We start from the raw sequence: 57,671 nt of genomic DNA on the forward strand, positions 1-57,671 counted from the left end.
CCGCCCCACCCTGCAAGCCCAACGCGACGACGCCTGCGCCAAAGGCCAAACCCGCCGCGCCGAGGTCTACACCAACCTCCTCGAACGCCTCGATCAAACCCCCGCTTGACAGACATCACCCACATAAGCCGCGGACGTCTTCAGGATCTCGTTGGCCCGACGCAGCTCGCGGACCTCACGCTCCAAGGCGACGATCTTCGCCTTGTCATCGCTGCTGACACCCTCCCGCACGCCGGTATCGACCTCAGCCTGGCGGACCCAGTTCCGCAACGCCTCCGGATGAATCCCCAACTGCTTGCCGATCCGGCTGATCGCCCCGGCCCGGCTGGCTGGATCCCTCCGCGCCTCCACCCATCCGAGTGGCGCGCTCCTTCAATTCCTCCGAATACTTCCTCGGTGCTGCCATGACTCCCATCCTTCCGTGTGATGAGAGCCTCCATCAGACCCGGGGCGATGCACATCGACATGGACCAGCGATCCGGGATGGCCGTGTTCGTAACGTCGGATCGGTTCTCCGGTGGCCCGGTCGCAAGCTGACAGGCGAATCAGGCGGCACGCCGTGAGGATCCGTCCCACGGTCGAGGGGGCGATGCCCAGCCTGGCGGCGAGCTGGATCGGTCCTTCCCGCAGCCGTAGACGCACGCTCACGCAGCGTTTCACGACCCGCTGCGGGGTCTTGTTCGGGCTGCCGTGAGGTCGCGAGGAGCGGTCCTGCATGGACTCTCCAGCCTGGTAGCGGTCGGCCCAGCGCTTCACGGTCGGCCACGAGACCTGGAACCTCGCGGCGACTTCCGAGATCGGGACTCCCCGGTCTACGACGAGCTGGGCGACGATCAGACGGTGCTTCGGGGTCAGGGCTGCGTTAGCGTGGGACACAGGAGGGCCTTCCTGGCTTGGCGTGGTTCTGTCGCAAGTCCCACTCAACCAGCAAGGCCCTCCCTTGCTCACACGTCCGGATCGCAGTCCTTCAACCAACCTGTCCGGTCAGTACAGCTAGCGCAGGGCCGCATGAGTCCGACCGTTGACGCGTGGTCCTCCGTTGGGCAGGGTTCGCAGCATGCCCGACGTGCTGGCCGGCCGATGCGCCTTTTCGTCTCATGCCCCAGGACCCCTTGGCGGACGGTCCCTCCGAAGCCTCCTTCGCCGAGGCCGGGGACGCCTTCGTGCTGCGCTACACGTGGACGCACCCCGACGACGGCACCCAGACGGACCTGCTGCTCGTGTCGGCGCCGGACGCCGCGGGTGCCGTGGAGGGAACCCTGTTCGACACGTGGCACCAGCAGCCGGGGGTGATGCGCCTGACAGGGATCAGGTCCGGCGAAACGGTGAGCCCGCGTGGCACCTACCTCGAGGAGTGGGGCTGGGAGGTGGAGGTCACGCGGACGCCCACCGGGTCGACGATGACGATGCGCAACGTCGTGCCCGCCTCGGCGCTCGTCGACGCGCCGCCTGAGTTGGCCGCCATGGGACCGGGCCCCTACGACGTCATGGTTGCCGCATGGGGGACTTCTGCCTGACGGGCAGTCGAGGCCTTCCTCGGCGCTGCCGCTCAGGTGCGCGTGTCCGGGGCGGGCGCCTGTGCCCGGTCCAGGATCGTCGCCGGATCGTCCAACATGTCGAGTACGCCAAGGTACGCGGCGCCCAGGGCGCCCGCCGCGTCGCGGGTGGTCCGGGTCCGGACACACACGGGCGCGAAGGGGGCGGCGAGGACGCGGCGGTCCAGCTCGTCCGTGACCGTCGGCAGGAGTGCGGGGGCCAGCGCCGCCAGGTGCCCGCCGAGGACGACCTCGGACAGGTCGAGCAGGTTGAGGGCGCCTGACAGGGCGACCCCCAGCGCCCGTCCGGCGCGCTCGAGCGTGGACTCCAGGCGCGGGCCAGGTGTGCCCGCCGCTGCCAGGAGGGCCTCCCAGGTGTCGTGGCCGGAACTCCTGAGCAGGGCGGAACGTCCGATGATCGCCTCGAGGCATCCCCGGGCTCCGCAGCCGCAGGCCGGGCCATCGGGGTCCACGCACACGTGGCCCAACTCGCCGGCCCACCCGTGGTCACCGCCGAACATCCGCCCCGCGGTGACGGTGGCCGAACCGATGCCGACATTGCCGGAGACGTACATGAACGATTCCAGGTCCGGATCGAGGGACCCTGGCAGGCGGTGCGCGATGGTCATCGCCGCGCAGTCCGCCTCGTTGGCGACCCCCACCACCGATCCTTCGGGGGCGAGTCCGGCGAGCGTGGCGCGGACGTCCACCTCGCGCCAACGGAGGTTGGGGGCACGGAGCAGGATGCCCGCCCCACGGTCCACGATGCCCGGCAGCGCCACGCGGACGCCGAGCAGGCGGTTCGGCGCCTGACGAAGAACCTCCTTGCCGAGGGCGGCGAGTCGGTGCAGGGTGGCGTCCGGATCCGAGGCGGCAAGGTCCTCCTGCACCATGCGGTGGGCGAGGACGGTCCCGGTGAGGTCGATGGCTGTCGCGGCCAGGTAGCCCACGTTGGCCTCGAGGCCGATGGACACGAACGTCCCCTCCGCCGGTCCCAGGGGAACGCCGGGGCGGCCCCGTCCCTGAGGGCGGGCAGGGTCGCCCTCCCCGAGGATGCCCCCCGCCACGAGTTGGTCGACCAAGCGCGAGACGGTGGATCGGGTCAGGCCGGACGCCCCCGCGATGTCTGCGCGGGTCAGTGAGCCGGGCGCGGCGAAAACCGCGCGTGCCACGGTCGACAGGTTGATGGTGCGCAGCGTCGCCTGGCGGGCGCCCACCGGTCGAGCGGGGATCTGGGTCACACCCTTGACCTTAGTGCCCGACCCGTGATTAGCATTTCCATACAACAAAACTTTCTCCAGGAGCCCATCATGGTTCGTCAGCCCCAACCCTCTGACAAGTTCTCGTTCGGCCTGTGGACCGTCGGGTGGACCGGTGTGGATCCGTTCGGTACAGCCACCCGCGCGACCCTCGACCCGTGGGAGTACGCGGAGCGACTGGCCGAGTTGGGGGCGTGGGGGATCACGTTCCACGACAACGACGTGTTCGGGTTCGACGCGGACGACGACCTGCGGGCGAAGCGGGTGGGACAGCTGAAGCAGGTGGCCGACGCAGCCGGCCTGGTGATCGAGATGGTCACCACCAACACCTTCACCCACCCGGCCTTCAAGGACGGCGGGCTGACCGCCAACGAGCGTTCGGTACGGCGCTTCGGCCTGCGGAAGGTGCTGCGCAACGTCGACCTTGCCGCGGAGCTCGGGGCGACCACCTTCGTCATGTGGGGCGGGCGGGAGGGCGCCGAGTACGACTCGAGCAAGGACCTGTTCGCGGCCCACCAGCGCTACGCCGAGGGTCTCGACACAGTGGCGGCGTACATCAAGCAGCAGGGCTACGACCTGCGGATCGGGCTCGAGCCCAAGCCGAACGAGCCGCGCGGCGACATCTTCCTCCCGACGATCGGGCACGCGCTGGGCCTGATCGCCACCCTCGAGCACGGCGACGTCGTGGGCCTGAACCCCGAGGTGGGCCACGAGCAGATGGCCAACCTGAACTACACGCACGGCCTCGCGCAGGCCCTGCACGCCGACAAGCTGTTCCACATCGACCTCAACGGCCAGAAGGGCCTCAAGTACGACCAGGACCTCGCTTTCGGCCACGGAGACCTGCTCTCGGCGTTCTTCACGGTCGACCTGCTCGTGAACGGCTTCCCCAACGGGGGGCGGCGGTACGACGGACCGATCCACTTCGACTACAAGCCCTCCCGCACCGAGGGCATGGACGGCATCTGGGACTCTGCGCGGGCCAACATGGAGACCTACCTGCTGCTGGCCGAGAAGGCCACGGCGTTCCGTGCCGACCCGGCCGTCCAGGAGACCATGCGGGCGGCCGGCATCTTCGAGCTCGGCCAGCCGACGCTGGCGGAGGGCGAGTCGGTGGCCGACTTCCTGGCGGCGGAGGAGGAGTTCGACGCGGACGCCGCGGGTGAGCGCGAGACCCACTTCGTTCGCCTCCACCAGCAGGCCCTGGCCCATCTCATCGGCTGATGGTCCTCGTCGCCGGGGTCGACACCTCGACCCAGTCCTGCAAGGTCCTCGTCGTCGACGCGGACACCGGGACTGTCGTCCGTTCAGGTTCGGCCCGGCACCCGGACGGGACCGAGTGCCCACCCGATGCGTGGTGGGCCGCGTTCGAGCAGGCGGCGGGGCAGGCCGGTGGGCTGGATGACGTCGCCGCTGTCTCCGTGGGTGGCCAACAGCACGGCATGGTTGCGCTCGACGCGTCCGGGGAGGTGATCCGTCCAGCCCTGCTGTGGAACGACACCCGCAGCGCCGTCGCGGCCGAGGAGCTGGTCGCCGACCTCGGCGGGCCGGCTCCGTGGGCGGACGCCGTGGGCTCCGTCCCCGTGGCGAGCCTGACCGTGACCAAGCTCCGTTGGCTGGCCGAGCACGAACCCGGGCACGCGGAACAGGTCGCGGCCATCTGCCTGCCGCACGACTGGTTGACCTGGCGAATCCAGGGCAGCGGACGTCTGGAGGACCTCGTCACGGACCGGTCCGACGCGTCCGGCACCGGCTACTTCGACGCCGTGTCCAACACCTATCGGCGCGACCTGCTCGACCTGGCCATGCGCAGGGATGCCTCGAACGTCCTCCTGCCGCGCGTGCTCGCGCCGGCTGAGGCGGGCGGCGTCACCCCGTCCGCGGCGCTACTCGGCCCCGGTTGCGGCGACAACGCCGGCGCTGCCCTGGGCCTCGGCCTCGTGCCGGGGGATTGCTCCTTGTCCCTCGGTACCTCCGGGGTGGTGGCTGCTGCCTCGGCGACGCCGGTGGCCGACAGCTCCGGCAACGTGAACGGTTTCGCCGACGCGACCGGAGGCTTCCTCCAGTTGGCGGTCACCCTGAACGCGGCCCAGGTCCTGGATGCCTTCCAACGCCTGCTGGGTGTCGACCCGTCGGGACTCAGCCGACTCGCCCTGGCCGCGGAGCCCGGCGCAGGGGGGCTGGTGCTGCTCCCCCTCCTGAACGGCGAACGCACGCCGAACCTCCCCGACGCCACGGGGACCCTCCGTGGGATCACGCTCGCCAACGCCACGCCCCAGAACATGGCGCGGGCCGCCGTGGAAGGGGTCCTGTGCCACGTGGCGCACGCTGTGGGTGTGGTCCGCGCCCTCGGGACCCGGGTCGACCGGGTCAGCCTGGTCGGTGGGGCCGCTCGCTCGGAGGCCGTCCGAGCGCTCGCTCCGGGGATCTTGGGCGTCGATGTCGTCGTCCCGCCCGAGGCGGAGTACGTCGCGCTTGGGGCGGCGCGACAGGCCGCTTGGGTGCTCGCCGGCACCGACCGTTGTCCGGACTGGCCGTTGGCGGGCTCCCTCGAACTCGTCGGGGATGACGAGCCCTGGCTGCGGGAACGCTACTCCGAAGCACTGTCCGACCAGGAAGGAATCCGAGCTCCATGACCCGTCCGATCCCACGCGGCCTCCTCCTTGGTGCTGCCACCGCGGCCTATCAGGTCGAGGGGGCGGTGACCGAGGGTGGACGCACGGCGTCCATCTGGGACACCTTCAGCCACACCCCGGGGAAGGTCGCCGGTGGCGCGACGGGTGACGTGGCCTGCGACCACTACCACCGCTGGCGTGAGGACGTCGACCACATGACCCGGATGGGTCTGGAGTGCTATCGGCTCTCGATCGCCTGGCCGCGCGTCCAGCCGGGCGGCACGGGCCCGCTGAACCCGGTGGGCGTGCGCCACTACCGGGAGTTGCTCACCACCCTCCGCGAGGCCGGGATCAAGCCGCTGGTCACGCTCTACCACTGGGACCTCCCGCAGGAGCTCGAGGATGCCGGTGGGTGGCGCAACCGTGACACTGCACACGCCTTCGCGGACTACGCCCGCGCGATGGCCGCCGAGTTGGGCGACCTCGTCCATGCCTGGCTCACGATCAACGAGCCGCTGGTCATCACCTACACGGGCCACCTGGACGGGATCCATGCTCCTGGCCTGAAGGACGGGAGGGCGGTCTACGCGGTTGCGCACCACCTGAACCTCGCGCACGGGCTCGCCGCCCGGGCGATCAAGGAGGTCCTGCCCGGGGCGACGGTGGGTCTCGCGCTGAACTACCTCGAGATGTCGACCAACGACAACGATCGCGACCGCGCTGCGCTGGCGAAGGCCCGGCTGCTCCTCAACGACGTGTTCATCGCCCCGATCCTCGATGGTGGCTACTCGCCGGAGCTCCGGGCGCTCACCGCGCCCGTGACCGACTGGTCCTTCGTCCTTCCCGGCGACGAGGACCTGGTCCGTGCCCCCGTCGACCTGTTCGGCCTGAACTACTACGGGCCCCACAAGTACGTGGCGGACCTCGACCCCGGGACGCAGGACCGCGAGGGCGTCCTGAGCCAGAACTACGGGCACGCGCCGATCGCGGGGCCGCGGAACGCACTCGACATGCCGGTCGAGGCGGCGGGGCTGACGCGCGTCCTGCGCGAGATCCACGCCAGGTGGGGCGTCCCCCTGGCGATCACGGAGAACGGCGCGTGCACCAACGAGCCGTCGACCGCGACCGGGGAACGGCTCGCCGACCCCGACCGCGTGCGCTACCTGCACGAGCACATCGGGGCCGTGCTGGACGCGATGGACGCCGGCGTCGACGTGCGGGCCTACTGCGTGTGGTCACTGATGGACAACTTCGAGTGGGCCCTGGGCTATGACCCGCGGTTCGGGTTGCTGCACGTGGACTACGCGACCGGTGTGCGGACCTGGAAGGACTCCGCGTACTGGTACGCGCAGGTCATCGCCTCCCGTTCGTTGCCCGACGAGGCCCCCGCGTGGACGCCCGCCTTCGCGCGCGGCGACGCGCCCACCCGGACGGTGTTGTCGGCCACGAACTGACCGAGCCCTTCCGCCCCGCCGGCGCCCGATCGCGGCCGGCGGCGCGAGCCTGTCCGGGCCTCTGAGAACGGGTGATGGCGTTTCTCACGGTTTCGTAACGGGCGGGAGATGCTTCGCCGAGAACCATTGACTTCCGATGTGGTATCGATACCCTACAGACACGGGGTCAGGCTCGTGAGTGCGTGACGAAGCCCCGCCATCCCTTGGCTCCGCCGGAGCTCTCCGGGGGTGCCACCCTGTCGAAAGGACGGTCGATGAAGACCAACAAGAGGTTCGGGGCGGCGGCTGTCGCAGTGTCCGCCGCTCTCGCCCTGTCAGCCTGCAACCCGGGCGCTGCCCAGGCTCCCGGCAACCAGGCTCCTGCTCCTGCCCCGGGAAGCGCCGACGCCAGTGGTGCGTCCGCGGTGTTCACGAAGGAACTGTCCGGCGCGATGAAGACCAGCGGGTTCAACCCCTCCGACGAGGTCGGTTCGTCCCGCAGCGACCTGGCCACCGAGAAGGTCGCCCCCGCCACGGTCGAGATGGACACCACCAACTTCGACCCGCAGAAGTTCGCCGCCCAGGTCGCATCGGGTCAGACCCCCGACCTGATCCAGGTGAACCGGTCCATGGTCGGCACGCTGGCCGACAAGAAGCTCATCCAGCCTCTGGACGAGTGCTACGCCCTGTGGGACCGCGACAAGGGCTACTACTACGACGCCGCCATCAAGGACGTCACGTACGACGGCAAGATCTACGGCATCCCGCAGTTCTTCCAGGCCGCCATGATCATCGGCAACAAGAACGTCATGGAGCCCGCGGGCGTCACCATCGACCAGCTCGACACCAGCAAGCCCGAGTCGCTCGTCGAGGCGGCCAAGAAGATGTACAAGGCCGACGGCGGCACGCCCACCGTGCTGGGCTTCGACCCCGACCTCCCCGGATCGGCCGCGACCTGGGTCACCGTCTTCGGCGGCAAGGTGATGGACGAGCAGGGCAAGCCCACGCTCGAGGATCCTGCCAACGTCGAGGCCCTCACGTGGATGAAGGAGATCATGGACGCCCAGGGTGGCTTCGCCCAGGCGAAGTCGCTGAAGGACACCATGGACGTGTTCGGTGACGAGAACCAGTACGTGAAGAACCAGGTCGGTGCCCAGCTGTGGGCCCAGTGGTACATCAACGTCCTGTCCAACGTGAAGGACAACGTGTCCCTCGTCGCGACGCCGATCAAGACGGCCGACGGCAAGGTCCTCGGCATGGCCGGCGGTACCACCTTCGCCATCCCGGCCGGCGCCAAGAACCCGGCGGCCGCCTGCGCATGGGCCATCCAGGCCACCTCGCTGGAGGCCTGGGAGGCGGCCGGCGCGGCACGTGCCGAGACCGTGAAGTCCAAGAACTCGATCAACACGGGCCTGTTCACCGCCTCGCCCGAGGCCGACAAGCTCGTCCGGGAGAAGTTCGTCGTGCCGAGCGGCAACGCCGACTTCGACCAGCTGATCGAGACCTCGTACGCCGCCCTCGAGAACACCGTCTCGGCCGGTGGCTCCGCGGTCGGGCAGCAGATCGACGACGCCCTGAAGAACGCTGTCGCGCAGGTCACGGCCGGTGGGGACCCCGCGGCCGCGCTGAAGGAGGCCCAGGCCACCGCCCAGCGTGCCTGGGAGCAGTCGGAGATCGGCAAGAAGGGCTGATCAACCACGGCGCGGCGGGGGCGGAGCTGGTCGCCAGTTCTGCCCCCGTCGCGTCCCTCGACCCTTGTCCCGACGACCCAGGAGGTCCGCTGTGGCACGAACTCCCCAGAGGGCGAAAGAAGGTGCCCCCAAGGTCAAGGCGCGGAAGTACAACACCAAGGAGTCCATCGCCGGACTGCTGTTCATCTCCCCGTGGCTGATCGGTTTCCTCGTCTTCACGGTCATCTCGATGTCGTGGAGCCTGATCCTCTCCTTCCAGAACTTCGACCTGGCGACCAATGTGGGTACGCCGACGGGGTTCACCAACTACGAGCTGCTCCTCGACGACCCGAAGGTGATGACGTCGCTGACGAACACCTTCATCTTCGCGGCCATGTCCGTCCCGCTGGAGATCGCGGTGTCGTTGGGCCTGGCCCTGCTGCTGCTCGGCGTCCATCGAGGCTCGGGCTTCATGCGGACGATCTACTACCTCCCGAAGATGACCCCCGGCGTGGCCACCGCCGCCGTGTTCCTCCTGCTGCTCAACGGCAACAACGGAGCGATCAACAAGTTCCTCGGCATCTTCGGCATCCCCGGTCCGCAGTGGTTGACCGACCCTGCCTGGATGAAACCCTCCATCGTGCTCATGGGCCTGTGGTCGGTCGGCGGCGGCATGGTGATCCTCCTCGCCGCCCTGCAGGGCGTGCCCAAGGAGATGTACGAGGCGGCCTCGGTCGACGGGGCGTCCAAGTGGGCCCAGTTCGTCCGCATCACGCTCCCGATGATCAGCCCGACCCTGTTCTTCCTGGTCATCGTCAACACGATCGCCGCCCTCCAGGTCTTCGACCAGGCGTACCTGCTGTTCTACCGGGACGGTGGGGCGACGGTGCCCGACTCGGCCCTGTTCTACGGCGTCTACCTCTACCAACAGGCCTTCCAGCGGTTCAACTTCGGGCTCGCCGCGGCGATGGCCTGGCTCCTGTTCCTGATCATCCTCGTCATCACCGTGATCCAGATCAAGGTCGGCGACAAGCTCGTCTACTACGAAGGGGGCGACAAGAAGTGACCGCTCCCATGACTCCCCAGCAGTTGCCCGACAAGGCGACCACGCAGCTGGCGGCCTCCCGGGTCGACAACAACGAGTTGCAGGTGGTGGAACGGCTGACCCCGTTCCAGCGCAACCTGCGGCGCGTCGACCAGTGGGTCCGGTGGATCCTGATGATCGGGATCGCGCTGCTGTTCCTGTACCCGTTCGCCTGGCTCCTCGCGGCCTCGCTCAAGCCCCGCGGTGAGGTGTTCGACAACCGGCTGATCCCCAAGACGTTCGTCCCCGAGAACTACGTCGAGGTGTTCAACCAGTTGCCGCTGCTCAGCTGGATCTGGAACTCGATCTTCATCGCCCTGATGGCGGCCCTGCTGGTCACCATCTCCAGTTCGATGGTGGCGTTCGGTTTCGCGTACTTCCGGTTCCCGTTCCGCAACGTCCTGTTCAGCATCCTGCTGGGAACGATGATGCTCCCCGGCGCGGTCACCCTGATCCCGAACTACCTCATCTGGAAGTGGCTGGGCTGGCTCGGCACCACGGTTCCCCTGTGGGGCGCCACGCTGTTCGGCTCCGCCTTCTACATCTTCCTGATGCGCCAGTTCTACCTGTCGCTGCCGCGCGACCTCTTCGAGGCTGCGCGCGTGGACGGCTGTTCGTTCTGGGGGCTGTTCTGGCGAATCGCGTTCCCGCTCGCGCTGCCCAGCGCGATCATCGTGTTCATCTTCGAGTTCCAGGCGTCCTGGAACAACTTCATGGGCCCGCTGATCTACCTGAACTTCGGGTCCCCCGACGGCTACACCGTGCCGCTGGGCATCGCCTACGCCATGACGCTGTTCTCGCCCACGGCCGGCGGCCACGGCGACTACCAGTACGTCATGGTCGCCTCGCTCATCGTGACCCTGCCCATGTTGGTGATCTTCGCCTTCGGGCAGCGATACTTCATCGAGGGGATCGCGGCCGGCTCCGTCAAGGGCTGACTCGCACCGCACCGTGCCCCGGCGTCCACGGACGGCGGGGCACGTCGTGTCATTGCTGTGCGCGGATCGCGTCCTCGCACGCCAGCAGCAGGACCCCGACGCACCAGGCGTGCGACAGCGTCAGCACCGAGCCGGGGGCCTCGAAGCAGTTGGTCTGGTAGAAGCGTTCGGTGACCATGCCCCGCATGGCGTTGAAGTCGCCGTTCTCCCGCGCCACGAACTGACGGGCAGCAGCGAGCGCCTCGTCGGCCCGCTCGGCGTAGTAGGGGTCGCCCAGGGCGGTCGCGAGCTCGTGCAGTTCGGTGTGGCACACCAATCCGTAGGTGTGCAGGTGCTGGTTGCACGGGGAGGCCTGGTCCGCTCCCCGCGACGCGTAGCCGTAGGTGGCCAGGATCGTGTGTGGGGGGAACGTGACGTTCCAGGCGTACCGGAAGGTGAGCGTCCAGTCGGCGGCCCGCCGGGCCAGGTCCAGCCAGCGGTCCTCGCCGGTGGCCCGGTGGAGGGCGACGTACGCCATGACGGCTGCGTACCCGTCCTCGGAACTGGGAGCGAGGTCGATGTCCTCGGGGGCACCGTGCAGGAACTCGGCCTCGACGAGGTGGGCGTAGTGCTCCCCGGCGCGGCGCGCCGCCTCGACCAACGGCAGGTCGGCGAAGGCGGGCAGTGCTGCGGCCTCGCAGAAGGCGGCCACCCACATCAGGCCGGCGGCCCCGGCACGGTCGAGCACCGCTCCGGTCACCGCGTGGTGCAGGGTCCCCAGGTTGCCCGTCGTGTCCTGCACCCCGAGGCGGTGGACGAGGTTGCGACGCACCGCTGCTGCCCAGCCCGGGTGCTCCGCGGCCAGGTCCGGCAGGTCGCGCAGTGCCCTCGCCAGGAACGTGGTCGCCTCCCCGAGCGTGCGTGCGTGGAGGGCGTCCTTGGTGAAGGACCACGACTGGCGCCAGCCCGACGCCCGGTACCACACCCCCCAGAACGTGCCGCAGGGGGCAGGGTTGTCGCAGATGAAGTCGATGACGCGTTCCGCAGCGCGCAGCGCGTCGGGCACGGCGGCACGAGCCCCGTGTCGCGCCAGGGCGTAGGCCCACGGGACGCCGCTCACCCAGCCGACGTGCATGGCCTGGCGGTCCAGGGGTTCGCCGTCCCGCCCCGTGAGGGCGCGGTCGAAGGCGGCCGTTTCCAGCAGGACACCCGGGTCGGGGTCGTAGTGCCAGCGCAGGAGGCCGTGGGCCGTCAGGCGGGCCGTCGTCGCGAGGTCCTCCCAGGGCCTCAGGGGGGACGCGGGGGCCAGCCGCGCGTGCACCGCGCGCAGCAGCGTGCGGTGCGATCCCCGGTAGCCCGGGAGGGTGTGCCACCGCAGGCGCACGGTCGCTTCCTCCCCGGGAGCCAGCGTGTGCGTGGTGATGTCGGGGGGGTCGGGTGACCCCGAGCCGACGTAGGTGACAGGTCCCTCCCGATAGGGGAACGTGGCCCAGACCTCGGCCCCGTCGACCCCCAGGCCGAAGCCGAGCCCGGGCAGCCCCAGCGCGGTCGCGGTCGGCACCTCGAGGGCGATGCCGGCGTGGTCTCCCCAGGCGCAGACGACCGGGTAGGCACACCGGTCCAGACGGAACTCCCACCACGAGCTGACCAGGGCCGCATGGTCGGCGGGGGCGTCGCGCCCCGCCTCGAATCGGGGGTAGGGCCGCGCACACGCCTCGACCCGGTTCTCCCCGTAGAAGGCGCCCGGCACCAACCACCAGGGGTCGCCGGCGGGGACGCCCAGCCGCACCCGGACGCCGCCGCGGGCGGGTTCGCCGGTGCGGTTCGCCACCGTCAGGACGAGCTCGTCGTCGTCGACTGTGCAGGCCGCGTCCCAGGTGCCGAACACCTCGACGCGCGGCCCGCTCATGACGGGCGGGTCATCGTGAGCGGGCCCGGGGCGAACGCCGGGACGCCGTCGATCGTGGACGCCTCGAACCCGGCCTGCTCGGGGAGCGGACGCTCGATCAGGTCGACCTCGACGACGCGCCGGCGCCGGTTGCGGGGGACCAGGAAGGTGCGGATCTGGTACGGGGTGAAGGTGGCACTGATCCGACGCCCGACCAGTGGAAGGTCGATGGTCGCGTTCCCTGCCTCGCCCCGTGCCTCGACCGCCCGGATGACGAGGTCGTGGGCGCCGTCGGGGCCGGCGTCCTCGGCGCCCTTGATCGCCGTGACGTGCACCGGTCCGGTCGCCCCGGCCAGGGAGAGGCGCGCAGGGAGCACCCCGTCGTGGTAGCTCTCGAGCATGGCCCGCGGGCGGGCGCCCAGCTCGGCGGCGCGCTGCGTCAGGCGGGCGGTGCGCCAGTCGCCGGCGTGTGGCACGAGGAGGTAGGTGAACATCTGCGGGCCCTGGTCCTGGACGGGGTAGATGGCTCCCTCGTCCAAGAGCTTCGGGTCGTGCCAGGCGTACACCGCGGAACGCACGGCCGTGATGCCGATGCTCGGGGACGTCCCCGCCTCGGGGTGGCCCGCTGGTGCCGTGTCGTAACCGTGCTTGGCGTTGTTCACCACCGCCAGGCCCGCGCGGCGTCCGTCGCGCGTCCCGGAGAGGTCGACCCACATCTGCCCGGGTTCCTCGGCCGCGTCGACGGGCCGCGCCAGGGTGGCGTAGGGGATCTCGAAGGTTGCCTCGGGGTCCTCCAGCGCCACCGGGACGCGGAGCTTCAGCAGGTGAGCACGCTCCCTCCAGTCGATGTGGACCCGCACCTCGAGGGCGTCGGCGTCCAGGCCCAGGACGAACTCCTCCACCAGGGTGGAGCGCCCCCAGGCGCGTTCGACCCGGATGCTGGCGCGCACGGGGCCCCGCTCGTGCACCGCGATTCGGGTGACGGGCATGTCGTCGCCCGGCCACGCGTACGACACGACGCGGTGGCCCCACGTGTCGGTGGGGTCCTCGGCCAGTGAGACGTGCGGACCGCCGGCCCCGTCCAGGAGGTCGGTTCCGGTCGCCTTGTGGAGCAGGCCGGAGAGCCATCCGGTGGTCGGGTCGACCTCCACACGCAGGTGGTCGTTCTCGAGCACCCACTCCGACACCTGCAGGGTCGTGGCCGGCGGCTGGGCGACGGCGTGCACGTGGTACAGGGCGTACCCGAACGACGGCAGGTCGACCGGGAACAGCGTGGCGCCGCGGGAGCGGTCGTTCGTGGTGGACGTGGACTGCACCTGCTGGTGCGGGACGACCGAGCCGTCGGCGTCCGTGACATGCACCCCCAGTGGCTGCCCGCCGTAGTTGAGCTCGACGAGGGCCCGGACCGGCCAGGGGTGGTGGTTGAACACGACGACCGGCTGGACACCCTCGACGAACGGGATGTCGACCTGCCTGGCGACGGTGTTGTGGGCCCGCGTCCAGATGCGTTGGCTGATCGACACCGCCTCGCCGAGCGCGTCGCGGGAGTCGACGTAGGCCTCCTCGACGGCGCTGCCCGGCAGGATGTCATGGAACTGGTTGAACAACACCTGCTTCCACGCCAGTTCCAGCGGCTCGACCGGGTAGGCGAGGGCGGGATTCGATGCGCCGCCCAGCACGTCGGCGACGATGCCCCAGCGCTCGCCCTTCAGGGCGGCCCACTGGGCGCGGCGCCCCCACGCCTTGATGCCGGAGTGCGCGGAGTAGCAGCCTGCCGCGTGGTGCTGCAGGTCCTGGCGCCATACGGGCAGGGAGTCGGCGTCACCCCGGGCGAGGACCTCGTCGAAGTAGGCGCGGGGGGTGCTCATGACCAGCCTCCCGAAGCTGCCCATGCGGGCGTAGCGGTGGATGGAGTCGATGTTGGCCTTCGTGGGGCCGCCGCCGTGGTTGCCCACGCCGTAGAAGACCAGCAGGGGGTCGTAGTCGAGGGCCAGCTGCCCCAGGCCCTTCTCGATGGTCCCCGACAGGTCCCCGGGCGGGGCGCAGTACTCGTTGGGGATCCGCATCGCGAGCACCCGGGAGCCGTCAGGGGCCTCCCACCAGAAGGGCGTGCGCGGCAGCGCCCACTCCTCGTGCGGTCCCGGGCGCAGGAAGTTGTAGCAGTCCAGGCCGTGGCCGCGCAGGATCGCGGGCAGCATCACGTTGTGTCCGAAGGGGTCGACGTTCATGCCGACCGTCGTCGCCTCGCCGAAGTTCTCGATGAGGAACCGCTGGCCGTAGAGTCCTTGGCGCGCGAACGCCTCGCCCATGGGCATGTTGTTGTCGGGCTCCACCCACCAGCCGCCCACGTTCACCCAACGGCCCTCGGCGACGCGCCGCCGGATCCCCGCGAACAGGTCCGGGTCGGACTCCTTGATCCATGCCAACAGCACGACCTGGTCGCAGGTGAAGACGAAGTCGTCGTACTCCTCCATGCGGTGCAGTGCCGACCAGTAGGTGGCCCGGGCCTCCTGGTAGCCCTCCTGCCACGTCCACAACCAGACGGGATCGATGTGGGTGTTCCCGACCAGGTGCACCGTCGTGCCGGACGCCGCGACCGGTCGGTGCGTGAGGTCGAGCCCGGCGGGCTGGGGGCCCGAGGGAGCGTTGCCGATCGGGGCGCGGTGGGTGTGCAGTCCCGCGTCGCGGGACGGGTGGGGCTCACCGAGCAGCTCGGCGCGGGCAGGGTCGACGTCGCGCCGCCCCGGGTCGACGTTGCGGCCGATCTCCTCGGTCATGCCTCGGGCTCCTCTCCGGCCGCCCATGCGTCCACCTGTTCCGAGACCATGTGCAGCATCGTGGTGTGCATCTCCTGGATGCGGGCCGTCTTGGCGCTGGGCGCCACGAGGGCGTGGTCGGCGTGCTCCAGGGCCGGGCCACCGCCCGCACCGCCGAACAGGACGGTCGTGGCACCCGCCCCACGCGCGCACCGCAGGGCGGACACCACGTTGGGGCTCTTCCCCGAGGTGGTGAACGCGATGAACACCGACCCCGGCCGGGCCAACGCCTCCACCTGGCGGGAGAACACGTCGTCGTAGGAGTAGTCGTTGGCGGTGCACGTCATCACCGACGGGTCCGTGCTCAGGGTGAGACAAGGCAGGGGGCGACGGTCGCGCTTGTAGTGCCCGATGAGCTCCCCGGACAGGTGCTGGGCGTCGGCGGCACTGCCGCCGTTGCCGAAGGTGTAGACGAAGCCGCCGGCCTCGAAGGTCGTGATCAAGAGGTCGGCGACCTCGGCCACCCGGGGCAGCAGGGAGCGCAACCCCTCGGCGGTCGCGACGTGGTCGTCGACGATGGCGTGCAGCCAGGCCGGCTGGTCGGCGGACATGGGTTCCTCTCGTGGGGGGTCAGGGCAGGAGTGCGGTGGGGGTGTGGTCGAGGAGGGGGGTCTCGCCGGCGCGCTCGACGCCGATCGCGCCGGCGCCGACGATGCCGGCCAGGTCGGGCCGGTCGGCCAGGACGATGGTGCAGGCTCCGGCCGCCGGGCCCATCGCCTGCTCGCGGACGATCCGGCGGACGGGGTCGAGCAACTGGTCGCCGGCGTTGGTCACGCCGCCGCCGAGGACGATGAGTTCCGGCTCGAACACGTTGGTGAGGTCGGTGAGGCCCTGGCCGAGCAGGGCGGTCGTCTCGTCCCACACCTCTGTGGCCACGGCGTCGCCGGCCAGGGCGGCTCGACTCACGTCCGCTCCGCTGATCGCGGGGAGACCGGCCAGTGCACTGGGTCGTCCGGCCGCGACGAGCTCGGCCGCCCTGGCCCCGATGTTGGTGCCGGAGCAGTAGGCCTCGAGGCAGCCGCGGCGTCCGCACGAGATGCAGTACCGGCCCCCGGGGCGCACCATGATGTGACCCAGTTCGCCGCCGTTGCCCGCAGCCCCCCGGTGGAGGCGCCCGTCGATCACGGAGCCCCCGCCCACCCCGGTCGACAAGGTGAGGTACAGCATCGTGGACGCCCCACGGCCGGCGCCGAAGCGCCACTGGCCCAGGGCGGCCGCCGTGGCGTCGTTCTCCAGGGCGAACGGGACGCCGAACTCCTCGGTGGCCAGGGGGCCGATCTCGACGTGGTCCCACCCCGGGAGGTGGGGAGGTGCGAGCAGGATCCCGCGGGCGGCGTCCAGGGGGCCGCCGCACGAGATCCCCACGACGGCGACCTCCTCCGCCCCAACCCCCGCCAGGGCCAGTGAACGGCGCCCCATCGCGAAGACCCGGGCCACGATGACGGAGGGCCCCTCCTCGCGGCGGGTCGGTTCGACCAGGAGGCCCGAGACGGTGCCGTCGAGGCCGAAGGCCGCGGTGGCCAGCTTCGTCCCCCCGATGTCCAGAGCGAGGATCATCCGACACCCCTGTCGGTCAGCTCCACGCCGGTGCCGGTGCGGAGGAGGTGGATGTCGTGGCCCCGGGCCGGGTCCACGTCGAGGTGCTGGTCCCCCCAGGAGATCCGGAGGGAACCGGGGTCGCCGAGCGGGTGCAGCGTCATGCGGACGGAGCCGGCCTCGAAGTCCGGCCTGATGTCCACGAGGGCGGCGTCCGGGGGGTCGAGCGCGAGCTCGGGGCCGGGGTCGTGCACGTGGCCGCCGTACTGGCGGACGACGAGGGGTCGCGCGGAGTCGTCGCCGGCGCGCCGGACGGAGGCGTGGGTGACCTCACCGGGGAGGAGCCGGTAGCGGAACCGGTGGTACCCGCCCTGGTGGGCGCGGAAGTTCGTGCCGTACCAGTTGTTCATGATCCAGCTGGTGACCAGGCCGGAGCTGGGGTGGGGCCGCGTGTCGTCGAGCCAGTGGTCGGTGTGCACGCCCCCGAGTTGCACCAGGGGGGCGTCCGGGGTGGTGAGCACGACGCCACGGGTGGCGCCACGCGGGCGCACGCCGAGCGCGTGCTGCACGGAGTACCAGGCGTGGCAGCTGCTCGGCAGCTGCTCGACGCCGGCGATGAAGGCGGCGCCCTCGGTCTCGAGGACGAACTCGGGCACCCCTTCGACGGCGAACGGGAACGCGACGTGCAGGCTCTCGACGAGCGGGACCTCGGGCTTGTCGACCTCCACGTCGAGGTCGAGGGCCGGGTCCTCGTCGTACGAGGTCAGCGTGCAGGTCACCCGCACGGCGAGGGGGAGTGCTGCTCGCTGGGCCGGGGTGCCCGATACCAGGGTGGCGTCCTGCGTCCAGCGGAGCGCGACCTGTCCGGGCCGGCGCAGGACGGTCCCGCCGGACGCTGTGGCCGTGACGACGGTGCGACTCGGTCGCGCGGCGCTGCCCGGGCCCATGGAGTCGGCGAGTCGACGCAGGGTTGCCCCCGGGTCCTCGGCGAGCGAGGCGGCCGCGGGTGCGCCCACGAGGTCGGGATCGCCGCCGTCGAGGCGCTCCTGCAGGAGCGCGCCTAGTCCATGGGGGCCATTGTCGAGCAGGTCGGTGCCCGTCGCCCGGTCGATGATGGACACCACGCCGCCGCGGGTGGGGTCGAGCCGAACCGTGTAGAAGCCGGTCTCCACCGTGTCGCCGTCCCGAACCTCGGGGTCGGACCGGTCGACCGTGAACGTCGTCTGGCCGAAGCCGGGCACGGTGACCCGGTGCAAGGACTCTCGCAGGCCGTTGTCGACCCTGAGGCGTACCGCCTCGGTGCGCTCGCGCGGCGTGGGGTTCAGGACGACCACGCGGTCACCGCGGGCGACGGTCGTGTCCGATCCCTTGCCCACCGGATGGTGCGCGGGTCCGGCGGCCGCGTCCCGGCGGTCGGCCACGGCGCGGAAGAACCCTTCCGTGGCGAGGCTGCGGGCCAGTTCCCAGCCGCGCCACACCCACGATGCCTTGGCGTTGGCCTGGTGGGCAGCGTTGAAGCCCCGGACGTTCTCGTGGGTGTCCCAGGACCCCCAGGTGTGCTCGGCGGCGAGCAGTGCGGCCGCCTCCGCCTCCCGGACGCCCTCGGCGAGCTCGTCGGGGGAGCGGTGGCGGACGGGTCCCCGGTTGAACCCGAGCACGGTCCCGAGGTCGGTCGCTCCCGGTCCGCGCAGCAGGGCGAGGGAGTGCGTCCAACGGGCCGCCGCAAGGTGGGTCAGCGACTCGCGGTAGACGGCGACCTCGCGCGCGGTGGACCCGTGGCCGTGGGCCCACCAGTCGGACCACTCCCCGCGCAGGACCGGCAACTCGGCGGCCGCGGGCGACTCGACGAGCCGGTCCACCGCCTCGTCGACGGTGACGGTGCGCAGGGGCTGGTCGGGGTGGCGCTGGTTCCACGCGCGAGCCACCGCCAGGTAGTCGAGATCGGGCCAACGGTTGTCGTTGGCCGCGTGGACGACCGCGACGTCGAAGGGCCACTGGGGTGCGGCCGAGAGTTCGGTCACGAAGCGCTCGATCTCGGCGACGGCCTCGTCGACGAGCCCATCCAGGAGGCCCCAGGGCTCGCCGTAGCCGTAGTGGGTCGACAAGAAGGTGAAGACGCGGCCGCCGTCCGGGCCCTCCCACCAGAACGCCGCGGGCTGGGGGAGGGGTGGGTGCCCGTGGTCGGGGTTCAGCGCCATCACCAGCCGGTCCACCCCATGACGGCGCATCGCGACGTTCGCCCCCCAGCTGAGGCCGTTGACGTCCCCGTGCTGCTGGGTACGGATCGGGATCCCGGCGTCGCGCAGGGTACCGAGGGCGAGGTAGGCCGCATCCTGCTCGGGCGTCGCCAGGAGCTGGGTGAAGTTCAGGTGGCCCGCCGTCACGCACGCGCGGCCCGCGGCCACGGTGGCCGTGAGGCGCGCGAGGCCCTCGTCGCCGTGCTTCCGGACGAACTCGAGCACCGGGCGAGCCACCTCGAAGGTCCACCGGAAGGCCTCCGGTCCGGCGTCGGGCGTGGCCTCGATCAGGTCGAGCACGTGCCCGACGATGTCCACGTGGGCGGTGTCCATGAGTCGGGGTGAGTTGGTGTAGCCCACGTCGTGGTGGGTGTGGCTGACCAGCAGGACCTCCCGGATCGCCACAGGCTCCGGTGCACGATATGGAATCGATCCCACATGGTCATGGAACCCCATCTGGTGGGCGCTGTCAATGCTCCCGCGCGCGCTGCGCGCGGTCGGGATCAGGCCCGGCGGGGGGAGGGTCCGGTCGAGCCCCGCACCACGAGGTCGACCGGGAGCGTGACCTGCTCGACCGGCAGGTCGGGGTCGTCGATCCGGCCCAGGAGCCGGCTCACCGCCGTCGACCCGATCTGCGCGGCGTCCTGTCGCACGGTGGTGACCTGGGGGGTGACCATCGACATCCAGGGGGCGTCGTCGAAGGCGACCAGGGAGATGTCCTCGGGGAGGGAGAGTCCGGCGTCCCGGATCGCGTGCCACACGCCGCGGGCGATCAGGTTGTTGGCGGTGAACACGGCTGTGGGCGGATCGGCCAACGCCAGCATCCCGGCCATCGACTCCCGCGCGGCCACGTCGTTCCAGCCGGCCGTGACCAGCAGGGCGGGGTCGGGCTCCAGCCCGGCGTCGGCGTGGGCCTGGAGGTAGCCGTCCCGACGCAGCCGTCCGGTGGTCCACTCCGTCTCGTCCGTGAGGAGGGCGATCCGGGTGTGCCCGAGGTCGATCAGGTGCCGGGTGGCCAGGCGCGCGCCCTCGGCGTTCTCGACGACGACCGTGTCCACGTCGGCGATGCCGCGGTCGATCTCCACCGCCGGGGTGCCGAGCCGACGGGCCAGTTCGGCCGGCTGGTCGGTGACCGGCGTCACGATCAACCCGGCGACGCGCTGGGCCAGCATGTTGCGAGCGGCGTCCATCTCGAGGGCGTGTTCGCCGTGGGTGTCGGCCAGCATGATCTGGTAGCCGTGGGCCCGGGCGGCCGCGGACGCCCCGGACGCGAGCTCCGCGTAGAACGGGTTGGCCAGGTCCGAGACCAGCAGACCGATGATCGAGGTGGACTGTTGCTTGAGCCCGCGCGCCAGCGCATCGGGGACGTAGCCCAGTTGGTCGGCGGCCGCGCGGACCCGGGCCATCAGTTCGGGGGACGTGTAGCCGCGGCCCGTCAGCGCCCGCGAGGTCGAGGTGCGCGACGCGCCGGCGGCCCGCGCGACATCGGTGATCGTCGCGCGCCTGCCGGTTCGTCCCTCGGTGCTCATCAGCGGCAGTCTAGGGCAGGGAGCCCGCCGTACCCACGGTCACGATGGCCTCGGCGTGCTGGCCCAGGGTCAGCGCACCGATGGTCACGTCGAGGGCGACGACCCACGGCGTCCTGCGCTCGGCACTGCTGGGGACGCGCACCGAGACCTCGGCGGTGGCGTCCGCCCGGGCCGGGATGACCAGCCGTACGGGCTCGGGCGCGTCCCAGTCCGTCGGGACGACCAGCTGCAGTTCGGCCGCAGCCTCCTCCTGCAGCGGGTTGCGCACCTCCACCCGCCACGTGAGGTGTTCCCCCGCGTGGGCTTCCCGCGCGTACGGGACGAGGCGGGCGAGGACGCCGTCCGCGGGCAGGTCCAGCTCGTTCAGGGGGAGCAGCAGGCGGTGGTGGTCGACGATCCGGTCGCCGAGGTCGGTCATGGCATCGAGGAACGCCTCACCCCCGGCGCGCGGGTTCCAGTGGCCGGTGATGAACAGGCCCGGGGCGACCCGCCGGTACAGCGCCGCCGATGCCCGGTAGTCGGCGTACGCGAAGCGGTTGCGGTACTGGTAGTTGCCCAGGTGCCGCGCCCCGGGGGCCAGCCCACCCTGACCGTCCTGCTGGTCACCGGTGGCCAGCACGCGCACGCCGTCGACCTCGAACTCGAAGGCGCCCGCGAACAGGGTGTGGCCGGGCAGGGGGTGCGTGGTGATCGTGTACTCGTGCCAGGCGACCGGCTCGTCGAAACGGAGGACGCGGTCGACGGGGATGGGCTCGAACCACTGGCAGGGCAGGTCGTACTGCATCGGCTGGGCCATGACCGGGGCCACGTTCTCCGGCGCCCACACCTGGGCGCCGGTGACGTCGCGCAGGAGGTTCATCCCGGCCACGTGGTCGTCGTGGTAGTGGGTGGCCAGCGCGGCCGCGACCCGGGTCACGCCGTGGTGGCGTGCGAGGGCGGGCAGCGAGGCGAGCAGGGGGCGCTGCGAGTGGCGTGGTCCGCCGAGCTGCGTCCAGGTCGTCATGTCGTAGCCGTAGTCGATGAGCAACGCCTCGCCGGTCTCGCTGAGGAGCACCCAGGACCGCGATTCCGAGCTGGTGTTCATCAGCAGGTGGTCGGTCACGCGGACGAAGGGGTCCTGCAGCCGGGCACGGATGTTGGTGGTCCCCTGGGGGCGGCGTCCGTCCAGGTAGGCCTGCAGGTTGTCGCCCAGGCTGGACAACGCGGCCTCGGCGTCCGGCATGGGCTCACCGTGGCTCGGCAGGAGCAGGGCCAAGGGGCCCGGGGCGTGGTGCAGCAGGGTCTCGGCGCTGACGTAGGTCATCTGCGGGCCCTCGTTGCCGGTGTAGCTCCACTGGGTCGCGGCCAGCGACCAGACCTTGCCGGGGGAGTGGATGAGGTCACCGGTGCACGCCACGGTGACGCCCCCGTGCCGGACCAGGTAGGAGACGCTGCCCGGGGTGTGGCCGGGCGTCGGCCACGTGGTGACCTCGATCCCCCCGTAGGTGGTCGTCCGGTACTCCTCGACGGTGCCGGTGACGGCGACGGGTTCCAGCAGGGAGAAGCGATCGGTGAGCAGCACGTAGTCGTTCCGCACCCGCCGAGCGGCCCAGAAGCGGTCGACCTCTGAGAACAGTTCCTGTTCCACCGGAGGCACCCAGATCTCGATGCCGGCCGCCTCCGCCCGGGGCAGCCCCTGGGCCTGGTCGCGGTGGTGGTGCGTCATCAGGACGTGGGTGATCCGGCCCACGCCCAGGGCCGGGAGGTGGTCGAGCACGGCCCCGGAGCCGAAGTCCACGCACACGGCGTCCGACCCCGGCGGCCCGGGGCGGAAGACGTAGACGTGGCACGTGTCGGCGACGCGGAAGAGGCCGGGCCGGAGCTCGGTGATCACGACAGCTCCCACCCGATCGGCGCAGGCGGGGGGAAGGTGCTGGACACGGGCACGCGGACACCATCCCGCGCGGCCCGCTGCACCGCCAGCACCGCGTCCACGACGTGGGCGCCCAACTCGCCGGAGCACCGGTGCGGCCGACCCTCCGCGATGGCGCGCGCGAGGTCGACCAGCCCCAGCGCGAAGTCGACGTCCTTGAGCCGGTCGGCCGGGGTCGTGTCCCCCTCGGGGTCGATCAGGTCGACGTCCTCGCGCTGCCCCCCGCGTGGATGCCGCCACAGCGCGCACCGTGGCGCGATCCAGGACTTGAGGAAGAGCGACCCCTCGTCGCCGTGGAACTCGATGCCCTCGCCGACGGTGGTCACCGCGTCGACGTAGAAGCTGCACTCCAGCCGGGTGAGCGTGCCATCCGCGTGCCGCAACACGGCTGTGACGTGGTCGTCGGCGCGGACCGGGAACCGGGTGCCGTCCTTCGCCCGCCGTTCGGGCAGGACCGTGTCGCCGATCGCCCGCACCTCCACCACCGGCCCGAACTGGGCGGCCAGTTGGGCGATGGGGTAGACCGCGACGTCGAACACCGGACCCACCTCGTAGAAGGAGGAGGGCGCCGGGTGCCAGGCCTCGATGCGGCCGTGGTCGACGTTGGCGTAGACGACGCGGGTGCGGCCGATGCGCCCCCGGGCCACCTCGTGCCAGGCGGTCTGCATGGCCGGCCCGAGCCACAGGCTCGGCGCCGCGGCGAGCCGGACGCCGTGGGCAAGTGCGACGTCGAGGAGGTCGGCGGCGTCCGCGGAGGTCAGGGCGAGCGGCTTCTCGGAGAACACGTGCTTCCCGGCCTGCAGCGCTGCCCGGCTGACGGGGTGGTGGACGGCGTGGCTCGTGAGGTTGAGCACGACGTCCACGCCCGGGTCGGCGAGCAGGGTCGGGAGGTCGGGGTGGGCGGTGCCGCCGTGTTCGGCCACGAAGGCCGCCAGGGCCTGCGGTGCGACGTCGGTCGCCGCCACGAGCTGCAGTTCTGGGTGGTGGGCGATGCTCCGGGCGTAGGGGGCGGCGATGTTGCCACATCCGACGACGCCGACGCCGAGCGGCCTCACCGTGCTGCCCACCACGCGAGGACGCGGTCACGGGACAGTTCCACCTCGGGGCGTGGGTCGTAGCCGTCGGCCTCGTGCTCGATGCTCACGGCGCCGGTGTACCCGATGTCGTCGAGGGCGGCCAGGGTGTCGTCCAGGCCGAGGACTCCGTCGCCGAGGGCGCACGTCTGGTGGGCTCCGACGGCCCGTACGTCCTTGAGGTGGACGTAGGCGACGGCGTCGCCGAGTTCACGGATGGCCCGGCCTGCCGGCATGCCCTGCGTCTCGAACCAGCCCGTGTCGACGCAGACCCCCGTGTGCGGCGTGACCTCACCGACCTTGGCGAGGATCGTGGCAGCGTCGGGCTCGGGGTGGTTCTCCCAGGCGAAGACCTGGTCGTACTGCTCCAGCAGGCGCACGGCGGCTGGACGGTCGCGGTGGTAGACCGCCGAGTACCCCCCGAGGATGCGCACGCCGAGGCGGGCCATGGAGGCGCAGATGAGTTCCATCTGTGCGGTGTCCTCCCCATAGGGTCCGCCGGCGTAGCTGGCGATGGTCAGGCCGTGCCGTGCCACCGAGTCCTGGATGGCGGCCAGGTGGGTCGGGGTCGCCCAGGTGGCCATGTACTGGGCGCCCCACAGGTCGACGTGGGTGAAGCCGCGTGCCGCCACGTCGGCGAAGAACTCCTCGTAGCGTGCGGCGCACGTCTCCTCGGGCTCGAACCACGCCCGTGTGGTGCGATCGCCACGGCCCCAGTCCTCCACGGTGGCGGTGAAGCCGGTCTGCTGGCCGTACAGGTTGGCCCCCATGAACGAGAGCGGACGGTTCACGACTCCTCCATCGGTCGGTGTGGCATCGATACCACCACGCTAGGCCCTGGACCCCCTCCGGGGCTAGGGTCGGCCCCTCAGCACGCCAGCACCTGCCCGTCCCGGTGGAGCGCCTCCTGCAGCACCGCCACGTCGACGGCGTGCACCAACCCGTGGTGCCGGGTGGCGAGCGCCGCGGCCAAGCCCGCTGCGTGGCCGAGCATCTGGTACTGCGGCTCCATCCGGACGCTCGCGAAGGCGACCGCCGAGCTCGACACGCACACCGGGACCAGCAGGTTGGCGCACTCCTCGCGGCGGGGCAGCAGGGCCCGGTAGGGGATGGGATAGGGCGGGACTGCCACGGAGAGGTAGCCCTCGGTGACCGCGTGGGCCACCGGGTCGGGATGCTCCCAGGCCCAGCGCCAGGTGCGCTGCACCTCGCGGATGTCGATGTGGTAGCTACCCAGGGCGACGGTGTCCGGCCATCTGGTCGGGGCCTGCAGGTCGGCCTGCGTCAGCACCACCTCGCCCTGCAGGCGTCGGGCCTCCCGCACGTACAGCTGGTGGGGCCAGTGGTCGCTGTCGGTGAACTCGTCGGGGCACAGGCCCCACGTGCCGAACTCCTCGCGGACGGCGCGCGGCACGGTGGGGTCCGTGGCGAGGAACCAGCAGAAGTCCTGCGCGTGGTGCAGGTGGCGCAGCCGGATCGCCTCGCGGCCCACGGCGTCCGCCTCGGGGTAGGCCCACGCCGAACCATCGTGCAGGGACAACGAGAAGGGCCCCAGGGAGTTGCCGTCCGCGCGGCCGCGGGGGAGGTTCGGGGTGAGCCCGAGCCACCACCCGGCGGTGTGCTCGAAGCCGGTCCGCGCGTAGTGGGCGATCAGGCGCCGGGCGAGCTCGAAGCGCTCACCGTCGTAGCCCGGCCGGGGGGCGAACGGGATCCGATCCGGCTCCTGGGTCAGGCACACCCGGTAGCCGTAGCTCATGACGCCGCCGTCGCCGGCGCCCACCGGGGCGAGCGGCGCGTCGCGAATGCCGGGCAGCACCGGCCCGGCGCGGTGGCCGGTGGGGTCGTCGACGAAGGGCGAGATCCCGAACGGGAGGTTGTGGCGCCCGGGCAGGAGTTCCTGGCGGCCGGCGAGGGACTCGCCGTGGAGGGCGACGTCCTCGCGCCCGACCGCGTAGGTGCAGCCGGCCCGCGCGAGCAGGTCGCCCTCGTAGGAGGCGTCGATCCACACCCCGGCCCGCACGGTCCCGCCGCCTCCGAACGCCGTGGGTGCCGCCCCGGTGCCGGTCAGGCCGTCGGCCGGCACGACCGACACGGCCTCGATCCGTCCCGCGCGGGTCGTGACCCCATCCAGCCGGACGCCCAGGCGCACGTCGACGCCGGCGTCGGCGAGCCACCGGTCCAGGATGGCCTCGGCGACGTGGGGCTCGGGGCCGGCGTACCGCCCGACCGGCACCCCGTAGTGCGCGGCCACCTCGGCGCGGAACCGCGCGGCGTACCCGCCCACGACCCGCTCGTCGCCCAGGTCGGTCCAGCCCAGCCCGCCCGAGGTCATGCCCCCGACGTGCCCGCCGGCCTCCAGCAGCACCACCGAGCACCCCCGGGACGCCGCGGCGACCGCCGCGCACACCCCGGCCGCAGTGGCCGCCCAGACCGCGACGTCGGCGTCCGTCACCGCTCCTCCCGGTACCGCTCCCACGTCTGGGCGACGAACGCCAGGTCGTCGGGCGTGATCGCCTCGCCCGAGTTGTCGATGCGGTCCACGTAGTACAGCGCCGGGACGCCGAGGCGCCACTGCTTGTCGGCGTACGCCAGCCACTCGGCCCGGTTGGGCATGGGCCACTGGTCGGTGTCGATGGGCTTGCCCGGCAGGACGGCTGCTGCCACCTTCGCCCGGAACCGGAGCTGGTGGGCCACCGGCACCTCGCCAAGCGCGGTGTCGTAGCGCAGCACGTCGTTGAGGCGCACCATGTCGGTGGTGTCGGCGAAGGCCGGGTGGACCGTGTGGTTGATCACCAGGGCGTCCGGCTTGGCGGCCTTGGCCGCGGCGTACACCCCCGCCATGAGGCGGTGGAGCCCGGCGATGCCCCACGGCCCGCGGCCACGCAGGCTCGCCCCGGTCGGGAGGCGCTGGGTGAAGTCCACCTTGAACCCGTCTGCGTCCAGGCCGTCGGGGCCGAGCAGCCAGCCGATCCGGTCGCGGAGGCGCTCCTGGTAGGCGGGGCTGCCGGGGTCGGCGGCGATCGGGGTGCCGAGGGCGTCCACGATGCACTCCTCGGGCGGCAGGCCCTGGGGGTCCCATGCCTTGAACCACAGCAGCACGCGGCGTCCGGCCCCGTGCTGGCGCGCGATCCAGGCCTTGAGGTCGGGCCACTTGGCCGGGTCGGGATCGTTGTCGCCGTAGTGCAACTGCCACTTGTCGTCGAGCACCACCGTGCCCGGGTTCACGCCGTGGTCGGCGAGGTGGGCCAGCCACCGGTCGTAGTTCTCCTGGGTGGCCAACCCGGCGGCCGTGAAGACGGTGGCGCCGCCCACCATGCCGGCGTCGTCGAGGGGGGCCTCCCGCAATCGGGCGGCCGCCAGCGCACACTGGGCGCCCCAGCCGCAGAAGATCGGCTCGAGCCACCAGGCCGGCGACTCGTCCGGTGCCTGCGCCGGCGGGGGCGGGGTGACGGCCTCCGCGTACTCGGCCAGCGCCGTCCAGGCCGACGCCGTGGGCCGCAGCACCAGGGTGGGCGACGTCCAGGCGCCGTCGACCACCGTGTGCGCCTCGTAGTCGAGCGTGAACCGGAACCCACCGTCCAGCGGTGAGTACCCGACCTGGGTGAAGGTCATCTCGTCGATGGGGCAGTCCACCCAGGCCGCGAGCCAGGCGCCCTTCGGCGGCTTGGTGGCCCGGGTGGCGGCCTCGCGCCCGAACGCGAAGCACAGCGGCGGAGGGGAGAAGATGCCGTTGAGGCGTCCGGCCTCGGCGTCGCCGACCGCACTGAGCACCGCCGCGGCCGCGGCAGGGCGGGCCACGGCGATCGGCTCGGTGGGCGTGGGGACGAACACCGAGGCGAAGCCGGTCGATGAGCGGAACGTGCCCGCCGCGCCCGTGGGCAGGATCGCGCGCCCGCCCAACAACGACACCTCCGTGAGCCAGCCGTCGCCCGCCACCTCGAGGCGGACGGCGACCCGGTCGGGGTGGCACTCCAGCACGACGGCCTTGCGCGCCCAGGCGGCGGAGGGCTGCGTGACGACCACCCGGCTGACCCCGTCCTCCTCGACCACCTCGGTGGTGACGCCGGGCAGCGTCTCGTCGCGGGCGTCGACCCGGTCGGCGGTGCCGACCAGGCTGAGCACGCTCCAGACCCGCCCGTCGGGGTCGCTGAGCGTCGCGCGGGGTCGCTCGGTGGACACCTCGAGCGTGTACGCGGGTCGGGTGATGATCACGGCGCCTCCTGCAGGACGGTGTCGGTGGCGGGGTGGAACGTCTCCAGACCCAGTGGGCCGCGCTCGGCTCCGGCGGTCCAGCGGACGCCCCACGCCCGGGACTCCCCGGGCAGCAGGACGCGGTTGTCGGAGGAGACCACGGGCCAGCCGCGGGAGCCGACCGGGCGCGCGTCGACCAGGCGCGGGTTGACCACGATCGCCTGGCCGGTGTTGGTGACCCGGATGCCGCCCTGCGTCGCCTCGACGGCCACGGCCGGCGCGAGGTCGAGCAGGGCCGACCAGTCGGCGTCCCGGCTCGCCAGCACGCGTTCGTCGTCGAGGACGGTCCCGTCGGCGTCCCGCCAGACCGCGCGCCAGACCAGCGGGCCGGTGCCGGGCCCGTCGAGGTCCAGCGACCCGACCGCGACCGGGCGCCCGACCTCGTCGGCCACCGGGAGCGTGCGGCGGGCGAGCTCCCGACCCGCGCCGTCGAGCGCGGTGAGCTCGACCGTGGACCCGCCGGGGACGGGGTCGCGGAAGGCCCACAGCCACGCCTCGACCACCGGACGCCCCACCGCCCACACGCTGGAGTCGGTGCGCAGCGTGACCCGGGTGTCCGCGAACGCGCGCACCATCGCGTCGTAGACCGGCTTGGGGTCGCCGTACCAGTCGACCGCGAACGTGCCCCACGCGTTGGGCACGGGCTCGTTGAGCTGCCACGGCAGCACCAGCGACATGCGGGGCGCGCGGCGGCGGTCCGCCTCGACCGCGTACTGCAACCCCGTGGCCTGCAGCAGCTGCGAGGCCCGGCGGAGGGGCTCGAGCGTGTCGAGGCGGCCGCCGAACGCGTCCTGCACGAGCGGCGCGTTGATCCACCACACGCCCGTGTGGCGGTAGACCGGGTTGGTGCGGTCGGCGGGCCAGCGCTGGGGCTCGGGGACGAGCGCCTCCAGCGAGCGCCGGTTGGTCATGCCCTCCACGCCGAACTCGGTGTGTGCCAGCGACTGGCCCCGGTTGTACAGGGTGTGGTGCGCGGTGAGGCCCTGGTGCTCCCAGGGCCCGTGCACGTCGTGCTGCCGGGCGAACTGCTCGTCGGTGAAGGCCAGTGTGTTGCCGAACAGCGGCCCGGTGGGGGAGGTGGCGAACCAGGGGCGTCCGGGGTCCAGGTCCGCCACGACGGCGGCCAGGGCCATCAGGGCGGGCGAGTCCTGGGTGGCCAGCGGGTGCTCGTCGGAGCCCAGTTCGTTGCCGCCGGCCCACGCGGCCAGGCTGGGGTGGTGCACCAGCGTCGGGACGATGCGCGTCGCCTCGTCGCGCAGGTGCTGCACGAAGGCCGGGTCCTCGCTGGGCACGCTGCGCGGGCCCGACGAGCTCTGCGTGAACTCCTGCCACACGAGCAGGCCGCGCGCGTCGCACGCCTCGTAGAAGTGCTCGGACTCGACCAACCCGCCGCCCCACACCCGCACCAGCCGGCCGTTGGCGGCGACGACGAGGTCGAGCAGGCGCTCGACCTTGGCCGGGTCGACCTCGCCGTACTGGGCGTCCGCGGGCACCCAGTTCCAGCCGGTGCCGGGCAGGGCGGCGTCGTTGACGACGAAGGTGTAGCCCAGGGCATCCGCGGGTGCGCCGGGGGTGGGGTCGACCCGGAGGTCGCGGAAGGCCGTGGTGAGCACCCGGGTGTCGGACGCCGCCCCGGCCCGAGCGGTCACCGTGACCGTGTAGCGGGATTGGGGACCCAGGCCGTGGGGCCACCAGCGGTCCGGGTCACCCACGGTGGCGGTGAGGTCCTCGCCAGGGGCACCGGAGGCAGTGGCGACCACGAAGTCGTCCGCATCGGTGACCGTCACGTCAAGGGCGGCGGCCCCGCTCGTCGCCGTCCGGACGTGCACCTGGCCCTGGGTGCCGTCGAGCTCGGGCCGGACCGTGACCGACTCGAGCTGCACAGCGCCCAGGACGACGCGCGCGGACCGCCAGACCCCCTGGTGGACCATGCGGGGGCAGAAGTCCCAGCCGAATCCCATGCGCGGGATCGCCCGGGTGACCGCGTCGGTGAACCCGACCTGGGGCTCGGTGGCGAAGGCGGGCTCGAGGGTGATCGTGAGCCAGTGGGCCCCCGCTCCGGCGAGGTCGTCGGGCACGCGGAGCCGGTGGCGGTGGTACAACCCCTCCACCCGGCCCAGCGGGCGGCCGTCCCAGCGCACGTCGGCGGCCGGGTCGACCCCGTCGAGCTCCACCGTGGCGAACTCGCCCGGGGCCAGCTCGGGCAGGTGGACCGGCCTGCGGTAGATCCAGTACCGCTCCTTGGTCCACTCGGCGGCCAGCGAGTTCCGCGCGTGGTACGGGTCGGCGAGGTCCCCGTGCCGGGTGAGGTCGCCGATGACGGATCCCGGGACCCGGGCGGGCATCCAGCCGCGGGTGGCCTGCGCGGCCGCCACGGCGTCCGCGACGGAGTTGCCCGCCTCGGGCGGGGCGTCGCTGACGTACCAGAGCCACGTCTGGCCGAGTGCTTCGCGGAACGCCCAGTCGTGACCGTCCAGGTCGATGACCCGGGTCACGACACGGCTTCGACGAGGGCGTCCACGGCGGACACCGGTGAACTGAGCACGCGGCCGCCGCGGTCGTCGCCGCCCAGCGCGTTCGCCATCGTCGCCTGCGCGAGCACCACGACGGCACCCTCGGCGAGGGCGGCGTCCACGGCCTCGGTGATGAGGCGGTCGAACGTGGCGGTGTCGCCGGCCCGGCGGGCCTCGATCGCGCCGGGCACGACGCGTCCGGCCACCGCGACGCCCTCCGATGCCTCCTCGGCGAGCAGGCGCGTGGTCGGGTCGAGCGTGGACGCGAGCGTGGCCAGCGCGACGAGCCGTCCGCCGCCGGCCGCCGCCAGCCAGCCCGCCCGCCGGGCCATGGGCCGGTCGACGCGCAGCACGGGGACGCGGGCGTCCAGGGCAGCCCGGTCGGCGACCTCCCCGATCGAGGAGCAGGTGACCAGGATCGCGGTGGCCCCGCGCGCCGTGAGGTGCTCGACGTGGGCGGCGAGGTGCTCGTCGTGGCGCCCGTCGACACCGTGCCGGATGGCCTCGTCGAGCAGCCAGGCATCGACGACGTGGAGGAGGTCGGCCCCGGGCAGGCGCTCGTGGACGAGCGCGTCGAACCGCTGCGGGTTGTCGGGGGTGGTGTGGACGAGGCCGAGGATCACTTGTCCCTCCACGGGGTGGCGTGGGCGTCGACGACGGCAGCGAGGGCCTCGAGGCGGGGCACGGAGACCCGGGCCAGGTCGCCCGCGAGGTCGCGGGAGCCGACGAGGTCGGACCAGATCGCCCGGCCGGCCAGGAAGCCGGACGCCCCCGCCCGGCACGCCTGCTCGACCGCCCCCAGGTAGTCGTCGCGGGCCACACCCTGGCTGAGGACGACCCACGGCCCGGTGATCGCCCCGTCCAGGCGCGCGCAGGCCTCGGCCAACTGGGGCCCGGGGCGTCCGGCGCGGGGAACCTGCACCTTGTACAGGCTCTGGCCGACGGCGGACAGCTCGCGCGCCGCCTCGACGATGGCCTCGTCGACGTCCCACGTCCCGGCCTCCACCTCGGCGGGGGTGGAGTCGACCACAGGCTCCAGGACGCTGAGCATGCCCAACTCCGCGCAGCGCTCGACGAACGCGCGCGACATCTCGACGCGTGCGGAGCGGCGGGCGTCCCGCTTCCACTTCACCAGCAGCTTCAGGGCGACCACGCCGGCCAGGTCGTAGCCGTCGTCCAGCACCGTGGCGTCCAGGTTGGTGTCGGTGACCGGTCCGAGAGGTTCCTGGACGAGGGCGTCGGCGGCGACGATCAGGCCGCTGCCGGGTGCCACCAGGCCTTCGTCCCGGACCTCGGGGTACCCGAAGTCGCGGTCGATCAGGAAGCCGGAGGCGTACGGGCTGAGCACCCGCGCCACGTCGCGCTTGAAGTCCGTCAGGTGCTCGGGCGTGGTGTCGGGCAGGCCGGCGTCGACGAACATCGTCCGCAGGCTCTCGCGCTGGTCCATGGCGACCATGGCCAAGCCCCCGGAGGGGCGGGCGATGGCGTCGAGCGTGATGGTCATGGTTCTCCTCGGGTTGCTGCGTCGATGAACTCGGTCAGGCGGCGGCCGTAGGCCGCCGCGTGGTGGGGGACGGGGGTGAGGGGAGTGGTCGGCAGGGACACCTCGTTCGGGACGAGCCCGGTGCGGACGAGCGCCAGCAACGCGGCACCGGTGGCGACGGGCTCGGCGACGTCGACGACGCGCGTGGGGACGCCGGCGAGGGTGGCCTTGATGGCCTGCCACGTGGAGTCGCGCCGGACGGCCTCGCCGATGACGACCGCGGGGCCGCCTGCGGCTCGGTCGGTGTGGGACGCCGCGGCGTCGGTGATCCACCGAGCCTGGAGGCAGACGGCCTCGAGGGCGAGGAGCCCGTGGGGCGCGGTCGGCTCGCCGACGAGGCGGGCGACGGCGTCCGGGTCGGGGTGGGGGCACTGGCGGCCCCGGGGATAGGGGAGCCAGAACGCCGCGCCCGCCAGCGCCGCCGGGTCGGCCATCGCGTCTGCGAGCAGTGCGGCCACGTCGCCGTCGGTGTGGCGGTCGGCCACCCACTGCAGGAATCCGCCAGCGGCGGGGGAGCCGCCGAGGACCACTTCGGTGGCCCCGTCGACCGCGCGGGTGAGGCTGAACCCGTCCCGACCCAGCGCTGCCCGGTCGGGTGCCCGGTCGACCAGCGTCAGGACCGCCTCGGCGGTGCCCACCGAGTCGGCCACCGCGCCCGGTTCGCGAGCCCCTGCGGCCCACGCGGCGACCTGGTGGTCGTGGCCTGCGACCAGAACGGGTGTCCCCGCACGCAGGCCGGTGGCACCAGCGAGGGAGCGGGACACGACGTCCAGTTCCTCGCCCGGCAGCCCGACCCGGGGAAGGCGGTCGGGGGAGAGGCCGGCCCCGGCGAGCAGGTCTGGGTCGAAGGCGGGGGCCAGACCGGCCCCGGTCTCGGGGAGCGGGTACGCCCCGGTGCGCCCGGCCAGCGTGTGGTCGGTGCGGAGTCGGCCGGTCAGCGCATGGTGGACGAGGTCGGCCGCTCCGGCCCAGTGGGCCATGGCGTCCAGGAGGTCGGGGTCGTGGCGCCGTTGGTCGAGCCAGAGTGACAGTGGAGGTTTGGGCCCGGGACGCACGCCGGTCGCCGTGAAGAAGGCATCCCTCCCGAACGCCGCGGCCCACGCCTGGAAGGCGACATCGCTGCGCGCGTCCTGCCAGGAGAGCAGGCCGGTGAGGGCCCGGTGGTCGGCGTCCAGGGGGAAGCCGGACTCCGCCATCGAGGCGATGCCGACGGCTTGGGGTGGGGTCGTGGCGGCCTCCACGGCCTCGCGCACCAGGGACACCACGACGCCTAGGAGCGTGGACGCCTCGGCCGGGGTCGGACGGCTCAGGACCAGCGTGGGGCCAGAGCTGTCCGCGACCACCACCTTCGTGTTGGTCGTCCCGATGTCGATGCCGAGACCGACGGGGTGAAACGGCATAGGGAATCGATACCACATTCCCCTGCGCAGGGCTAGGTGTACCCGGCCATCAGGTTGGTAGCAGACGGCTGATCGGGGGTTGGCCTCCGAGTGCGCTGTGGTGTCGTTCAGTGTTGTAGTGCTCGAGCTAGGGGGCAAGTGCTGCGGCGCGCTGCTCGTTGGTGGTGTAGATCCGTCGGTACGCCCATTCGGTGGCGAGGGTGCGGTTGAGGCGTTCGACTTTGCCGTTCTGCCAGGGGCAGTGGGGTTTGATGAGCTTCTGCTTGATGCCGTGCTCGGCACACAGTGCTCGCAGGGACTGGCGGTAGGCCCACGCGTTGTCGGTCATCAGGCGTTCGATCCGGGCGATGCCATGGGCGGTGAAGTAGGCGATGCCACGCTCTAGGAACCCGGCGCAGGTCGGGCCCTTCTCGTCGGGCAGGATCTCGCTGTAGGCCAGCCGGGAGTGGTCATCGACAAGGGAGTGGACATAGTCGTAGCCGACCTTGATCTTCTTGCGGGCTGCGGTGGAACCCATCTGCCTGCCATGGGCCTTCCAGCCGCCCCCGGCCGGGATCTTGCCGAGCTTCTTGACGTCCATGTGAACCAGTTCACCGGGTCGCTAACGCTCGTAACGGACGGCGGTCTGTTTCGAGGCCCGGATCAGCTCGCCGGTGATCGGGTCGAGTTCACGTAGGTGGGGCACCTGGTGGCGCCGCAGGATCCGCGACACGGTACGGGCCGCGACGCCCAGCTTCGGCCCGAGTACGTCGGGGCCATCACGTTGGGCTGCACGAGCCGCCAGAACCTGCTGCTCGACCTCAAGGCTGGTCTTGGTGGGCATCGAGTGTGGCCGTGAGGACCGCGTCAGCAAGCCCGCCTCGCCCTCGACGACGAACCGATCGATCCAAGTCTTGACGCACTTGCGGGATACGCCCATCGCTGCGGCTATGTTGGGCCTGGGGCCAGTCGGCCTGATGACGGGCAAGGGGCCTGACCCCGGTTCTTGGACACGCTGAATCCAGCACTTGGTGCTGGGGAAGCGAGATGATCCGAGATATGGCTAGGAAGAACTACTCCGAGGAGTTCCGTCGTCAGGCCGTCGACTTGTACGAGTCCACGCCGGGGGCCACGGTCCGCGGCATCGCTGAGGACCTGGGCATCGTGCGCGGCACATTGCGGCACTGGCTCGAGGTCTACGGCACCGGCAAGAAGACCGCTGCTGACGGGACGCTGACCTCCAGTCCGCTGCAGTCCAAGCCCTCGACCGCGGGCCCGTCTGCACCGGTCGATGAGTCGGCGGAGCAGAAGATCGCCCGGCTGGAGGCACGGGTGAACGAGCTCGAGCTCGAGACCACCAAGCTGACCACCGAGCGGGAGATCCTCCAGCGGGCGGCCAAGTATTTCGCCGGGGAGACGCGCTGGTGAGTCGCTTCCAGTTCGTCGCCGACAACTCCGCCACCTTCGAGGTGAAGCGACTGTGCCAGCTCGTCGAGATCGAGCGTTCCTCCTACTACGCCTGGAAAGCCGGGGCGCCGGCACGCGAGGAGCGTGCCCGGGCAGATGCTCAGCTCGCCGAGCGGATCCGAGCCGTCCACACACAGGACAACACCCAGGGTGCGCCACGGATCACCGCCGAGCTCAACGACAACGCGCCTGACGGTGAGCGCGTGAACCACAAGCGGGTCGCCAGGGTGATGCGCCTGGAGGGCATCCGCGGCTACGTGAAGAAGCGTCGGGTGCGAACCACGATCCCCGAGCCGTCGGGGCACAAGCACCCCGACCTGCTCAAGCGCCACTTCACCGCCGACGCGCCGAACCGCCGCTACGTCGGCGACATCACCTACCTGCCATTGGCCGACGGGACGAACCTCTACCTGGCCACCGTCATCGACTGCTACTCCCGGCGGCTCGCCGGCTGGGCCCTGGCCGACCACATGCGGACCGAGTTGGTCGAGGACGCCCTCAACGCGGCTGCCTCAACCCGGGGGCGGCTCACGGGTGCGATCTTCCACAGTGACCACGGGTCGGTCTACTGCTCCAAGGACTACGCCAAGCTGTGCACCAACCTCGGCGTCACCCAATCCATGGGTGCAGTCGGCTCGTCGGCCGACAACGCGTTGGCTGAATCGTTCAACGCCGCGATGAAGCGCGAGGTCCTCCAAGACGCTGCCTGCTGGCCCGACGAGCTGACCTGCCGTCGCGAACTCTTCCGCTGGCTCGTCCGCTACAACACCCGACGCCGTCACTCTTGGTGCGGCTACCTGTCCCCATCCACCTACGAGGCCCGCCGGGCCACTACGCTGCAGACCGCCGCGTAATCACACCCCGTGTCCAGAATCCGGGGGTAAGGCCCCAACGATCAATCGACGACCGTGAACGGTCAGGCGGACGCTACCGTGGGACGCGAGAACCTCCGGGTGAGTGTGGGCCGTAGACAAGCACATCCCATTCGGAGGTTCTCGTTCGTTCAACCAGGCTCGCCGCTACCAACGTCCTGGCCGGGTACAGCTAGGTGGCCAGCGGGGGATCAGGCCCAACCCGCCCCGTCTAGGATCGCCTGGACCGATTCGCCCACGGTCGCGGGGTGCGTGCTCACCCGGAAGTCCAGGATGCGCTCGTGGTCGGAGCGGGCGTGGTAGACGTCGACCCACCGGCGCAGGCCGGCAGCCATGGCGTCGGTGGGCTCGCGCTCGGTGACCCGCCGCTTCAGCACGTCGATGGGGGCCGCCAGTTCGCAGATGACCAGGCGGGCGCCGGGCAGGACGGCTCGGAGCAGGTCCACCTCCTCCTCGTCGGCGAACACGGTCGGGATGATGAGCTTGATGTCCGGCACGGCAGCCACGTACCGCGGCCACAGGAGGCGGAGGTTCTCGCGGGGGAACGACCTGCCCGGGTAGGGGTGGATCAGGCTGATGTCGTCGAGGTCGATGACGCCCCACGGCGTGTCGGCCTCGGCGAGCGCCATGGCGAGGGCCCGGGCGAGGGTGCTCTTCCCCGAACCGGGGGAACCGTGCAGGGCCAGGACATCGGGCATGGCCTCAGTATGCCTCGATGAGGCATCGATTCCACACGGGGGTTCGATCGGCTAGATTCCTGCCATGGGCTGGCTCGGGATCATCGCCGACGACATCACGGGCGCGACGGACGTCGCCTCCGCCGTGCGTGCCGCCGGGCACCACGTGGTGCTGACCATCGGCGTGCCCGACGGACCGCTGCCGGACGCCGACGCGTGGGTCATCGCGCTGACCACCCGGCAGGACACCCCGGAGCTGGCGGTCGGCCGGAGTGTCCGGGCCGCGCGGGCGCTGCTGGCGGCCGGTGCCGACGTGCTCTACCAGAAGTACTGCTCGACGTTCGACTCCACCGAGCGCGGCAACATCGGGCCGGTCGGCGACGCCCTGCTGGCGCTGGCGTCCGAGGACGGCGGGGTGGGCGCGACCCAGGTGCACACGCCGGCGACGCCGCGGGTGGGCCGGACGGCCGTGGGCGGGGACCTGTTCGTGCTCGGCGTCCCGCTGGCGTCCTCGCCGATGAAGGACCACCCGCTCACCCCGATGCGCGACTCCTCGCTGGAGCGGCTCATGGCCGCGCAGGCGCGGCGTCCGGTGGCGCTGGTCGAGGCGTCCGGACGCCCGCCCGCCGGGCACGTCTTCGTCGACGCGACGACCGAGGGCGACCTCGACTGGGTGGCCTCGTGGGCGCTGGGGCTGGGCCGGTGGCCGCAGGTGGTCGTCGGCGGCGCGGCCGGCCTTGCGGGGGCCCTGGCGCGATCCGTGGGGCCGCGGGCGGGGGGAGTGGCCCACCCGCTGCCACGCGCCGAGGGCGGGCCCGGCCGTCGGTTGGTCGTCGCCGGCAGCCTGTCGGCGCGGACCCGCGAGCAGGTGGCGGCGTTCGCCGGCCCCGTGGTCCGGGTCGGGGCCGAGGCCGTGATGACCGACCCGCTCGTGGTCGACGATGCGCTGGCCGAAGTGGCCGGTCACCTGGACGACGACCCCGAGCGCCCGGTGCTCGTGACGTCGGTCGTGGAACCGGCACGGGCGACCGCGGACCAGTCCCGCTGGGGCGTCGAGCCGTTGGCCAGGGCGTTCGAGGCGGTGCTCGGCGAGGTCGCGCGCCGTGGCGTCCGAAGCCTGGGCGTCACCCACGTGCTCTGCGCCGGCGGCGAGACATCCGGGGCCGTGGCCTCCGCGTTGGGGTTGACCTCGCTCGTCGTGGGCGACGACGTGGCGCCCGGCGTCCCGTGGACGGTGACGCCGTCGGGGCTCGCCGTGCTGTTCAAGTCGGGCAACTTCGGGGAGCCCGACCTCTTCACCACCGCGTGGGAGGCAGCCCCATGAGCCTCGCGGAGCACGTCGTAACCACCGCCCGGCGCCTCGCGGAGCGAGGTCTCTCGCCAGGGGGTTCGGGCAACCTGTCGGTGCGGGTCGGGGACCGACTCCTGATCACCCCGACGGGTGGTTCGTTCTCCCGGCTGCAGGTGTCGGACCTGGCGGTGCTCACCCGCTCGGGCGAGCACGTGGACGGCCCGCCCCCCTCGAAGGAGTGGCCCCTGCACGTCGCGCTGTACGACGAGCGTCCGGACGCCCGCGCTGCCGTCCACCTGCACTCGCCCCACGCGACCGCCCTGGCCTGCCTCGAACCGGACGCCGACGGCGTCCAGCTGCCCCTGCTGACGCCGTACCAGCGGATGAAGCTCGGGCACCCGCTCGTCGTGGCCGACTACGCGCCGCCCGGGAGCAGCGAACTCGCGGAGTCGATCCGGGTCGTCGCCGGGGTCGCGCCCGCACTGCTCATGGCCAACCATGGCCTGCTCACGGCGGGGCCGGACCTAGACTCCGCCGCCGACCTCGCCGAGGAACTCGAGGCCGCCGCGCGCGTGTTCTTCACCGTGGGCGCCCACGCGGGCCGCGGCGTCCGGTTGCTGTCGTGAGGCGGCCCAACATCCTCCTGGTCGTGGCGGACCAGTTAGCCGCCGACTGCATCGCGGCGCTCGGCCACCCGGCCGTCCGGACGCCGCACCTCGACGCGCTCGTCGCCGACGCCATGTCCTACGAGGCGGCCTACTCCGCAGCCCCGCTGTGTGCGCCGTCCCGGGCGGGGCTGATGACGGGGCGCATGCCGAGCCGCGACGGCGTGCTCGACAACGGGTCTGACCTGGCGTCCTCGGTGCCGACGTTCGCCCACCACCTCAACCGGGCCGGCTACACGACGGTGCTGGCGGGGAAGATGCACTTCGTCGGGCCCGACCAGCACCACGGCTTCACCGAACGCCTCACGCCCGACATCATGCCGACCACCTTCGCGCTCACGCCCGCGTGGTCGGACTCCCCGGTGCCCAACCCGGGCACCAGCGTCGACCGCCTGCGCCAGGCGCCGGTCGCCGCGTGGAGCCTCCAGCGTGGCTACGACGACGAGGCGCTGCACCGCTCTCTGGCCCGGCTGCGGCAGCTCTCGACGCAGGACGACCCGTGGCTGCTGTGTGCCTCCTTCGCCCAGCCGCACGACCCGTTCGTGGTGACCGCCGAGGAGTGGGCCGCCTATGACGATGTGCTGATCCCTCCGCCGGCGGTGGCGGGTCCGGACGACGACCTGCACCCGTTCGACCGCTGGATCCAGGTGCACCACGAGGCGGACGTCAGGCCGCTGACCGCTGAGGAGACACTGCGGGCGCGGCGGGCCTACTACGCGTGCGTCTCGTGGGTGGACGCCGCGGTGGGGACCCTGGTGGCGGAGGTCGGGCGCCTCGGGTTGTCCGACGACACCATCGTCGTGTTCACCTCCGACCACGGGGAGATGCTCGGTGAGCACGGCATGTGGTTCAAGCGCACGTGGCGGGAGGGGTCGCTGCGGGTCCCGCTGGTGGTCCGCGTGCCCCGTGGGCTGACCGGACGCCGGACAGCCCCGGTCAGCCTGCTGGACCTGACGGCCTCGTTGCTGGGCTGGGCCGGCGTGTCGGACGCCGAGGGCCTCGACGGCGTCCCCCTGGGCGCCGATCGGGGCCCCGTCAGGTTCGAGTACCTGGGGGAGGGCACGATCGAGCCGCTCGTCGGCGTCCGGGACGGGCGCTGGAAGTACTGCGCGGTGCGCGGGCACCGGTCGATCCTCGTCGACCTCGAGGATGACCCCCACGAGACGGTCAACCTGTCCGGACGGCCCGGGTTCGCCGAACTGGAGGCCCGTCTGCACGCTGTCGCGCTCCATGGCCGTGACCTCGACGGGCTCGGCGACGAGGTTCGGGCGTCCCAGCGTCGGCGGCTCCAGGTGCACGACGGGACGCCGCCGGAGCGGACCTGGCCGGTCGAGCCTGCGGCGTCCGTGCGTGCCCCTTACCGCCCGAGGGCGACCTAGCCGAGGCCCCAGAACTTACCGTCCGCCGTCCCCGGCAGTTCGGCAGATCCTTCCGGGCCCAGAGTTCAGTGGAAGCGCAACGTCACGACCTGGAACGGCTTGAGGGCCAGCCGGACGCCACCGTCCACGCGCTCGAGCGGCGCCAGGGCGGCGACCTCGGGGTCGGCGTCCTCGAGCAGGTTGACGACCTCGACCGACCCGAAGGCGAAGCCGGGGGTGACCGTGGTCACCGACCGCCCACCGGAGGACTCGTACAGGCGCACCACGACGTCACCCGAGCGGTCGGCGGCCAGCTTCACGGCCGCCACCACGGCGTCCGGGTTGGACGACGTGACCACGGGCTCGACCCCGCCGGAACCCGCCACCGGCCGGGCAGGCACCGACTGCGTCCAGGCGGCGCGCACGGCGTCCGCGATCGTGGCACCCAGCACCAGCGAGTAGCCGAACGCGTGGCGTCCGCGGTCGGCCTGCGGGTCGGGGTACTTCGGCGCGCGCAGCAGAGACAGTCGCACGGTCGTGGCCCCGGGTCCGCGCTGGTCGCCCGTCTGCGGCCGGGACACGTCGTGCCCGTAGGTGCCGACGGTCGTGAGGGCCACGCCGAAGCCGGGCTCGCCCAGGTGCAGCCAGCGGTGGGCGCAGGCCTCGAACATGGCCGCCTCCCACGAGGTGTTGTCGTTCGTGGGGCGCACCACGTGCCCGAACTGGGTCTCGGCCGCGTAGTGGGTGGCCTTCACCGCCAGCGGGAACGCCACCTTCATCAGCATCTCGTCCTCGTGCCAGTCGACGTCCGCGGTGAAGTCGAGTCGGGCGGCGTCCGGAGCCAGCCGGATCGTCTGCTCGATCGAGGTCTCCCCGTGCGTCCGGCGCACCCGGACGCCGTCGTCCAGCACCTCGAGCGCGTCGACCCCGTCGAGGTCGGTGCGCGCGTGCCGGTAGAAGGCGTCGATGTCCCAGGCGTCGAAGCGGTTCGGGTGGTCCGGGTGCAGGTGCAGGTGGTTGCCTAGGCCGGCGAGCACCTCGCGGCCGTCCACCACGATCGACGCCAGCGTGCCGTCGGCGTCGACCACGACCCGCACGTGGTCGTTGGCCAGCACCACCCGCTCGCCCTCCCGGTCCACCCGCACGGACGCCGCGGGTGCCGGTTCCGCCACACCCGCCCCGAACGCCGGGATGCCATCGCGCGCGAAGGGTGACGCGTTGAAGGTGAGCGTGGCTTCGACAGGGTCAGCCGGCGGGGTTTCGACGGGCTCAGGCGCCCGGCTCGACGCCGCCAACGCGCCCACCGCGCGTTCGATGATGACGCGGGTCTCCGCGACCAGGCGGTCGTAGTCGTCCCGCGCCTCGTTGTGCACCCACGCGATCGAGGAGCCGGGCAGGATGTCGTGGAACTGCAGCACCAGCATCTCGCGCCAGAGCCGCTGGAGGTTGTCGTAGGGGTAGTCGAGCAGCCCGTCCAGGGCGGCGCGCGTCGACCAGACCTCGGCCTCCACGAGCAACTGCTCCATGAGCCGGTTCCCGCGCTTCATGGCCGACTGGGTGGTCCACACGCCACGGTGGAACTCCAGGTACATCTCGCCCGCCCACACCGGGGCGTCGGCGAACTCCTCCTCGGCGGCACGGAAGAACGCCAGCGGGTCGCGGTGCACCACCCGCGGAGACCCCTCGAGGTCGGCCATCCGGTTCGCCAGCTCCACCATCTCGCGGGTGGGGCCGCCTCCGCCGTCGCCGTAGCCGTACGGCATCAGCGCGTGGGTGGCGTGCCCGAGGTCCTTGAAGTTCGACTCGTTCTTGGCCATCTCGAAGCCCAGGAACGACGCCGAGTAGGTGTCGGACGGTGGGAAGTGGGCGAGCACCCGGGTGCCGTCGATGCCCTCCCACCAGAAGGTCGAGTGCGGGAACACGTTGGTGGTGTTCCAGCTCATCTTCTGGGTCAGGAAGTACTTCGTGCCCGCGAGGCGACAGATCTGGGGCAGGGCCCCGGCGTAGCCGAAGGAGTCGGGCAGCCACGCCACCTCGCAGGTGGTGCCGAACTCCTCGCGGAAGAACAGCTGTCCCTCCAGGAACTGGCGCACCAGCGCCTCGCCGCTGACCATCACGGCGTCCGACTCGACCCACATGCCGCCGACGGGCACCCAGCGCCCGGCCGCCACGTGGGCGCGCATTCGGTCGTAGATCGCGGGGTAGCGCTGCTTCATCCAGTCGTACTGCACGGCCTGGCTGCACGCGAACACGGCGTCCGGGTGCTCGTCGAGCAGGCGGGAGACGTTGCTGAACGTCCGGGACGCCTTTCGGATCGTCTCTCGCACCGGCCACAACCATGCCGTGTCGATGTGGGCGTGGCCGACGGCGGTCACCTCCATCGCGGACGCCGCGGCCGGCTTGGCCAGCTCACCCGCCAACTCCGCCCGGGCCGCCGCGGCGTCAGCCACGACGTCACCCCGGTCGACCACGTCGAGCGCGGCGCCCAGGGCGCGCAGCACCGATTGGCGCCGCGACGAGCGTGCGGGCAGCTCCGCCACGGCGGCCATGAGGGCCTCGATGTCGAGCACCAGGCCGTACACCTCGGGCTCGAACACGCCCAGCTCGGCGCCGGTGAACTGGTAGAGCGGCCGGCGGTGCGCCGTGGCGAGGTCGCCGTTCGGGTTGGACACCTCCTCGGTGAACCGCGCGTTGGACGCCGCCTCGACGTAGACGTGCACGTCCTCGCCGCCGGCGGCCGCCTCCGCGATCGGGATCCATGCCGTCCGCGGCTCGACGCCCTTGATCGGGACGCCGTCGCGCGTCCAGGCCAGCCCCTCGCTCTGGAAGCCGGGGCCGCCCTTGTTGAAGCCGAGGTCCACCAGCAGGTCGACGCGGCGCCCCGCCATCGCGGCGGGAACCTCGCCGGTGAACCGGAACCACGTGGTGCCCCAGGGGCGGCCCCACCACGTGAGCGGCTCGAAGGGCGCGTACTCCAGCCCGGACGCCTCGGCGAACCCGATCGGCTCGCCCGGCAGCTCGGCGGCTTCGATCCTCACCGGCGTGCGTGAGGTGTAGATGGCCGGGACGAGCCGCAGCTCCAGCGCCTTGAGCATGCGCCGCGGGGTGTCGGACAGGTTGTGGTGCATGGTGCGGTGCCTCTCAGGTCAGGGGATCGGTGGAGAATCGGGCGGTGCGGGGGTCGCGCTCGTCGCCGCGGCGGGCGAGCAGCACGTCGTACAACTCCGGACGCCGCGCGGCGAGCCATCGGCGTCCACTCGACAGGGGGATCTCGGACAGGTCGCAGTCGGCGACCACCAGGGCGTCGGCGGCGACCCCGGTCTCGGCGACGACCTCGCCATAGCAGTCGATCACCATGGCGTTGCCGGTGCGCACCTCGTCATCGTCGATGCCGACGCCGTTGCTGAACACGTAGAACACGCCGTTGTCGTGGGCCCGCGCGGGCAGCCAGCGCATCAGCCAACCGCGGCCGTCCCGGCCCGCGAACGCGGCCTCCACCGGCCCGGGGTCGGTGGCGCGCGCGTCCCACAGGGCGCGGTCGATCACCTTCATCCCGCGCGGGCTGCGCGAGGCGGTGCCGCCGGTCTGGTGCGGCGCCAAAATGATCTGCGCGCCCAGCAGGGCCGTGGCCCGCGGATTCTCGACGAGGTTGTTGTCGTAGCAGATGAGCACGCCCACCCGGACGCCCCATGGCGTGTCGAACACCGTGTACGCGTTGCCGGAGCTGATCGCCTCGTGCTCGAACGCGTGAAGCTTGCGGTGCACGTGCACCGCCCCGTCGGGCAGGCACACCGCGTAGCTGTTGAACAGCCGATCCCCGGCCGCCTCCAGCCAGCCCACCCCGATACCGATCCCCAACTCGGACGCCAACGCCGCGGCCCGGCCCACCGACGGCCCGTCGACCGGCTCGGCGACGGCCCACAGCTCGGCGGCGGGCCTCTTGGTCAGGTGCCAGTAGCCCAGCAGGCACATCTCGGGGAAGGCCACGATCCGGACGCCCTCGGCCGCGGCACGCCGGGCGAAGTGCTCGACGCGGGCGAGGTTGTAGCCGACGTCGAGGGGGCGGGGCTCGAACTGCACGGCGCCGACGCGGAGGGTGGTGGTCACCGGACGGCCCTCCCGGAGCAGGTGCGCAGGTGCCCGCCCGTGCGCCAGTGGGCGAGGAGCGCGCGCCGCAGCATGGAGTCGCCCGGCAGCGCGTCGAGGTCGGGCAACGCGCCGGGCGGGGGTTCGGTGTCGAACGCGAAGTAGCAGGCGTCCCGGTCCCCGTCGGTGCACCGCCACGTGGTCCACCGCCGGGCGAACGCGGCCACGTTGCTGCCCGGCACCAGCCCGGGCAGGGCCGGGTCGAGCAGCCATGAGTGGCAGACGAACGCCTCGACGGGCCCGAGGTATGGGTAGTGGCGGGCGTACAGCGCGGTGGCGTCCGTGAACGCGGAGTCGACGGCGACCGGGTCGAGCGGCCCCGTGGCGGGGATGTGCACCGACAGCACCCGGCGCTGCGGACCGTCGGGCTCCCCGAGGCGCGAGAGGGCCGGCTCGAACTGGAGGCGTCCGACCCACAGGAAGCCCCCGGACCACACCACGCGCAGCCAGTCCTGGTTGTGCAGCCCGGTGGTGCCGTTGACCCTGCGGTCCTTGGCCACCTGCTGGCCCAGGTCGGTCAGGGCGCGGGCGCCCACGGCGTCCGGCACGCCCCTGCGGTGAAGCTCGGCCACCGCGTCGTCCGCCGTGGCGGCCAGCGCGCACAGGGGCAGGACGCCCCGACCCAGCGGGTGCGTGCGGGTGTCGTCGGGGAACGCGGGCCGGTCCTCGAGGCCGTCCCAAGCCCCCAGGGCGGGGAGCAGCACCGCCTCGCGCAGGGCGGCCACGTGTTCCAGCTCGGCAGGGTCCGCGGCCACGGCCAGCAGCCAGCCCCGGACGACGTCGCGGTCCTCGGCGAGGATCCCGAGGCGGTCGAGCCCGACCTCGGACGCCGCCTCGCGAAGGCGGTCGCCGACCGTTGACGGCGCGACCGTGGCGACGGGAGACTGACGCATATGGGAACGATGCCACACTCCCTGTCGCCTTGTCAGGAGCAGCCATGAAGACCGTCTCGCTGTTGACCTACGCCGACCGGCTGGCCGGTTCGCTGGCGGGCCTGCGCCGGGTCCTGGCTGAGGAACTCCCCGAGTTCAACGGCGTCCACGTGCTGCCGTTCTTCACGCCGTTCGACGGCCCGGACGCGGGGTTCGACCCCAGCGACCACCGGGTGGTCGACCCCCGCCTGGGCTCGTGGGACGACATCCGGTCGATCGCCGCCGACGGCCGCGAGGTCACCTGCGACTTCATCGTGAACCACACCTCGTGGCGCGCCCCCGAGTTCCAGGACTGGCTGGCCCACGGCGAGGCCTCCGAGCACGACGGCATGTACCTGACGTTCGACGCCGTCTTCCCCGAGGGCGGCCGCGAGGCCGACATCGCCTCCTTCTACCGGCCGCGTCCGGGCCTTCCGTTCACCCCGTACCGCCGCGCCGACGGCGTGGGGCGGCTGGTGTGGACGACCTTCCAGCCCACCCAGGTCGACATCGACGTCTTCCACCCGGCGGCCCAGCACTACCTGGACTCGGTGATGGAGGCACTGAGGGCGGGCGGCGTGTCGACGGTGCGACTGGACGCCGTGGGCTACGCCGTCAAGACACCGGGGACCAACTCCTTCATGACCGACGCGAGTCTCGCCTACGTCGCCGACGCCGTGGCAGCCTGCCATGCGCTTGGGTTGGAGGTCCTGGTGGAGGTCCACTCCCATGTCGGCCACCAGGTCCAACTCGCCGGCATCGCCGACCTCGTCTACGACTTCGCCCTGCCGCCCCTGCTGCTGCACGCGACCTACACGGGCGACACGGCTCCGTTGGGGCGCTGGCTGGCGATGCGTCCGCCGAACTCGGTGTCGGTGCTAGACACCCACGACGGCATCGGTGTCGTCGACGCCTTGGCCGGCCGCGGGGGCGAGGGTTTGCTCACCGACGAGCAGGCCGAAGCGATCATCGCGACGGCTGCGGCCCTGACCGGTGGTCGCTCGGGGCGGGCGTCCGTGGTGCCGCAGTTCAACCGGATGCCGCACCAGATCAACGCCACGTTCGCGGGAGTGCTGGGCGAGGACCTCGAGTCCCTGTACGCGCTCCGGGTCGTCCAGTTGCTCCTGCCGGGCCCCGCGCACGTCTACTACCTGGGCCTGCTCGGGATCGGTGACGACGAGGCCTTGTGGCTCTGCTCCGGCGAGGGTCGCGACGTCAACCGCCACCACGTCACGCCCGAGGAACTCCGCGTCCGGCTGGACACCCCGTTCGTGCGCTCGATGCGCGACCTCGTGTCCCTCGTCACGACGCACCCGGCCCTGGCAGGGGAGTTCGCGTGGGAGGTCCGCCCCGGGGAGGTGCGCCTCGGGTGGCGCAACGGCGACCACTCCGTGGACGCGGTGGTCACGCTGGGTGGGCGGCGGGCACGCGCCCGCCTCGAGGTCACGCCGTTCGGCTGAGCAGCCAGACCCGGGCGCCGAGAGCCGGGCCCGTCGCGGTCACCTCGAGGCCGGCCCGTCGGAGCCCGGTCGTCCACGGTGCCAGGTCCCTGGGGTAGGCGAATTCGACGGTGTGGGGTTGCCACGGAAGGGGGAGGGTGACCCCGGCCGGAGCCCCGGGCCGGCGCCAGGCGTAGAGCAGCGCCCGGTCGCCCGCGTCCAGCAGCACCGCCGTCCAGGGCTGTGGTCCGTCGGGCAGGCCGAGGGGGAAGCGGGGAACCGAATGGGCGAGGAGCGGTGCGATCTCGTGGGCCAGGGCGACCGCCTCGGCGACCAGTGACCGGGAGGCATCGGGGAGGTCGGGCAGCGGGCCCGACTGGTAGAGCCGGCCGGCCAGGCCGGTCACTTCGGCGAACGCGACGAGCTCTGGTGGCCAGTCCGCCTGCGGCGAGGCCCACTGGCCGGCCTGCTCGGGGAGGAGGTGGGCCAGCGCGCCGACGGCGATCGCGGGTTGCAGGAGTGGGTCCTCCTGGTCGGAGGTGGACTGCAGGTCGCAGCGGGAGAGCACCGCGAAGTCGGCCCGCTGTGCGCCCGCCGCACAGTTCTCCACGACGAGGTCCGGGTGCCGCGCCCGGATGCCGTCGAGGAAGGCCAGGTGCGCGCGGTTCAGCTCCAGCAGGTGGGGGAGCGGCCCGGGCGTGGTGTTGAAGTCGAGCTTCACGTGGGTGGCCCCCAACGCGACGGCGGCGTCCACCGCGGCATCCGCGTGCGCGCGGCCGGCGGGACGCCGCAGGTCCAGGAAGTAGCGGCCACGTTCGCGGACCCGGACGCCTCCGACGGTGCAGAAGGCCTCGGCGGGGAGGTCGCGGGCCGCCCGGGAGCGGATGCCGACCACCTCGGGCTCCAGCCACAGGCCCGGCGTCATCCCCCGTGCGCGGATCCGATCGACGACCACCCCCAGGCCCCGGGGGAACCGGGTCGGTGAGGGCACACAGTCGCCACACGTGGTCCACCAGCCGCCCGGCAGGTCGCATCGATCGTCGAACCACCCCGCGTCGACGACGAAGGTGTCGCACCCGGCGTCGGCCGCGGCGTCGACCAACGGCAACAGCGCGTCCTCGCTCGGGTCGCCGCCCAAGGTGCCGAGGTAGTCGTTGTAGGTGACGCCGGTCCCGGGGGCCGTGTGGCGGATGCGGGCGCGACGCGCGCGGTGGAGGGCGGCGAGCGCCTCCTCCCACGTGGCGGCGCGTGCGACGAGCACCGGGACGAGCTCGAGCCTGTCGCCGGGGAGCAGGGTGGCTGACCAGCCATGCCGCTCGGCGTCCGGCCCTGCCAGGGCCAAGTAGGCCTCGGTGCTGCCCGGCACCGTGTCGACCTCGACCGACCAGCCGCCGTTGTGCTCGACCTGCCACGCGATCGCCTCCGAGGGACCGGCGACGACCCCGCAGGGCACCCATGTCCCCGATGACCACGAGCCCGTCGAGACGAGCCGCAGCGGCCGACCAGGCCCCACCTCGGTCGCCGACCACCGGTTCTCCGACGACCAGGACGACGCGGCCACCAGCGCCTGGAGCGGGCCGGACGGGAGCGCGACAACTGCGCTGGTGGCACCCCAGAGGGGGAGGGGGTCGGGGGCGTCAAGGGCCAGGGCCAGCGAGGTCTCGACGAGGTCCGCGTCGCCGTGTCGGGTGATGACGCTCTCGGCCACCAGCCCCGTGGTGCGGTCGCGGCGCCTCACCAGGCGGCGGCCGGGCCCTGTCGCCTCGTCGGACCCCACCTCGAGGCGGGCGCCGAGGGCGGAGCCCGCCCAACGCCCGCCGTTGCTGGCGCCGTCGACCGGCGTCAGTACCTCGATCCCGGACAGGTTCACCAGGGCTCGCGCTGTCGAGCGCCCGTTCCCCCCGCCTGCCAGGGATGGGGCCCGTCGAGCGGGCGGTAGTTGATCGCGCGGGCGTCCAAGCGCTCGAGGTGGGCGCGCAGGCGGGGCTCGAACGTGACCGGGTCGGCCTGGCCGCGCCACGCGACCTCCGCCAGCGAGCAGAGCCGGGGCCAGACCATGTACTCGACGTGCTCGACCGTGGGGAAGAACTCCGACCAGGCCTGTCCCTGGACGCCGAGCAGGTGAGGTTGGTCCTCGTCCGCCACCCCTTCGGCGGGGTCGAAGGCGACCACGTCGGCCCACGTCCGGACGGGTTCGCGGCCGTAGGGCTCGTCGGGGGAGTCGGACTGGTAGGAGTCGAAGTACAACAGCGGCGATGGCGCCATCACGACGTCGTAGCCGCGAGCCAGCGCTTCCTTGCCGGGGCGTGTGCCGCGCCAGCTCATGACGATGGCATCCTCGACGTCCCCGTCGTTGAGGATCTCGTCCCACCCGATCACGCGTCGTCCGCGTTCGGCCAGCCAGTCCCGGAGGTGGAGGGTGAACCACCGCTGGAGCTGTTCGAAACCGGCCAGGCCGCGTGAGGCGGCGAGGGCATCGGCGTCGGGGTTGTCCCGCCACTGGCGCTTGGGGCACTCGTCGCCTCCGATGTGGATGACCTCCGAGGGGAAGACGTCGAGGAGTTCGGTGAAGATGTCCTCGACCAGGGCCACGGCCCTGTCGTCGAGCCAGAGCACCTCGGGGAAGACGTCGAAGTTGGTGGCGACGGGCTGGCCCTCGCCCCACCCGTACTGCGGGTAGGCGGCCAGCAGCGCCCGGACGTGTCCGGGCACGTCGATCTCGGGCACGATGGTGATCCCACGCTGTTCGGCGTAGGCGACCAGTCCCCGGAGCTGTGCCTGGCTGTAGTACCCGCCGCGAGGGATGCCGTCGTGTTCCGCCCAGCTGGGGTACCGCGTGCCGGGCCGGTGGGATCCGACCTCGGTGAGGCGGGGGTACTTGGTCACCTCGAAGCGCCACCCCTGGTCGTCGGTGAGGTGCAGGTGGAGCACGTTGAACTTGTGGGCGGCCAGCGCGTCCACGAACGTGAAGAGCCAGGGCAACGGGTGGAAGTGCCGCGCCACGTCCACGTGGGCGCCGCGCCAGCTGTGGGCCGGGGCGTCCTCGATCTCGCAACAGGGCAGGTCGCGTGAGGTGCTCGGTGGCCCTGCGGGTGCGGCGAACGCAGGGTGCAACAACTGGAGCAGGGTCTGGGTCGCGTGGATCACGCCGGCTGGGTCGGCGGCGTCGAGGGTGATCGCCGCGCTCGAGACGCTGAGCCGGTACGCTCCCGAACCTATCCCGTCCGCCTCCCGGATGGTGATCTCCGCGCCCGCGTTCGCCTCCGCGTCTGGGCTCGGGCGGGCGCCGGTGGCGCTCAGGAGGCGGCATGCCAAGGTGACCCAGTCCGTCGGACCTGTCACCCGCGGCTGAGTGGGGAGGGTGGTTGTCCCTGAGCCCGGAGCCACCGACGCCGGGGTGGGGATGAGTGAGTTGAGACGTTGCCAAGGGCCGTCAAGGGTCGCCATGAAGAGACCCTAGCGACAATAGGGGATCGATACCACATGGTCGGCCTCAACCGTGTAGAGGTCGTGGTCCGACAACCGCCGGCCCCTGGAGTCCTGGGCGACGACCCGGGCAGCACGGGTGACGCCGACGTGGTCGGCCAGCGCGATGTGATCGATGCTCGACAGGCCCGGCAGGGCGTGCGGCAGGTGGGTCGTGGCGGGCGCCAGGTGCCACCGGTCGAGCGCCTCGCGGATGGCCGCCCTCCCCGTCCCGCTCCCGGCGCGCTCGGGACCCGCAAGGGCATGGTTCCAGTCGCCACCCCACACGAGGGGGCCGTCCGGCAACGAGCCGGCCAGCACGGCCAGGGCACGGGTGGTCTTCTCGCCCACGGAACCCTCGCCCCACGGGTCCGACCCGCAGCTGCGCCAGGGGAGGACGCTGCTGACCACGCCCAGGCCCGCGGTGCGGGCCGCAGCACTTGCGGGGTGCGGGTCGGGCCACGGTTCGAGTGGCGTGCGGGAGAAGACGCCGGCCCAGCGCGTCCGGCGCCGCATCGAGGCCGACGTGAGGTGGGCGTGGAACCCGGGGAGGATCGTGTCCTCGCGCACCTCGGTCAGGAGCCACACGGCGCAGTCCCGGGCCGCGAGCAGCGCGAGGTGTGACGTACGAGCTTGTCAGATCGAAATGGGGGGACGTGGGGACTGGTCGTGGCGACTGGAAGTCCCAGGGTGTTGGGGATGGCGGTTTGAGGTCGGCTCGGGCTGGGGATGGCGATCGGTGGGTGGCCGGGGGCACGGGGGTGTCCACGTAGGGAGGTGAGCCAGCAATCAAGGAGGAACCACGATGGGACGAGGCGAACGGATCACCGCCAGGCAGGCGGCGTTGGAGGCGCTGCGGGTGCGGAGGCAGCGCCAGGCCGAGCGGGAGAAGCAGATCGAGTCCTGCATCTACGACCTGACCTACGCGCTCGCGCAGCGGGACCTGGCGGTCGAAGCCGGAGACGCGGCGGCGTCAGCCTCCATCGGCCAGCTGCTGGCACTCGGTCTGAGTCACGCCCAAGTGGTCGACACCACTGGCGGTGCACTCACCTCGAAGGAAGTCGCGCGGCTGGCGCTCTTGAGCGAGCAGGCCCCCGGCGATGGCCGCTGAGCGGAAGAAGATGTCGGGCATGTCTTGGGTAAGCGCCTACCTGCTCGCTCAACTGACGCCGGTGCTGGTGAGCACAGGGATCTGGATCATCCTTGTCGCAGTGCAGCCGTGGTTGGTGATCGTTGGACCGGCGCTCGCGGGGTTGGCGGTCTCGGCGAGTCGAACCCCTCCGATGGTGCGCCTCCGTTTCGGGGTGCGGTCTGCGACGCCTGTTGAGCGCACTCTCGTGCTGGGGGCCCTCGCGGTGGCCCCGTCTCTCCGCGGGCGGGGCGAGCTGGTCTGATTGACTCTCAGCGGACAGCTGATGTTGCTGGTTTACGCTGCGTTTGACCTGTTTGGGACTGCTGCACGAGGAGGTGACATTCGATCTGTGGGGCCGAGAGGTCCTGCTGGAAGGATGTTGACCATGCCCAGACCCCATCCGAAGGAGTTCCGTGACGACGTGGTCGCGGTGGCCCGTCGTGGCGAGGCTCCGATTGCCCAGATCGCCAAGGACTTCGGGATCAGTGAGTCGTGTCTGCGGAACTGGCTGCAGCGCGCTGATGTCGCAGACGGCCACCGGCCCGGTGTGACCAGCGCGGAGTCGGCCGAGCTGCGGGAGTTGAAGCGCCGTAACCGGCTGCTGGAGCAGGAGAACGAGATCCTGCGTCGGGCGGCGGCGTATCTGTCGCAGGCCAACTTGCCGGGAAAATGATGTACCCGCTCGTGAAGGAGCTCGCTGCTGACCAGATCCCCGTCACGGTGACGTGTCGGGTCCTCAAGCTCGCCCGCCAGCCCTACTACCGCTGGCTCGCCCGTCCGGTCACCGTCAGGGAACTCGATGAGGCGCACCTGGCGAACGCGTTGTTCGACGCCCACCACGATGATCCGGAGTTCGGCTACCGGCTGCTGGCCGATGAGGTCCGTGCAGCCGGCCACACCGGCTGCGACCGGCGGGTGTGGCGGATCTGTGCGGCCAACCGGTGGTGGAGCGTGTTCGGCACGAAGCGCGGCACGAACGGGAAGAAGCCGGGCCCGCCCGCCCACGACGACCACGTACGGCGCGACTTCACCTCCGTAGCGCCGAACCAGTTGTGGCTGACCGACATCACCGAGCACCGCACCGGCCAGGGCAAGCTGTACCTGTGCGCGGTCAAGGACGTGTACTCCAACCGGATCGTCGGCTACTCCATCAGTGACCGGATGAAGTCCCGCATCGCGGTCGACGCCCTCGCCATGGCGGTGGCCCGCCGCGGCAAAGTGACCGGTTGCATCGTGCACAGCGATCGGGGCAGTCAATTCCGGTCCAGGAAGTACTTGGCCGCCCTGCGTCGTCACGACCTGACCGGCTCGATGGGCCAGGTCGCCTCCGCCGGCGACAACGCCGCCATGGATCCTTCTTCGCCCTGCTCCAGAACAACGTCCTCGACCGACACCGCTGGCACACCCGCCACGACCTCCGCATCGCGATCGTGACCTGGATCGAACGGACCTACCACCGCCGCCGACGACAAGCCCGCCTGGGACGTTTGACCCCCATCGAGTTCGAGACCATCATGACCACACCAGCCGACCAAGCCGCCTAACCCAACCTGTCACCAAGACGTGCAGCAGTCCCAACCGACAGCCCCTCTTCGGCGGGGCGACCTAGGAAGGAGTCCGGCGGGCTAGATGCAGCGGCGGACAGCCCTCTGCCCTCCTGGTCCTCGGGGGTCGCCATCGACATGTTGTTGCTGCTGACTGACGGAACGTCCTCCGGGTTCGGCGCGCGGCGGGCTTCCACCGCGAGCGGCGTCGAAAGGGTCAGCCGTACGTCAGAGCTGGTCGAGCAGTCCTGTCACGTGCCCGGCAGTGACTTCTAGGCGAACGTCTCCTCGATCCAGTCGTTCATCTCGGTGAGGATCACGTCTCCGGTAAACACGGTTCCGATTTCGGGGTCGTAGCGCTGAGTCAGCCATCTCTTGTTGTCGTCGTTGAGGTTTCCGGCGAAAACCGAGCCGGCCCAGATGGGCGGTTGCCAGTCGCGACCAGCCTTGTGGGCTAGGTGCGCGGCATGGTTCACCACGTCGCCCATGTAGATCACGTCGTTGAGGCCGCTGCCGTCGTAGCCGGCCTTGATCATGAGGGCACGACCGAAGTCGACGCCGATGCCGAACTTGAGCGCATCGTAGCCGCGCTTCTGTAGGTGCTTGTTCAACAGCTTGCGGAGCGTGTTGGCGCGACAAACGATGGTGAACAGGTCATCGATGTCCCGCTTGTAGGGAGTGTTGTAGGTGGCCCACACGCAGTCCCCGACGATGTTCACTTCGCGCACGAACGGATCGCTGTTCAGGACGGCGACCATCTCTGAGATGAAGGAGCGGTACAACTTCGCAAGTACGGGCCGCTTGTATCTCTGTGTCAGCCCGGACGAACCCCGAATGTCAACAAACACGGCCGAGCAATACGCGTAGAACCCGTTTGTGTAGGTCAGCTTGTCCCGGTCGGGAAGCGCGTCGGTCTCCTCGAACTGCCCTGCCGGCTGGTCGAGAAGGTCAGCAATCCGGGCCGAACTCGCCTCATAGGAGTAGCTCTTGAAGTTGCCGTCCACCAGGTCACCATCCCGTCGCGTAGAGGAGCGCCGTGACCGCCAAACAGACGGCCGAGGCCAGCTCGAACTTGATCGCGCGGTTCGCCCACGTGAACTTCGTGGTGGCGACGTGCGCGTTCGCGTGGATCTGATCTGCGATCTGGCGGGTCAGGCGTGTTGGGTCGGAGGTGAGGGTCGCGAACACCTCCCTGAACGTAGGCCGATCAGCCCCGTAGTGCATGGTCACGTCGCCGAAGAACAGCAGGCTCACGGCATCCTCCGGTTCGACCGACTCCTCAGCGGCCCCCTTCGGAGCGTGCCGGCGCACGCGAGGCAGAAGGGCCAGTCCCGCGCTCGCGATTGCCGTGAGTAGTGTGACAACGCCCAAAGTGACCGTGACCGTCAGCAGGCACGTCCAGCGTTCCAGCGCGTGCGCCACGTTGAACAGCGCCGTCGCTGTCGCTCCTACAAACGCCAGCGTGATGCCGGTCTTCGCGTCTGCATGCCGAATCCACTCGTTGGTGATCGTGAGCGCCTTCCACGCGTGATCGGGCGATGGCTTGATTGGCCGAGACCCTGCCTCTTCCGCCGCCCCACCCTCATGTGCGTCGCCGCAGTTGCGACTGAATAACTTCATTCTGACACCCCTGATCGTCGCCTCACAGAACACGCTACCGAACAGGACCGACAGAACCGGTAGTCACAGTTAGCCCCTCTGGCACTCCTCATCGGGGCACCGCACCAGGGGTCCGTGAACGCCTTCACGATCGCCAGCGCCTCGGGCAGCGGATAGTCGGCGACTTCACTGTTGACCAAACGCGCGGCGTCTTCAGCACGCGTCGTGAAGAACCGGCACACGGACTTCAACTGCCACAGTTCGGCGGCCACCGCGATCACTTGGGCGTGCGTGAGCCATTCCGGCAGGTCGCCCCGCAGGTCTTCCGCCTGACACGCCACGTCGTCTTCGTTGAGCTGGTGATCCTGGCCGCAGTCGCACCACAAACAGCCGCGCGACGGAGCCGCCCACACTCCAGAAAGGGACCGGACAGGCGCAGCCGTAGGGACGTTCACTGGTCATCCCCGCTACGCGAACTCGGACGGTAATGGGCCGCCCCGGACGTCCGCTGTCGGGCGAGCATGCAGTGTGTTTCGCGCGTCGTGAGCGCCACAGCCGAGCGACCGGCCTCCATCCCGCGGCCCTACTGTGGAGCCATGGAGAATCCGATCAATGGCGAAGTTGTCGCGGCGCTGACGGCCTTTGTCAGAGGCGGACGCGGGCCGTCACACTCCTCGCTTACCTCGGCCCTTCTTGCGGCAGGGATCGTTGGCCTCACTCCGTACACGGGAGGGTCCCTGGACCAGCTAAACAAGGTGGAGCGCATCACAGAGGCAGCGCGCAAGGTCTGGAAGCAGCCCACACTGGGACGCCGTCTGGTGGACGAGATCCTGAGCATCTATCGTGTGGCGGGCATTTCGGCGATGTGGAACTCCAGATGGAGGTTGCCTCGTTGAGGGGCGCCCTGTTGCAGCGTGGCTGGTCCCTCGACCACGAAGGCCGTCTGGCGCCCGTGGGGAACATCGACCTGGAGGTGGGCGACCGTCAGGCTCTCAACGATCAACTCAACCGCTTGCGGCGGAACACCGAAGACGCCGCCTTGTTGCTCGGTACGGCCAAGGAACTGCTCGAATCCGTCGGGAAGTTCGTTCTGGAGGAGAACGGGCGGATGCCGGACCGGAGAATCGACTTTCCCGAGGTGATGACCCTCAGCATGGACCTCCTCGGTGTCATGCCCTCCCAGGTGGACGCCACCACAGAGGGCGGCAAGCAATTGCGCAAGGTCTACCAAGCCATCAGGACCGTGGTGGAGGCAATCAACGAACTGCGCAACGATCACGGCACGGGTCACGGCCGTACCTTGCCTAGCGGCGTGTCGGTCGAGGCGGCGCGGTTCATGATCAGACAGGCGACTATGGTCGCCGAGATGCTCTTGTCTTCGCACGACCGCCAAATGGGAAGCGCTTGACCCCTCAGCGAGAGGTGCGCCCCGTGAGGCGTGTCAGGTCCCCTCGGCGGTCTGGATCCCACTGGTGCGGTGCTTGCGCATTAGCGGTGGACCGGCGCCATCTCTGGCGCGTTATGAAATCATCTAGCTGCTGTCAGGTCGTTGGTAGCACCTGGGGTGATGACGTGTGAGTGTGTCAACTCGACTTGGCCCCCACCGGGACATTTCCTGAGTTGTCGTCCCCATGTTCGGGAGTTTCTTGGCCACTTGGCGAGTGCACGCTTTCAGCGCCGTCCATGCCGGCGTCACTGCGAGTCCTCTACCGGTCGACGCCGCGTGCGGGCGCTGGCGCCGGCGCAGGGATTCCACGGGGGTGAATGAGGCTGCTGGGACGGCTGGTCACGGTCTCGTGGACACCTTGGGCTTCAGCCTGTGCGAGCCTGTTCTTGACCTGGTTGATGTCGCGGAGCGCGTGTTGAGCGGTTCCTCGGGGGTCGTGGTTCCAGGGATTGACGAGGTCGTGGAGGGCAGAGCGGAGCACACTGGCGGGCAGGTCGAGTCGTTGGGCGATGTCCTGCGTTCCGGTCCCCCAGCGTTCGGGTGGGCCGGCGGCGATGACGCGGAGCCCGTCGATGGCGGCCTCGTGCGGGGGGAGGTGGGCGAAGCGTTCGTCGACGACGTGGTCGGCGAGCGGCCTCGCGTTGGCGAGCGCGGCGGTGAGAACATCACCGCGGCCGGTGGCTACCAGGTCGGCGGGGTCGGTGCGGTCGGGCAGGGCGGCGTAGCGGGGGTCGTGGCCGTAGGGGGCGAGGATCCAGTAGTCGCGTTCAGCGGCGACACGGCCGGCCAGGTCTGCGTCAGTGGCGACGATGGGCGTCCGATGCCCAACCTGGCGCAGTTGTGCGGCTTGTTCGTAGGTGAGTGACGTTCCTAGGGGTGCGACGCCGATGTACCGGCCGTTCGTGGCGACGGTGACCGCGATGGCGTCCATCGGGCCTTCGACGATGACGGGGGTGACGTCGGGGTCGAGTGGTCCGGTGGTGAAGAGCTGGTCGCCCTTGTGGAACAGGGGCGTTTCGCTGGTGTTGAGGTACTTGGGTCCGCTCTTGTCGCTGTCGGTGCGGGCAGGGTGGCGGCGTCCGACGAACCCCAGAACGATGCCGTCGTGGCGAATCGGGAAGACCGCCCGGTCGCGGAACCGGTCGATGAGGCTTCCGGTCGAGGCTTGAGTGGCGACGCCGGCGGTGAGCATCTCGGCGTCGGTGACACCGAGGGCGTGGAGGTGGTGGACAAGCGTGGTCCACCCTGCGGGGGCGTAGCCCGGTTCCAGGTCGGGGTGGCCGGTGAGGTCGACGCCGAACCGTGACTCGAGGTAGGGCTGGGCCCACGAGCCGGGGAGGCGGTCGGCGTAGAAGTCCGCGGTGAGCCGGTTGATCTCGGCGACTCTTCCGGGGGTGGAGGGGCAGTCGCGCCAGGCGTCGGCGCGCTCGAACATCTTGCGGGTGTCCTGGTCGGTGGGCTCGGGCAGGCCGAGGCTGTCGCGGATCATCGCCTGAAGCCACAGGTTGGCACCGCCATCGTCCTCCTCTTCGGCGGCGACCGGAGCCTCGCCAGTGGGATCGACTGCCAGTGGTTCGTCGTGTTCAGCGGGGTCGCCGATGAGGATCGGATGGGCGAGTTCGAAGCCTTCCCACAGGTCGGCGGGCGGCTCGTCGTCGGGGTGCGGTGGTTCGGGCACGTCGTCGCGCGCGCGAGTGAGGTCGGTGAGGGTCGAGATCCGCCACACCAGGGCGAGACAGTCGTCCACCTGTCGGTCGCCGTTGGTGCTTGCTGACAGGAGGTCGGTGGCGGTCCAGCCTTGGCGGATGCCGTGGTCGACGGCGGTGATGAGGGCGGGCCACCAGCGGCTGGCTTGGAGTTCGGCGGCCCGGTCCGCGCCCACGGTGTCGGCGAGGGAGCCGGTCCACGCGGTGGTGAGGGGTTGGTCGGTGTCGAGGGCGGCGCTGACGGTGGGGGTGAGGTGTCGGGCGATCCGCCACCACAGTGCTGCGGCTGGGTGGTCGTCGGGCAGGTCCCCTTCGCTCGCGGCGGTGAGCAGCAGGCGGCGGGCGTCCAAGCCGGACGCCGAGAGTTGCGCCAGCCGGCTGGCGAGCATGGGGGTGAAAGCGTCGCCGGTCGCGTGGGGGGCCAGCTGGTGGAGGAGGGGGCCCCATTCGGTCATCGCGGGCTGGTGGTCGCCGGTGAGGCGGCGGTCGAGGTGGCGTTGCCAGCGAGCAGCAGCGGTGGCGAATTGCCGTTCGCCGGTGGGCCGGAGGTCGGTGTCCGGCACGTTCATGGCGGCCCGCCACACGGTGAGGTCGGCGATCGTTTGTCCGGTCGGCTGCCCGAGGCAGGCCGCGAGCCAGGCCGGCGTCCGGTTCGGGGTGGTGAGCGCTTGCTGGTGGACGGTGTCGGCGAGGTCAGCGACCAGGCGGGCGCGGGCGTCCAAGTAGGTGCCCCATTCGGGGTGTTCGCGGAGCCGGCTGGGA

42 protein-coding genes and 3 pseudogenes (1 of these 45 running past the window's edge) are annotated in these 57,671 nt (G+C 71.4%); 16 read left to right on the top strand and 29 right to left on the bottom strand.

Annotated elements, in window-relative coordinates; genetic code table 11:
• Positions 1–93: 93 nt before the first annotated feature.
• Together AC5YDV_RS14360 and AC5YDV_RS14365 are read right to left on the bottom strand one after the other, a co-directional pair.
• Positions 94–351 (bottom strand): transposase, encoded by a 258-nt coding sequence (locus AC5YDV_RS14360; RefSeq protein ID WP_496184170.1) that lies wholly within the window; start codon positions 349–351, stop codon positions 94–96.
• Positions 352–411: 60 nt separating this feature from the next.
• Positions 412–876, bottom strand: a pseudogene (locus AC5YDV_RS14365) (helix-turn-helix domain-containing protein); the annotation flags it as partial.
• 221 nt (positions 877–1,097) lie between these two features.
• On the opposite strand from AC5YDV_RS14365, the gene AC5YDV_RS14370 reads away from it, so the two are divergent.
• A complete protein-coding gene (locus AC5YDV_RS14370) occupies positions 1,098–1,517 on the top strand; it encodes a hypothetical protein (RefSeq protein ID WP_496184171.1) in 420 nt (139 codons plus the stop codon).
• 32 nt (positions 1,518–1,549) lie between these two features.
• On the opposite strand, the gene AC5YDV_RS14375 is transcribed toward AC5YDV_RS14370, so the two are convergent.
• On the bottom strand, positions 1,550–2,776 hold the full coding sequence (locus tag AC5YDV_RS14375; RefSeq protein WP_496184172.1) for an ROK family protein: 1,227 nt from the start codon (positions 2,774–2,776) through the stop codon (positions 1,550–1,552).
• 69 nt (positions 2,777–2,845) lie between these two features.
• On the opposite strand from AC5YDV_RS14375, the gene xylA reads away from it, so the two are divergent.
• From xylA to AC5YDV_RS14405, 6 genes are all read left to right on the top strand, one after another.
• A complete protein-coding gene (gene xylA / locus AC5YDV_RS14380) occupies positions 2,846–4,018 on the top strand; it encodes a xylose isomerase (RefSeq protein ID WP_496184173.1) in 1,173 nt (390 codons plus the stop codon).
• Positions 4,018–5,430 carry a xylulokinase gene (gene xylB, locus AC5YDV_RS14385; RefSeq protein ID WP_496184174.1) on the top strand — a complete coding sequence of 471 codons (1,413 nt, stop codon included), beginning with the start codon at positions 4,018–4,020 and terminating at the stop codon, positions 5,428–5,430. Before xylA ends, xylB begins: the two co-directional genes overlap by 1 nt.
• Positions 5,427–6,863, top strand: a complete 1,437-nt coding sequence (locus AC5YDV_RS14390) for a GH1 family beta-glucosidase (protein WP_496184175.1) — start codon at positions 5,427–5,429, stop codon at positions 6,861–6,863. Before xylB ends, AC5YDV_RS14390 begins: the two co-directional genes overlap by 4 nt.
• A 254-nt stretch (positions 6,864–7,117) precedes the next feature.
• Complete coding sequence (locus tag AC5YDV_RS14395; RefSeq protein WP_496184176.1) at positions 7,118–8,533, top strand: ABC transporter substrate-binding protein; 1,416 nt, start codon at positions 7,118–7,120, stop codon at positions 8,531–8,533.
• A gap of 91 nt (positions 8,534–8,624) precedes the next feature.
• The gene (locus AC5YDV_RS14400; protein WP_496184177.1) at positions 8,625–9,578 is read left to right on the top strand and encodes a carbohydrate ABC transporter permease; all 954 of its coding nucleotides are present in this window, start codon (positions 8,625–8,627) and stop codon (positions 9,576–9,578) included.
• An 8-nt stretch (positions 9,579–9,586) separates the two neighbouring features.
• A complete protein-coding gene (locus AC5YDV_RS14405) occupies positions 9,587–10,534 on the top strand; it encodes a carbohydrate ABC transporter permease (RefSeq protein WP_496184178.1) in 948 nt (315 codons plus the stop codon).
• Between the two features lie 49 nt (positions 10,535–10,583).
• Here AC5YDV_RS14405 and AC5YDV_RS14410 read toward each other — a convergent pair whose 3' ends face one another.
• The 16 genes and pseudogenes from AC5YDV_RS14410 to AC5YDV_RS14485 all read right to left on the bottom strand — a co-directional run bounded on the left by AC5YDV_RS14410 (position 10,584) and on the right by AC5YDV_RS14485 (position 34,211).
• Positions 10,584–12,422, bottom strand: a complete 1,839-nt coding sequence (locus AC5YDV_RS14410; RefSeq protein WP_496184179.1) for a hypothetical protein — start codon at positions 12,420–12,422, stop codon at positions 10,584–10,586.
• Entirely contained in the window at positions 12,419–15,178 is a 2,760-nt protein-coding gene (locus AC5YDV_RS14415; RefSeq protein WP_496184180.1) for an alpha-mannosidase, read from the bottom strand. Before AC5YDV_RS14415 ends, AC5YDV_RS14410 begins: the two co-directional genes overlap by 4 nt.
• Positions 15,175–15,768, bottom strand: a complete 594-nt coding sequence (locus AC5YDV_RS14420) for a D-sedoheptulose-7-phosphate isomerase (RefSeq protein WP_496184181.1) — start codon at positions 15,766–15,768, stop codon at positions 15,175–15,177. The genes AC5YDV_RS14415 and AC5YDV_RS14420 overlap by 4 nt, the downstream gene beginning before the upstream one ends.
• Positions 15,769–15,787: 19 nt before the next feature.
• The gene (locus AC5YDV_RS14425; RefSeq protein ID WP_496184182.1) at positions 15,788–16,774 is read right to left on the bottom strand and encodes an ROK family protein; all 987 of its coding nucleotides are present in this window, start codon (positions 16,772–16,774) and stop codon (positions 15,788–15,790) included.
• On the bottom strand, positions 16,771–19,395 hold the full coding sequence (locus AC5YDV_RS14430) for a glycoside hydrolase family 38 N-terminal domain-containing protein (RefSeq protein WP_496184183.1): 2,625 nt from the start codon (positions 19,393–19,395) through the stop codon (positions 16,771–16,773). Before AC5YDV_RS14430 ends, AC5YDV_RS14425 begins: the two co-directional genes overlap by 4 nt.
• A 98-nt stretch (positions 19,396–19,493) precedes the next feature.
• Entirely contained in the window at positions 19,494–20,519 is a 1,026-nt protein-coding gene (locus AC5YDV_RS14435; RefSeq protein WP_496184184.1) for a LacI family DNA-binding transcriptional regulator, read from the bottom strand.
• Between the two features lie 10 nt (positions 20,520–20,529).
• Positions 20,530–22,392, bottom strand: a complete 1,863-nt coding sequence (locus AC5YDV_RS14440) for an MBL fold metallo-hydrolase (protein ID WP_496184185.1) — start codon at positions 22,390–22,392, stop codon at positions 20,530–20,532.
• Positions 22,389–23,486, bottom strand: coding sequence for a Gfo/Idh/MocA family protein (locus AC5YDV_RS14445; protein WP_496192514.1), 1,098 nt, complete (start codon positions 23,484–23,486; stop codon positions 22,389–22,391). Before AC5YDV_RS14445 ends, AC5YDV_RS14440 begins: the two co-directional genes overlap by 4 nt.
• A complete protein-coding gene (locus AC5YDV_RS14450; RefSeq protein ID WP_496184187.1) occupies positions 23,483–24,295 on the bottom strand; it encodes a sugar phosphate isomerase/epimerase family protein in 813 nt (270 codons plus the stop codon). The genes AC5YDV_RS14445 and AC5YDV_RS14450 overlap by 4 nt, the downstream gene beginning before the upstream one ends.
• 77 nt (positions 24,296–24,372) lie before the next feature.
• Positions 24,373–25,956 (bottom strand): FAD-dependent oxidoreductase, encoded by a 1,584-nt coding sequence (locus AC5YDV_RS14455; RefSeq protein ID WP_496184188.1) that lies wholly within the window; start codon positions 25,954–25,956, stop codon positions 24,373–24,375.
• The gene (locus AC5YDV_RS14460) at positions 25,953–27,716 is read right to left on the bottom strand and encodes a hypothetical protein (RefSeq protein WP_496184189.1); all 1,764 of its coding nucleotides are present in this window, start codon (positions 27,714–27,716) and stop codon (positions 25,953–25,955) included. The genes AC5YDV_RS14455 and AC5YDV_RS14460 overlap by 4 nt, the downstream gene beginning before the upstream one ends.
• Positions 27,713–30,250: a glycosyl hydrolase 2 galactose-binding domain-containing protein gene (locus AC5YDV_RS14465; protein ID WP_496184190.1), complete on the bottom strand. Its 2,538-nt coding sequence runs from the start codon at positions 30,248–30,250 to the stop codon at positions 27,713–27,715. Before AC5YDV_RS14465 ends, AC5YDV_RS14460 begins: the two co-directional genes overlap by 4 nt.
• On the bottom strand, positions 30,247–30,891 hold the full coding sequence (locus AC5YDV_RS14470) for an aspartate/glutamate racemase family protein (protein ID WP_496184191.1): 645 nt from the start codon (positions 30,889–30,891) through the stop codon (positions 30,247–30,249). The genes AC5YDV_RS14465 and AC5YDV_RS14470 overlap by 4 nt, the downstream gene beginning before the upstream one ends.
• The gene (locus AC5YDV_RS14475; protein ID WP_496184192.1) at positions 30,888–31,772 is read right to left on the bottom strand and encodes an aldolase; all 885 of its coding nucleotides are present in this window, start codon (positions 31,770–31,772) and stop codon (positions 30,888–30,890) included. The genes AC5YDV_RS14470 and AC5YDV_RS14475 overlap by 4 nt, the downstream gene beginning before the upstream one ends.
• Positions 31,769–33,211, bottom strand: a complete 1,443-nt coding sequence (locus AC5YDV_RS14480) for an FGGY-family carbohydrate kinase (RefSeq protein ID WP_496184193.1) — start codon at positions 33,209–33,211, stop codon at positions 31,769–31,771. The genes AC5YDV_RS14475 and AC5YDV_RS14480 overlap by 4 nt, the downstream gene beginning before the upstream one ends.
• Before the next feature lie 49 nt (positions 33,212–33,260).
• Positions 33,261–34,211 (bottom strand): annotated as a pseudogene (locus AC5YDV_RS14485) (IS481 family transposase).
• A 38-nt stretch (positions 34,212–34,249) separates the two neighbouring features.
• Here AC5YDV_RS14485 and AC5YDV_RS14490 point away from each other — a divergent pair.
• Positions 34,250–35,511 (top strand): IS3 family transposase gene (locus tag AC5YDV_RS14490; RefSeq protein WP_496184194.1). Its coding sequence is split into 2 segments (ribosomal slippage): positions 34,250–34,598 and positions 34,598–35,511, totalling 1,263 coding nucleotides; the frame shifts between segments, so codons are not numbered across the junction.
• Between the two features lie 209 nt (positions 35,512–35,720).
• Here the strand turns inward: AC5YDV_RS14490 and AC5YDV_RS14495 are convergent.
• Positions 35,721–36,227: an AAA family ATPase gene (locus AC5YDV_RS14495; protein ID WP_496184195.1), complete on the bottom strand. Its 507-nt coding sequence runs from the start codon at positions 36,225–36,227 to the stop codon at positions 35,721–35,723.
• A gap of 64 nt (positions 36,228–36,291) precedes the next feature.
• Between AC5YDV_RS14495 and AC5YDV_RS14500 the strand changes: the two genes are divergently transcribed.
• Genes AC5YDV_RS14500 through AC5YDV_RS14510 form a run of 3 tightly spaced genes read left to right on the top strand, consistent with a single transcriptional unit; the run spans position 36,292 to position 39,541 of the window.
• Positions 36,292–37,530, top strand: coding sequence for a four-carbon acid sugar kinase family protein (locus AC5YDV_RS14500; protein WP_496184196.1), 1,239 nt, complete (start codon positions 36,292–36,294; stop codon positions 37,528–37,530).
• Complete coding sequence (locus tag AC5YDV_RS14505) at positions 37,527–38,123, top strand: class II aldolase/adducin family protein (protein WP_496184197.1); 597 nt, start codon at positions 37,527–37,529, stop codon at positions 38,121–38,123. The genes AC5YDV_RS14500 and AC5YDV_RS14505 overlap by 4 nt, the downstream gene beginning before the upstream one ends.
• Positions 38,120–39,541, top strand: coding sequence for a sulfatase-like hydrolase/transferase (locus AC5YDV_RS14510; protein ID WP_496184198.1), 1,422 nt, complete (start codon positions 38,120–38,122; stop codon positions 39,539–39,541). The genes AC5YDV_RS14505 and AC5YDV_RS14510 overlap by 4 nt, the downstream gene beginning before the upstream one ends.
• Positions 39,542–39,606: 65 nt before the next feature.
• Here AC5YDV_RS14510 and AC5YDV_RS14515 read toward each other — a convergent pair whose 3' ends face one another.
• Genes AC5YDV_RS14515 through AC5YDV_RS14525 form a run of 3 tightly spaced genes read right to left on the bottom strand, consistent with a single transcriptional unit; the run spans position 39,607 to position 44,559 of the window.
• Positions 39,607–42,648 (bottom strand): alpha-mannosidase, encoded by a 3,042-nt coding sequence (locus AC5YDV_RS14515; RefSeq protein ID WP_496184199.1) that lies wholly within the window; start codon positions 42,646–42,648, stop codon positions 39,607–39,609.
• A gap of 13 nt (positions 42,649–42,661) precedes the next feature.
• Entirely contained in the window at positions 42,662–43,627 is a 966-nt protein-coding gene (locus AC5YDV_RS14520; protein ID WP_496184200.1) for a nitrilase family protein, read from the bottom strand.
• The gene (locus AC5YDV_RS14525; RefSeq protein ID WP_496184201.1) at positions 43,624–44,559 is read right to left on the bottom strand and encodes an acyltransferase domain-containing protein; all 936 of its coding nucleotides are present in this window, start codon (positions 44,557–44,559) and stop codon (positions 43,624–43,626) included. The genes AC5YDV_RS14520 and AC5YDV_RS14525 overlap by 4 nt, the downstream gene beginning before the upstream one ends.
• A 44-nt stretch (positions 44,560–44,603) precedes the next feature.
• On the opposite strand from AC5YDV_RS14525, the gene AC5YDV_RS14530 reads away from it, so the two are divergent.
• The gene (locus tag AC5YDV_RS14530; protein ID WP_496184202.1) at positions 44,604–46,037 is read left to right on the top strand and encodes an alpha-amylase family glycosyl hydrolase; all 1,434 of its coding nucleotides are present in this window, start codon (positions 44,604–44,606) and stop codon (positions 46,035–46,037) included.
• Here AC5YDV_RS14530 and AC5YDV_RS14535 read toward each other — a convergent pair.
• The 3 genes from AC5YDV_RS14535 to AC5YDV_RS14545 are packed head-to-tail and all read right to left on the bottom strand — an operon-like array spanning position 46,021 to position 50,069.
• Complete coding sequence (locus AC5YDV_RS14535) at positions 46,021–47,886, bottom strand: glycoside hydrolase family 36 protein (RefSeq protein WP_496184203.1); 1,866 nt, start codon at positions 47,884–47,886, stop codon at positions 46,021–46,023. The genes AC5YDV_RS14530 and AC5YDV_RS14535 overlap by 17 nt on opposite strands.
• Complete coding sequence (locus tag AC5YDV_RS14540; protein ID WP_496184204.1) at positions 47,883–49,463, bottom strand: beta-N-acetylhexosaminidase; 1,581 nt, start codon at positions 49,461–49,463, stop codon at positions 47,883–47,885. Before AC5YDV_RS14540 ends, AC5YDV_RS14535 begins: the two co-directional genes overlap by 4 nt.
• Positions 49,464–49,472: 9 nt before the next feature.
• Positions 49,473–50,069: a hypothetical protein gene (locus AC5YDV_RS14545; RefSeq protein ID WP_496184205.1), complete on the bottom strand. Its 597-nt coding sequence runs from the start codon at positions 50,067–50,069 to the stop codon at positions 49,473–49,475.
• A gap of 217 nt (positions 50,070–50,286) precedes the next feature.
• Between AC5YDV_RS14545 and AC5YDV_RS14550 the strand changes: the two genes are divergently transcribed.
• Together AC5YDV_RS14550 and AC5YDV_RS14555 are read left to right on the top strand one after the other, a co-directional pair.
• Positions 50,287–50,592, top strand: coding sequence for a hypothetical protein (locus AC5YDV_RS14550; protein WP_496184206.1), 306 nt, complete (start codon positions 50,287–50,289; stop codon positions 50,590–50,592).
• Positions 50,593–50,998: 406 nt separating this feature from the next.
• A pseudogene (locus tag AC5YDV_RS14555) lies at positions 50,999–52,157 on the top strand (IS3 family transposase).
• 272 nt (positions 52,158–52,429) lie between these two features.
• On the opposite strand, the gene AC5YDV_RS14560 reads toward AC5YDV_RS14555, so the two are convergent.
• Together AC5YDV_RS14560 and AC5YDV_RS14565 are read right to left on the bottom strand one after the other, a co-directional pair.
• On the bottom strand, positions 52,430–53,161 hold the full coding sequence (locus tag AC5YDV_RS14560) for a hypothetical protein (RefSeq protein ID WP_496184207.1): 732 nt from the start codon (positions 53,159–53,161) through the stop codon (positions 52,430–52,432).
• A gap of 4 nt (positions 53,162–53,165) precedes the next feature.
• A complete protein-coding gene (locus AC5YDV_RS14565) occupies positions 53,166–53,810 on the bottom strand; it encodes a Pycsar system effector family protein (RefSeq protein WP_496184208.1) in 645 nt (214 codons plus the stop codon).
• A gap of 542 nt (positions 53,811–54,352) precedes the next feature.
• Here AC5YDV_RS14565 and AC5YDV_RS14570 point away from each other — a divergent pair.
• On the top strand, positions 54,353–54,652 hold the full coding sequence (locus AC5YDV_RS14570; RefSeq protein ID WP_496184209.1) for a hypothetical protein: 300 nt from the start codon (positions 54,353–54,355) through the stop codon (positions 54,650–54,652).
• On the top strand, positions 54,634–55,164 hold the full coding sequence (locus tag AC5YDV_RS14575) for an abortive infection family protein (protein ID WP_496184210.1): 531 nt from the start codon (positions 54,634–54,636) through the stop codon (positions 55,162–55,164). The genes AC5YDV_RS14570 and AC5YDV_RS14575 overlap by 19 nt, the downstream gene beginning before the upstream one ends.
• A 298-nt stretch (positions 55,165–55,462) precedes the next feature.
• Here AC5YDV_RS14575 and mobF read toward each other — a convergent pair whose 3' ends face one another.
• Positions 55,463–57,671: the final stretch of a MobF family relaxase gene (gene mobF, locus AC5YDV_RS14580; protein WP_496184211.1), read on the bottom strand. Its footprint extends 3,290 nt past the window's final position; the window shows 2,209 of its 5,499 coding nt (coding positions 3,291–5,499); its start codon lies off the right edge, out of view; it ends in the stop codon at positions 55,463–55,465.

Source organism: Propioniciclava sp. LT432 (genome assembly GCF_059515965.1).

What these genes read in the sequence shown, in the direction of transcription:
- AC5YDV_RS14420 (WP_496184181.1), bottom strand. Translation starts at nt 15,768, where the DNA reads ATGTCCGCCGACCAGCCGGCCTGGCTGCACGCCATCGTCGACGACCAC.
- AC5YDV_RS14405 (WP_496184178.1), top strand. Translation starts at nt 9,587, where the DNA reads ATGACTCCCCAGCAGTTGCCCGACAAGGCGACCACGCAGCTGGCGGCC.
- AC5YDV_RS14530 (WP_496184202.1), top strand. Translation starts at nt 44,604, where the DNA reads ATGAAGACCGTCTCGCTGTTGACCTACGCCGACCGGCTGGCCGGTTCG.
- AC5YDV_RS14480 (WP_496184193.1), bottom strand. Translation starts at nt 33,211, where the DNA reads ATGCCGTTTCACCCCGTCGGTCTCGGCATCGACATCGGGACGACCAAC.
- AC5YDV_RS14505 (WP_496184197.1), top strand. Translation starts at nt 37,527, where the DNA reads ATGAGCCTCGCGGAGCACGTCGTAACCACCGCCCGGCGCCTCGCGGAG.
- xylB (WP_496184174.1), top strand. Translation starts at nt 4,018, where the DNA reads ATGGTCCTCGTCGCCGGGGTCGACACCTCGACCCAGTCCTGCAAGGTC.
- AC5YDV_RS14525 (WP_496184201.1), bottom strand. Translation starts at nt 44,559, where the DNA reads ATGCGTCAGTCTCCCGTCGCCACGGTCGCGCCGTCAACGGTCGGCGAC.
- AC5YDV_RS14495 (WP_496184195.1), bottom strand. Translation starts at nt 36,227, where the DNA reads ATGCCCGATGTCCTGGCCCTGCACGGTTCCCCCGGTTCGGGGAAGAGC.
- AC5YDV_RS14570 (WP_496184209.1), top strand. Translation starts at nt 54,353, where the DNA reads ATGGAGAATCCGATCAATGGCGAAGTTGTCGCGGCGCTGACGGCCTTT.
- AC5YDV_RS14575 (WP_496184210.1), top strand. Translation starts at nt 54,634, where the DNA reads ATGGAGGTTGCCTCGTTGAGGGGCGCCCTGTTGCAGCGTGGCTGGTCC.
- AC5YDV_RS14540 (WP_496184204.1), bottom strand. Translation starts at nt 49,463, where the DNA reads ATGGCGACCCTTGACGGCCCTTGGCAACGTCTCAACTCACTCATCCCC.
- AC5YDV_RS14395 (WP_496184176.1), top strand. Translation starts at nt 7,118, where the DNA reads ATGAAGACCAACAAGAGGTTCGGGGCGGCGGCTGTCGCAGTGTCCGCC.
- AC5YDV_RS14390 (WP_496184175.1), top strand. Translation starts at nt 5,427, where the DNA reads ATGACCCGTCCGATCCCACGCGGCCTCCTCCTTGGTGCTGCCACCGCG.
- AC5YDV_RS14500 (WP_496184196.1), top strand. Translation starts at nt 36,292, where the DNA reads ATGGGCTGGCTCGGGATCATCGCCGACGACATCACGGGCGCGACGGAC.
- AC5YDV_RS14410 (WP_496184179.1), bottom strand. Translation starts at nt 12,422, where the DNA reads ATGAGCGGGCCGCGCGTCGAGGTGTTCGGCACCTGGGACGCGGCCTGC.
- AC5YDV_RS14475 (WP_496184192.1), bottom strand. Translation starts at nt 31,772, where the DNA reads ATGACCATCACGCTCGACGCCATCGCCCGCCCCTCCGGGGGCTTGGCC.
- AC5YDV_RS14425 (WP_496184182.1), bottom strand. Translation starts at nt 16,774, where the DNA reads ATGATCCTCGCTCTGGACATCGGGGGGACGAAGCTGGCCACCGCGGCC.
- AC5YDV_RS14435 (WP_496184184.1), bottom strand. Translation starts at nt 20,519, where the DNA reads ATGAGCACCGAGGGACGAACCGGCAGGCGCGCGACGATCACCGATGTC.
- AC5YDV_RS14515 (WP_496184199.1), bottom strand. Translation starts at nt 42,648, where the DNA reads ATGCACCACAACCTGTCCGACACCCCGCGGCGCATGCTCAAGGCGCTG.
- xylA (WP_496184173.1), top strand. Translation starts at nt 2,846, where the DNA reads ATGGTTCGTCAGCCCCAACCCTCTGACAAGTTCTCGTTCGGCCTGTGG.
- AC5YDV_RS14370 (WP_496184171.1), top strand. Translation starts at nt 1,098, where the DNA reads ATGCCCCAGGACCCCTTGGCGGACGGTCCCTCCGAAGCCTCCTTCGCC.
- AC5YDV_RS14415 (WP_496184180.1), bottom strand. Translation starts at nt 15,178, where the DNA reads ATGACCGAGGAGATCGGCCGCAACGTCGACCCGGGGCGGCGCGACGTC.
- AC5YDV_RS14550 (WP_496184206.1), top strand. Translation starts at nt 50,287, where the DNA reads ATGGGACGAGGCGAACGGATCACCGCCAGGCAGGCGGCGTTGGAGGCG.